General features: G+C 64.7%; 46 protein-coding genes, 1 pseudogene and 1 riboswitch. Of the genes and pseudogenes, 19 read left to right on the top strand and 28 right to left on the bottom strand.

Going from position 1 to position 54,878, the window contains the following annotated elements:
- Positions 1-59: 59 nt before the first annotated feature.
- From groL to Q0K23_RS05820, 5 genes are all read right to left on the bottom strand, one after another.
- Complete coding sequence (gene groL / locus Q0K23_RS05840) at positions 60-1,688, bottom strand: chaperonin GroEL (RefSeq protein ID WP_294519120.1); 1,629 nt, start codon at positions 1,686-1,688, stop codon at positions 60-62.
- A gap of 121 nt (positions 1,689-1,809) precedes the next feature.
- Complete coding sequence (gene groES, locus Q0K23_RS05835; RefSeq protein ID WP_294519117.1) at positions 1,810-2,094, bottom strand: co-chaperone GroES; 285 nt, start codon at positions 2,092-2,094, stop codon at positions 1,810-1,812.
- 215 nt (positions 2,095-2,309) lie between these two features.
- Complete coding sequence (locus tag Q0K23_RS05830; protein ID WP_294519113.1) at positions 2,310-3,275, bottom strand: diacylglycerol kinase family protein; 966 nt, start codon at positions 3,273-3,275, stop codon at positions 2,310-2,312.
- Positions 3,276-3,290: 15 nt separating this feature from the next.
- Complete coding sequence (locus Q0K23_RS05825; protein ID WP_294519109.1) at positions 3,291-4,475, bottom strand: S-layer homology domain-containing protein; 1,185 nt, start codon at positions 4,473-4,475, stop codon at positions 3,291-3,293.
- Between the two features lie 44 nt (positions 4,476-4,519).
- The gene (locus Q0K23_RS05820; protein WP_294519105.1) at positions 4,520-5,641 is read right to left on the bottom strand and encodes a class I SAM-dependent RNA methyltransferase; all 1,122 of its coding nucleotides are present in this window, start codon (positions 5,639-5,641) and stop codon (positions 4,520-4,522) included.
- Between the two features lie 388 nt (positions 5,642-6,029).
- Here Q0K23_RS05820 and Q0K23_RS05815 point away from each other — a divergent pair, with 388 nt between their 5' ends.
- From Q0K23_RS05815 to Q0K23_RS05805, 3 genes are all read left to right on the top strand, one after another.
- Positions 6,030-7,328 carry an HlyC/CorC family transporter gene (locus tag Q0K23_RS05815; RefSeq protein ID WP_294519102.1) on the top strand — a complete coding sequence of 433 codons (1,299 nt, stop codon included), beginning with the start codon at positions 6,030-6,032 and terminating at the stop codon, positions 7,326-7,328.
- 130 nt (positions 7,329-7,458) lie between these two features.
- Positions 7,459-7,576, top strand: a riboswitch (FMN riboswitch).
- A 111-nt stretch (positions 7,577-7,687) separates the two neighbouring features.
- Entirely contained in the window at positions 7,688-8,305 is a 618-nt protein-coding gene (locus Q0K23_RS05810) for an ECF transporter S component (RefSeq protein ID WP_294519100.1), read from the top strand.
- Positions 8,302-9,096 carry a creatininase family protein gene (locus tag Q0K23_RS05805; RefSeq protein WP_294519097.1) on the top strand — a complete coding sequence of 265 codons (795 nt, stop codon included), beginning with the start codon at positions 8,302-8,304 and terminating at the stop codon, positions 9,094-9,096. The genes Q0K23_RS05810 and Q0K23_RS05805 overlap by 4 nt, the downstream gene beginning before the upstream one ends.
- A 293-nt stretch (positions 9,097-9,389) precedes the next feature.
- Here the strand turns inward: Q0K23_RS05805 and Q0K23_RS05800 are convergent, their stop codons facing one another.
- Positions 9,390-12,833: a pyruvate carboxylase gene (locus Q0K23_RS05800; RefSeq protein ID WP_294519094.1), complete on the bottom strand. Its 3,444-nt coding sequence runs from the start codon at positions 12,831-12,833 to the stop codon at positions 9,390-9,392.
- Positions 12,834-13,253: 420 nt separating this feature from the next.
- Between Q0K23_RS05800 and recG the strand changes: the two genes are divergently transcribed.
- From recG to Q0K23_RS05785, 3 genes are read left to right on the top strand one after another with little or no spacing between them, the layout of a single operon-like run.
- Positions 13,254-15,344: an ATP-dependent DNA helicase RecG gene (gene recG / locus Q0K23_RS05795; RefSeq protein WP_294519091.1), complete on the top strand. Its 2,091-nt coding sequence runs from the start codon at positions 13,254-13,256 to the stop codon at positions 15,342-15,344.
- Positions 15,345-15,371: 27 nt separating this feature from the next.
- Positions 15,372-15,821, top strand: a complete 450-nt coding sequence (locus Q0K23_RS05790) for a GNAT family N-acetyltransferase (RefSeq protein ID WP_294519087.1) — start codon at positions 15,372-15,374, stop codon at positions 15,819-15,821.
- 31 nt (positions 15,822-15,852) lie between these two features.
- Positions 15,853-16,233 (top strand): C-GCAxxG-C-C family protein, encoded by a 381-nt coding sequence (locus Q0K23_RS05785; RefSeq protein ID WP_294519084.1) that lies wholly within the window; start codon positions 15,853-15,855, stop codon positions 16,231-16,233.
- A 67-nt stretch (positions 16,234-16,300) separates the two neighbouring features.
- On the opposite strand, the gene Q0K23_RS05780 is transcribed toward Q0K23_RS05785, so the two are convergent.
- A complete protein-coding gene (locus Q0K23_RS05780) occupies positions 16,301-17,740 on the bottom strand; it encodes a DUF4179 domain-containing protein (protein ID WP_294519081.1) in 1,440 nt (479 codons plus the stop codon).
- Positions 17,741-17,742: 2 nt separating this feature from the next.
- Positions 17,743-18,213 carry a sigma-70 family RNA polymerase sigma factor gene (locus Q0K23_RS05775; RefSeq protein ID WP_294519123.1) on the bottom strand — a complete coding sequence of 157 codons (471 nt, stop codon included), beginning with the start codon at positions 18,211-18,213 and terminating at the stop codon, positions 17,743-17,745.
- 212 nt (positions 18,214-18,425) lie between these two features.
- Here Q0K23_RS05775 and mutY point away from each other — a divergent pair, with 212 nt between their 5' ends.
- Genes mutY through Q0K23_RS05750 form a run of 5 tightly spaced genes read left to right on the top strand, consistent with a single transcriptional unit; the run spans position 18,426 to position 23,802 of the window.
- Positions 18,426-19,484 carry an A/G-specific adenine glycosylase gene (gene mutY / locus Q0K23_RS05770; RefSeq protein WP_294519078.1) on the top strand — a complete coding sequence of 353 codons (1,059 nt, stop codon included), beginning with the start codon at positions 18,426-18,428 and terminating at the stop codon, positions 19,482-19,484.
- A 14-nt stretch (positions 19,485-19,498) separates the two neighbouring features.
- Positions 19,499-20,863 (top strand): aldehyde dehydrogenase, encoded by a 1,365-nt coding sequence (locus Q0K23_RS05765; protein ID WP_294519075.1) that lies wholly within the window; start codon positions 19,499-19,501, stop codon positions 20,861-20,863.
- A gap of 34 nt (positions 20,864-20,897) precedes the next feature.
- On the top strand, positions 20,898-21,497 hold the full coding sequence (locus Q0K23_RS05760; protein ID WP_294519072.1) for a thymidine kinase: 600 nt from the start codon (positions 20,898-20,900) through the stop codon (positions 21,495-21,497).
- Positions 21,498-21,502: 5 nt separating this feature from the next.
- Positions 21,503-22,378, top strand: coding sequence for a 4Fe-4S cluster-binding domain-containing protein (locus Q0K23_RS05755; RefSeq protein WP_294519069.1), 876 nt, complete (start codon positions 21,503-21,505; stop codon positions 22,376-22,378).
- Positions 22,379-22,413: 35 nt separating this feature from the next.
- Positions 22,414-23,802, top strand: coding sequence for an MATE family efflux transporter (locus Q0K23_RS05750; RefSeq protein WP_294519066.1), 1,389 nt, complete (start codon positions 22,414-22,416; stop codon positions 23,800-23,802).
- A 49-nt stretch (positions 23,803-23,851) separates the two neighbouring features.
- On the opposite strand, the gene Q0K23_RS05745 is transcribed toward Q0K23_RS05750, so the two are convergent.
- The 4 genes from Q0K23_RS05745 to Q0K23_RS05730 are packed head-to-tail and all read right to left on the bottom strand — an operon-like array spanning position 23,852 to position 25,651.
- Complete coding sequence (locus tag Q0K23_RS05745; RefSeq protein ID WP_294519063.1) at positions 23,852-24,754, bottom strand: RluA family pseudouridine synthase; 903 nt, start codon at positions 24,752-24,754, stop codon at positions 23,852-23,854.
- 8 nt (positions 24,755-24,762) lie between these two features.
- A complete protein-coding gene (locus Q0K23_RS05740; protein ID WP_294519060.1) occupies positions 24,763-25,230 on the bottom strand; it encodes a hypothetical protein in 468 nt (155 codons plus the stop codon).
- A gap of 2 nt (positions 25,231-25,232) precedes the next feature.
- Positions 25,233-25,451: a hypothetical protein gene (locus Q0K23_RS05735; protein ID WP_294519057.1), complete on the bottom strand. Its 219-nt coding sequence runs from the start codon at positions 25,449-25,451 to the stop codon at positions 25,233-25,235.
- Positions 25,448-25,651 carry a helix-turn-helix transcriptional regulator gene (locus tag Q0K23_RS05730; protein WP_294519054.1) on the bottom strand — a complete coding sequence of 68 codons (204 nt, stop codon included), beginning with the start codon at positions 25,649-25,651 and terminating at the stop codon, positions 25,448-25,450. Before Q0K23_RS05730 ends, Q0K23_RS05735 begins: the two co-directional genes overlap by 4 nt.
- A gap of 188 nt (positions 25,652-25,839) precedes the next feature.
- Between Q0K23_RS05730 and hemW the strand changes: the two genes are divergently transcribed.
- The 3 genes from hemW (at position 25,840) to rny (ending at position 32,204) form a co-directional block, all read left to right on the top strand.
- Entirely contained in the window at positions 25,840-27,069 is a 1,230-nt protein-coding gene (gene hemW / locus Q0K23_RS05725; protein ID WP_294519052.1) for a radical SAM family heme chaperone HemW, read from the top strand.
- Positions 27,070-27,188: 119 nt separating this feature from the next.
- Positions 27,189-30,371, top strand: coding sequence for a phosphodiester glycosidase family protein (locus tag Q0K23_RS05720; protein WP_294519050.1), 3,183 nt, complete (start codon positions 27,189-27,191; stop codon positions 30,369-30,371).
- A 276-nt stretch (positions 30,372-30,647) separates the two neighbouring features.
- Positions 30,648-32,204 carry a ribonuclease Y gene (rny, locus tag Q0K23_RS05715; protein ID WP_294519047.1) on the top strand — a complete coding sequence of 519 codons (1,557 nt, stop codon included), beginning with the start codon at positions 30,648-30,650 and terminating at the stop codon, positions 32,202-32,204.
- Positions 32,205-32,544: 340 nt separating this feature from the next.
- Here the strand turns inward: rny and Q0K23_RS05710 are convergent, their stop codons facing one another.
- Complete coding sequence (locus Q0K23_RS05710) at positions 32,545-33,411, bottom strand: NYN domain-containing protein (RefSeq protein WP_294519045.1); 867 nt, start codon at positions 33,409-33,411, stop codon at positions 32,545-32,547.
- A 176-nt stretch (positions 33,412-33,587) separates the two neighbouring features.
- Here Q0K23_RS05710 and Q0K23_RS05705 point away from each other — a divergent pair, with 176 nt between their 5' ends.
- Both Q0K23_RS05705 and Q0K23_RS05700 read left to right on the top strand, forming a co-directional pair.
- On the top strand, positions 33,588-34,052 hold the full coding sequence (locus tag Q0K23_RS05705; RefSeq protein ID WP_294519042.1) for an RNA polymerase sigma factor: 465 nt from the start codon (positions 33,588-33,590) through the stop codon (positions 34,050-34,052).
- Positions 34,053-34,064: 12 nt separating this feature from the next.
- Positions 34,065-35,531, top strand: a complete 1,467-nt coding sequence (locus Q0K23_RS05700) for a hypothetical protein (RefSeq protein WP_294519039.1) — start codon at positions 34,065-34,067, stop codon at positions 35,529-35,531.
- A gap of 49 nt (positions 35,532-35,580) precedes the next feature.
- On the opposite strand, the gene raiA is transcribed toward Q0K23_RS05700, so the two are convergent.
- From raiA to Q0K23_RS05665, 8 genes and pseudogenes are all read right to left on the bottom strand, one after another.
- Positions 35,581-36,129 (bottom strand): ribosome hibernation-promoting factor, HPF/YfiA family, encoded by a 549-nt coding sequence (gene raiA, locus Q0K23_RS05695; protein ID WP_294519036.1) that lies wholly within the window; start codon positions 36,127-36,129, stop codon positions 35,581-35,583.
- Positions 36,130-36,258: 129 nt separating this feature from the next.
- On the bottom strand, positions 36,259-37,101 hold the full coding sequence (locus tag Q0K23_RS05690; RefSeq protein ID WP_294519033.1) for a fumarate hydratase: 843 nt from the start codon (positions 37,099-37,101) through the stop codon (positions 36,259-36,261).
- Between the two features lie 13 nt (positions 37,102-37,114).
- Complete coding sequence (locus Q0K23_RS05685; protein WP_294519030.1) at positions 37,115-38,272, bottom strand: amidohydrolase; 1,158 nt, start codon at positions 38,270-38,272, stop codon at positions 37,115-37,117.
- A 388-nt stretch (positions 38,273-38,660) separates the two neighbouring features.
- Entirely contained in the window at positions 38,661-39,113 is a 453-nt protein-coding gene (locus tag Q0K23_RS05680; RefSeq protein ID WP_294519027.1) for a S1 RNA-binding domain-containing protein, read from the bottom strand.
- 44 nt (positions 39,114-39,157) lie between these two features.
- Complete coding sequence (locus Q0K23_RS05675) at positions 39,158-39,433, bottom strand: septum formation initiator family protein (RefSeq protein WP_294519023.1); 276 nt, start codon at positions 39,431-39,433, stop codon at positions 39,158-39,160.
- 232 nt (positions 39,434-39,665) lie between these two features.
- Positions 39,666-39,926, bottom strand: a pseudogene (gene yabQ, locus Q0K23_RS12710) (spore cortex biosynthesis protein YabQ); the annotation flags it as partial.
- 11 nt (positions 39,927-39,937) lie between these two features.
- Positions 39,938-40,225 (bottom strand): sporulation protein YabP, encoded by a 288-nt coding sequence (yabP, locus tag Q0K23_RS05670; RefSeq protein ID WP_294519020.1) that lies wholly within the window; start codon positions 40,223-40,225, stop codon positions 39,938-39,940.
- A 64-nt stretch (positions 40,226-40,289) separates the two neighbouring features.
- Positions 40,290-40,829, bottom strand: a complete 540-nt coding sequence (locus tag Q0K23_RS05665; protein WP_294519018.1) for a biotin transporter BioY — start codon at positions 40,827-40,829, stop codon at positions 40,290-40,292.
- Positions 40,830-40,969: 140 nt separating this feature from the next.
- Here Q0K23_RS05665 and Q0K23_RS05660 point away from each other — a divergent pair, with 140 nt between their 5' ends.
- Positions 40,970-41,995, top strand: coding sequence for a biotin--[acetyl-CoA-carboxylase] ligase (locus Q0K23_RS05660; protein ID WP_294519014.1), 1,026 nt, complete (start codon positions 40,970-40,972; stop codon positions 41,993-41,995).
- A 60-nt stretch (positions 41,996-42,055) separates the two neighbouring features.
- Here Q0K23_RS05660 and Q0K23_RS05655 read toward each other — a convergent pair whose 3' ends face one another.
- Positions 42,056-44,770 (bottom strand): glycoside hydrolase family 3 C-terminal domain-containing protein, encoded by a 2,715-nt coding sequence (locus Q0K23_RS05655; protein WP_294519011.1) that lies wholly within the window; start codon positions 44,768-44,770, stop codon positions 42,056-42,058.
- 243 nt (positions 44,771-45,013) lie between these two features.
- On the opposite strand from Q0K23_RS05655, the gene Q0K23_RS05650 reads away from it, so the two are divergent.
- Positions 45,014-45,742 carry an AraC family transcriptional regulator gene (locus Q0K23_RS05650; protein WP_294519008.1) on the top strand — a complete coding sequence of 243 codons (729 nt, stop codon included), beginning with the start codon at positions 45,014-45,016 and terminating at the stop codon, positions 45,740-45,742.
- Positions 45,743-45,797: 55 nt separating this feature from the next.
- On the opposite strand, the gene Q0K23_RS05645 is transcribed toward Q0K23_RS05650, so the two are convergent.
- The 3 genes from Q0K23_RS05645 to Q0K23_RS05635 all read right to left on the bottom strand — a co-directional run bounded on the left by Q0K23_RS05645 (position 45,798) and on the right by Q0K23_RS05635 (position 50,336).
- On the bottom strand, positions 45,798-48,269 hold the full coding sequence (locus tag Q0K23_RS05645; RefSeq protein WP_294519005.1) for a cation-translocating P-type ATPase: 2,472 nt from the start codon (positions 48,267-48,269) through the stop codon (positions 45,798-45,800).
- A gap of 294 nt (positions 48,270-48,563) precedes the next feature.
- Positions 48,564-49,256 carry a response regulator transcription factor gene (locus Q0K23_RS05640; protein WP_294519003.1) on the bottom strand — a complete coding sequence of 231 codons (693 nt, stop codon included), beginning with the start codon at positions 49,254-49,256 and terminating at the stop codon, positions 48,564-48,566.
- A 63-nt stretch (positions 49,257-49,319) separates the two neighbouring features.
- On the bottom strand, positions 49,320-50,336 hold the full coding sequence (locus Q0K23_RS05635) for a YafY family protein (RefSeq protein WP_294519000.1): 1,017 nt from the start codon (positions 50,334-50,336) through the stop codon (positions 49,320-49,322).
- 234 nt (positions 50,337-50,570) lie between these two features.
- Between Q0K23_RS05635 and Q0K23_RS05630 the strand changes: the two genes are divergently transcribed.
- The gene (locus tag Q0K23_RS05630; protein WP_294518997.1) at positions 50,571-51,386 is read left to right on the top strand and encodes an SH3 domain-containing C40 family peptidase; all 816 of its coding nucleotides are present in this window, start codon (positions 50,571-50,573) and stop codon (positions 51,384-51,386) included.
- A 47-nt stretch (positions 51,387-51,433) separates the two neighbouring features.
- Here Q0K23_RS05630 and trxB read toward each other — a convergent pair whose 3' ends face one another.
- From trxB to Q0K23_RS05615, 3 genes are all read right to left on the bottom strand, one after another.
- Positions 51,434-52,339: a thioredoxin-disulfide reductase gene (gene trxB / locus Q0K23_RS05625; RefSeq protein WP_294518995.1), complete on the bottom strand. Its 906-nt coding sequence runs from the start codon at positions 52,337-52,339 to the stop codon at positions 51,434-51,436.
- 131 nt (positions 52,340-52,470) lie between these two features.
- Positions 52,471-54,600, bottom strand: coding sequence for a sensor histidine kinase KdpD (locus tag Q0K23_RS05620; protein ID WP_294518992.1), 2,130 nt, complete (start codon positions 54,598-54,600; stop codon positions 52,471-52,473).
- A 43-nt stretch (positions 54,601-54,643) separates the two neighbouring features.
- A partial coding sequence (locus Q0K23_RS05615) for a helix-turn-helix domain-containing protein (RefSeq protein ID WP_294518989.1) occupies positions 54,644-54,878 on the bottom strand: 235 nt, incomplete at its 5' end.

The following is a 54,878-nucleotide window of genomic DNA, read 5'->3' as shown; positions in this document are numbered from 1 at the left end:
GTAAATCGGGGACACCAGCCACAGAAGATCCAGCGGTATCAAGGGTCAGCGGCTATTTTTTAGTACATGCCGCCCATGTCGGGAGCAGCGGGAGCAGCGGGAGCGGCGGGCTGGGGCTTGTCGGCCACCAGGGACTCGGTGGTCAGCAGGGTGGCGGCGATGGAGGACGCGTTCTCCAGAGCGGAGCGGGTCACCTTGGTGGGGTCCACGATACCGGCGGAGATCATGTCCACATAGGTCTCGTTGTAGGCGTCGAAGCCGTAGCCCACCTTGTCGGCCTTCTTCACGTTCTCCAGCACCACGGAGCCGTCGATGCCGGCGTTGGTGGCGATCTGGCGCATAGGCTCGGTCAGGGCCTTGGCAATGATGCGCACGCCGGTCTTCTCGTCGCCCTCGGTCTCGGCGAGCAGCTTCTCCACGGCGGGCACAGCGTTGACATAGGCGGTGCCGCCGCCGGCCACGATGCCCTCTTCCACAGCGGCGCGGGTGGCGTTCAGGGCGTCCTCGATGCGGAGCTTCTTCTCCTTCATCTCCACCTCGGTGGCAGCGCCCACACGGATGATGGCCACGCCGCCGGCCATCTTGGCCAGACGCTCCTGGAGCTTCTCACGGTCATAGTCGGAAGTGGTGGTCTCGATCTGAGCGCGGATCTGGCCGACGCGGGCCTTGATGGCCTCGCTGTCGCCGGCGCCGTCCACGATGATGGTGTTCTCCTTGGAGACCTTCACCTGACGGGCACGGCCCAGCATATCCATGGTGGCCTCCTTCAGCTCCAGACCCACCTCGGAGGAGATGACGGTGCCGCCGGTCAGGGTGGCGATATCCTGGAGCATCTCCTTGCGGCGATCGCCGAAGCCGGGGGCCTTGACGCACACCACGTTCAGGGTGCCGCGCAGCTTGTTGACGATGAGGGTGGACAGGGCCTCGCCCTCCACGTCCTCAGCGATGACCAGCAGCTTCTTGCCGGACTGGACGACCTGCTCCAGAATGGGCAGCAGCTCCTGGATGTTGGAGATCTTCTTATCGGTGATGAGGATGAGGGCGTCGTCCAGGACAGCCTCCATCTTCTCGGTGTCGGTGACCATATAGGGGGTGATGTAGCCCCGGTCGAACTGCATGCCCTCGACCACTTCGCTGTAGGTCTCGGCGGTCTTGGACTCCTCCACGGTGATGACGCCGTCGTTGGAGACCTTCTCCATGGCCTCGGCGATCAGCTTGCCGATGGTCTCGTCGCCGGAGGAGACAGCGCCCACGCGGGCGATGTCGGCGGTGCCGTTGACCTTCTGGCTGTTGGCCTTGATGGCGTCAATGGCGGCGGTGGTGGCCTTGGCAATGCCCTTCTTCATGACCATGGGGTTGGCACCGGCGGCCAGGTTCTTCAGACCCTCGCGGATGATGGCCTGAGCCAGCAGGGTGGCGGTGGTGGTGCCGTCGCCGGCCACGTCGTTGGTCTTGGTGGAGACCTCCTTCACCAGTTGGGCGCCCATGTTCTCAAAGGGGTCCTCCAGCTCGATCTCCTTGGCGATGGTCACGCCGTCGTTGGTGATCAGGGGAGCGCCGAACTTCTTGTCCAGCACCACGTTGCGGCCCTTGGGGCCCATGGTGATCTTCACGGTGTTGGCCAGCTGGTTCACGCCCCGCTCCAGAGCGTGACGGGCCTCTTCGCCGTAGCAGATAATCTTAGCCATAATGAAAAACCTCCAATTTGTGAGATAAGTTCAGGGTGAAATGCGCGTCCATTCACGGCACTTGGCGGCTGGGACGCTTGGAACACGCTTCGCTGACTTGCGCCGGCTCAGCGCGTCTTAATTACTCCACAGTAGCGAGAATGTCGCCCTGACGGACGATGGTGTACTCCTCGCCCTCAACCTTGACCTGGGTGCCGGAGTACTTGCTGGTGATGACCTTGTCGCCCACCTTCACGGTCATGACGACTTCCTTGCCGTCCACCATGCCGCCGGGGCCGACGGCGATGACCTCGGCCACTTCGGGCTTCTCCTTGGCGGAGCCGGTGAGGATGATGCCGCTCTTGGTGGTCTCCTCGGCCTCCACCATCTTGATGATCACGCGATCAGCCAGGGGTTTGAGATTCATAGCTGGTTCCTCCTTGCATATATGAAGCATATATTTGTAAACTATCTCATGTCTTAGCACTCATTTTACCGGAGTGCTAACGTACCTATAATAATAGCTTTGGAACGCAAAATGTGCAAGTAAAAAAACGCTGGATTTTCACCCGAATTTCAGGTAAAATCCAGCGTTTTTAAAAATAGCTCACTCAAAATACTGAAAGCTCCGTTTTTCTCACTCTAACGGGATGCTGCAGAAAATGAGTGCTCGCAATTGTTAGCAGTCTGTAAACTTTCACGCCAAAATACGTCGGAGGGGTAAAAAAAGTTGATTTTCTTCCCGGACAGCCGGACCGTAAAGCTGCGGGAGCGCATGACCTCGCCGTCCACCACGGCCACCAGCTCCTCCGGGGAGGTGAAGGAGATCTCCTGACAGTGGAAGTCCCGGATGACCTGGGGACATTGGCGGTAGAGGCCCTTGGCGTACTTGCCCACCAGGCGGAAGAAGGTGAAGCGGCTCACCTTGGGCACCACCAGCATGTCCAGCACGCCGTCATCGGGCTGGGCGTCTCCCACGGGCATGAAGCCGCCGCCGTAGTACCGGCCGTTGCAGATGCAGATGATGGTGCTCAGGCCGTCCAGGGTCTGGCCGTCCACGCGGATCTGGGTGGGGCGGGTCAGGCCCTTGAACACATTGACCACCAGGGACAGGATGTAGGCCCCCACGCCGGACACCAGGGGCAGCGCCTTGTATTTATACACGTCGGCGGCCACCCGGGCGTCCACGCCGGCGCAGATGACCCCCAGACCCAGCTTGCCGTTGCAGTCCATCAGATCCAGGGCGGCCTGGGGCCCCTCCGCCAGGGCGGCCAGGTCGGAGAAACGGGCCCGGTAGTCCTTCCCAAAGATCTTCAGAAAATCGTTGCCTGTGCCCTTGGGCACGTTGGTGACGGCGGCGTTGTCATATCCGGCGGCGCCGTTGACCACCTCGTTGAGGGTGCCGTCTCCGCCGCAGGCATAGATGCGCACCGGCGCTCCCGTCTGGGCGGCGGCCCGGGCCAGGGTCTCCCCGGTGCCTGCGCCGCTGGTAAAGGCGATCTCGTAGTCCAGCCCCTTGCCGCCGAAAATCTCTCTGATCTGGGCGGTGAGGGCGTCGGTGCTGCCGTGTTTTCCGGCAGCGGGGTTGATGATGAACAGGTGCTTCAAAGCACGCTCAGCTCCTTATGAAAAAGTAGAGGAGACAAGCTGGACCCCGGCGGCACGGTAGTAGGCGGGGGAGTCGTTGGCGGGCCAGAGGAGGATGCGCTGCTCCGGCCGGGCGATGCGGGCCACCATGGCGGCCACCTCGCTGCGGGTGATGACAGCCTCAGGCCGGAAGGTCAGTTGCTTGTCGCTGCCGCTGACAATGCCCTTGGCGTACAGGGCGTAGATGGAGCTGGCGGCAAAGTCGCCGCCGGCCACGTCGGGGATGGAGGAGGCCACCCGGCCGGCGTCGTTGATGTCGTCCGCCTCCCGGACGGGGGCGGTGGCGGCCAGTACCAGGGCCAGCTCGGCCCGGGTGATGGGCCGGGTGTAGCTGCTGAAGGTGGTGTCGGTGATGATGCCGTTGGTCAGGCAGTAGTTCACCGCGTTGGTGTACCAGGGGTCGCCGCCGCTGGAGAAGGTCCTGCCGGCGTAGGTGCTGTCCAGCACGGCGGCCATCTTCAGGGCCTCGCCCACGGTGAGGGTGCTGTAGGGCTGGAAGGTGCCGTCCCCCGGGCCCTCCATCAGGCCCAGGTTATAGGCCAGGTCCACCCACAGGTCGAACCAGTCCTTGCCGGACACGTCGGAGAAGGCGGCGATGCGGCCGGAGCGGAGGGAGAAGGATGCAAAGGGCACCCCCAGGTTGGAGAGCGCCTGGGGCAGGGAGGAGAGGCTGATTCGGGCGCTGTCCCGGTCGGCCCAGCGGATCACGATCTCCTTGCCCTTTGTCCCCTGCTCCACGGTGATGGAGCTGGCGCCGGTATACAGCTGGTGGGAGGCACCCTTCTCTCCGGGTACAGGCACCACGGACAGCAGCTCCCACACGCCCTCCCGCCGGGCGATGTACACCCCGCAGTCCACCGGGGTCAGGCTGTCGTACAGAGGCTCCAGCAGCCACAGCCCGTCCTGCCGCAGCAGGCCGTACTTGCCGTCCTCCTTCACCCGGGCCACGCCCAGGGAGAAGTCGGAGGCCTCCTCAAACCGGAGGGGAATGGATACGATACCCGAGGCGTTGACGTAGCCCCACGCGGAGCCGTCGGTGGCGGTGGCCATGCCCTCGGTGTAGGTGCCTTTGATCTCCAGCGCCAGGGCGGCGGGGGCGGCCAGGGAGAGGGCAAGCGCCAGGGACAGGAGGAGAGACAGCTTGCGGACGGTTCGTTTCATTTCAGACTCCTTTTTGTGACAGCCTCCCGGTGTGGGGGGCTGGCTTACCGCTTGTTGTACTGGAACAGGTCGCACTTGATCATGCCGTTGTACAGCTTGCGCTTTTTGTCGGCGGTGCGGCCGAAGGTGCGCTCGAACTCGGTGTGGGAGGACAGGACGGACACCCGCCACCCGGCAGGCAGCCCCCGCACCGCCTGGCCAAAGGCCTCATACAGGCCCTCAGCCTCCCGCTTCTCCATGATGCGCTCGCCGTAGGGGGGATTGGTGACCACCCGGCCGTAGGGCTCGCTGCGGTGGAAGCGGGTGGCGTCGGCCACGTCAAAGCGGACCAGGTCGTCCACTCCGGCCTTCTCCGCGTTGGAGCGGGCGATCTCCACCGCCTTGGGGTCGATGTCGCCGCCCCAGATGTCGTATTGGCCGTCAAACTCCCTGTCCATGGCCTCGCTGGCGGCGTCCATCCAGGCCTGTGAGGACAGCCAGGGCCACTTCTGAGCGGAGAAGGACCGGTCCAGGCCGGGAGCCCGGTTCCTGGCAATGAGGGCGGCCTCGATGGCGATGGTGCCCGAGCCGCAGAAGGGGTCGCAGAAGGGGTCCCTGCCCCGGTACTGGGACAGCATCACCATGGCGGCGGCCAGGGTCTCCCGCAGGGGAGCCACCACGCCCACCGCACGGTAGCCCCGCTTGTGGAGCCCGGCGCCGCTGGTGTCCAGCATGATGGTGGCGGTGTCCTTCATGATGGAGAACTGGATCTGGAACAGGGGGCCGTTCTCCGGCAGGGTCTCCAGCCCATAGGCCTTGCCCAGCCGGGCGGCGGCCGCCTTCTTCACAATGGACTGGCAGGCGGGCACCGAGTGGAGGGCGGAGTTGAGGCTGTGGCCCTTCACGGGGAAGGCGGCGGTACGGGGGAAGTACTCCTCCCAGGGGATGGCCCGCACGCCCTCGAATAGGGCGTCAAAGTCGGGGGCGGGGAAGGAACCCAGCACCAGCAGCACCCGCTCACCGGTGCGCAGGTTCAGGTTGAGGCGGGGAATGTCCCCAGGCCGGCCGGTACACAGCACATGGCCGTTTTCCGCCCGCACGTCGGCCAGAGACAGACGGCGCAGCTCGTCCGCGGCCAGGCCCTCCAGCCCGAACAGGGTGGGAACAAAAAATTTCAGCTGGTCCATAGAAACCTCCGTAGGCCCGGTTGGGGGCCCCTGTGTGAATCAGGGCCTGGAGAGCGGCAGCGCCGCCCGGCAGGCCATACAAAATTAGTATAGCTTAAATTGTAGGGGATGGCAAACCATTTTGCTGCCGGAGAGAAACTTTTCGGACCATGGGGGCAAAATGCGCCTCTTGCATTTTGCGCGGGGCTGTGATATCATCTGTACCAATAAGCAGGAAAGGACCCGGTGAGCACTCGTGGACGAACCTCCCTTACCCAACTGCATAGCTGCATGTGTTGAGGACAGCGTTATCCCTCTGGGATAGGGCTGTCCTTTTGCGCGCAGAAACGGGAAAACGCCGGGGCAACCCCCTGCAAATACATAGTACTTAGGAGTGATCAGTTCCATTATGGACAGTGCCAGTATTATCATGATAGTCGTTCTCATCTTTCTGGTGGCCATGTCGTCCTACTTCTCGGCCACGGAGACCGCCTACTCCTCCCTCAACCGGGTGCGGCTGAAGAGCCGTGCCGACGCCGGAGACCGCCGGGCCGCCCTGGCCCTGGACCTGGAGGAGGACTTTGACCGCCTGCTCTCCACTCTCCTGATAGGCAACAACATTGTCAATATCACCGCCACCACCATCGGCACCGTGCTCTTCACCGACCTGCTGGGCACCTACGGCCCCACAGTGTCCACCGTGGTGCTGACGGTGGTCATCCTGATTTTTGGCGAGATCTCCCCCAAGAGCCTGGCCAAGGAGTCCCCCGAGGCCTTTGCCATGTTCGCCGCGCCCCTGCTGAAGTTCTTCCTCACCGTGCTGCGGCCCCTGAACTTCCTCTTCACCCAGTGGAAGAAGCTGCTCACCCTCATCTTCCACAAGAAGGAGGACGAGGGCATCACCGAGGAGGAGCTCATCACCATGGTGGACCAGGCCGAGGATGAGGGCGGCCTGGACCAGCACGAGAGCGAGCTGATCCGCTCCGCCATTGAGTTCGGCGACATGGAGGTGGAGGAGATCCTCACCCCCCGGGTGGACATCGTGGCGGTGGAGGACACGGCCACCATGGACGAGGTGGCCAAGGTGTTCGCCGAGAGCGGCTTCTCCCGCCTGCCCGTGTACCACGAGGACATCGACGACATCGTGGGCATCATCCACGAGAAGGACTTCCACGCCGCCCGGTACCACGGCATCAGCGACCTGGCCTCCTTTATGGGCACCGTGCTCTACACCACCGGCAACACCAAGATCTCCCAGATGCTCCGCATTCTCCAGCGGGAGAAGGCCCACATGGTCATCGTGGTGGACGAGTACGGCGGCACCGAGGGCCTGGTGACCATGGAGGACATTGTGGAGGAGCTGGTGGGCGAGATCTGGGACGAGCACGACGAGGTCATCGAGCAGTTCCAGAAGCAGCCCGACGGCAGCTACCTCATCTCCTGTTCCGCCGACCTGACCGACCTGTACGACCTGTTCTCCATCAAGGGCAGCTGCGACGCCAACACGGTGTCCGGCTGGGTCATGGAGCAGATCGGCCGCATCCCCGAGGAGGGGGACCGGTTCCAGGCCGACGGCCTGGACGTGACCGTCACCAAGGTGGACCACCGCCGTGTCATGGAGATCAAAGTGGTGGTGCTGCCCGAGGAGACCGAAGAGGAGAAAAAGGACAAGAAGGACAGAGAAAAAGACAAGGATAAGGAGGGCTGACAAGCCTTTCCACCCTGATTTTCCGCCGGAAGGCCTCGGCCCTCCGGCGGAACTTTTTCCGGGAGAGAAAATTTGGTCATCTGTCTTGTCAGCGCCGGACGGTTGTGCTATACTGTCCCCGACAAGTCAATAAATTCTTCGGGGCAGGGTGCAATTCCCTACCGGCGGTATAGTCCGCGACCCGCGCAAGCGGCTGATTTGGTGGAATTCCAAAACCGACAGTATAGTCTGGATGAGAGAAGAAATGGAGAGAAACAGAGACTCGGTGCCCCACGGTTGTGCACGGAGTCTTTTTTTGTCCCCAGGTTTCGGAGGGTTTACCGAGCTTGTAAATTTGGCTCTGAAAAGGGGACATTGCAATGAAATCCATGAAGAAGACCCAGATTTTCGTGCTCACCGCCATGCTGGCCGCCGTGGCCGGGGTGCTCATGTCCTTTGAGTTCCCCCTGCCCATGATGCCGCCCTTCTACAAGATCGACTTCAGCGACGTGCCCGCCATCATCGCCACCTTCCTGCTGGGTCCAGTGCCCGGACTGTTCATCGAGGTGGTGAAGATCCTCATCAAGCTCCTCACCGTGGGCACCACCACCATGTTTGTGGGCGAGTTTGCCAACCTGCTGGGCACTCTGCTCTTCATCCTGCCCCTGTGGGCCATCTTCAAGCGCATGGGCGGCGACCGGAAGGCCGGCATCACCGCCCTGGCGGTGAGCCTGCCCATCCGCATCGCCTTCTCCTGCGTGCTCAACGCCTGCATCACCCTGCCCCTGTACGCCAAGGCCATGGGCATGCCCCTGAATGAGGTGATCCTGGCCGTGGGGGCGGTGAACCCCCTGATCCAGAACCTGCCCCTGTTCCTGGTGCTGGCCACGGTGCCCTTCAATCTCATCAAGCTCCTGCTCAACTATGTGGTGGGCTTCCTGCTGTACGACCGCCTGAAGGCCACCAGCGTGGCCAAGAGAATCGAGGCAAAAGCATGATCCGGAATTACAGAGACCTGACCCGCCTGGAGATGGAACAGGTGGACAAGGAGAACACCATCATTCTCATCCCCGTGGGCGCCCTGGAGCAGCACGGCAACCAGGCCCCCCTGGGCACCGACGACATCATCGCCGAGGCCATGGTGGAGTACCTGGGCCGGGCGCTGGAGGAGGCGGGGGAGAAGGACTTTCCCATCCTGGCCTTCCCCGTCATCCCGGTGGGCCTGAGCACCGAGCACCGCAACTTCTGCGGCTCGGTCACCCTGCGGCCGGACACCTATTACCACCTGCTCTACGACATCAGCGTCAGCCTGGCCCACCACGGATTTAAGAAGCTGGCCTTCCTGGTGTGCCACGGGGGCAACGCACCCATTGTCCAGGTGCTCAGCCGGGAGCTGCGCAGCGAGCTGGGCATCTCCCCCTTCATCCTCTCCTCCGGCGCCTTCGGCCACCCGGACGTGCGGGCCACCGTGTCCGAGGGGAACATCTACGACTTCCACGGCGGGGAGATGGAGACCTCCATGGTCATGGCGGTGGACCCCTCGCTGGTGAAGCTGGAGACGGCGGAGGCCGGCATCCCCACCGCCTTTGTGGGCAACCAGACCCTGAAGACCGGGGGCAGCGTCACCATCGGCTGGGTGTCCGAGGACTGGAAAACCGCCGACGGCAAGCCCATCGGCATCGGCGGGGACCCCTCCGGTGCCACCGCGGAGAAGGGCCGCATCATCCTGGAGACCAGCGCTAAGGTGCTGGTGCCCGGCCTGCGGGAGATCCGGGACTGGAAGGCCTGAGCAGCCGGAAAAGACAATAAGAGAGCGCGCGCCGCAGATCTGCGGCGCGCGCTTTTTCCTTTGGAAAGCCGGTTTTGATGGAAAAATCAGTCGGGCTTGACGGTGAAGAGGAGCTGACCGGCCTTGACGTTGTCGGCCCCGCAAAACAGGTTTTGCGGGGACCCCGGACTCCATTTCCCCGGGACGAGTGAATCGCCCCGGGGCAAGGCCGCCCCAGGGGCGGCGCTTGGACGCGCACAGCGCGGCGCGCCGGAGGCGCGGAGGGCGACGGACAGACCACAGGGGAGACGGGGTCAATCGGGCTTGACGGTGAAGAGAAGCTGACCGGCTTTGACGTTGTCGCCCTCCTGAACATGGACGGCCTCCACGGTGCCCGCCAGACGGGCCACCACGCTGGTCTCCATCTTCATGGCCTCGATGATGCCCAGCACCTGGTTGGCCTCCACCCGGTCCCCGGGCTGGACGCTCACCTTGGACACCATACCGGGGATGGAGGCGCCCACCTGGCTCTTGTCCGACGGATCGGCCAGGGTGACCTGGACGCCCTTCACCTCGGCGGTCCTGTCGGGCACCGCCACCTCGCGGCGCTGGCCGTTGAGCTCGAACTGGACGGTGCGGGTGCCGTCCTCGTTCAGGTCGCCCAGGCCCAGGTACTTGATGACCAGGGTCTTGCCCTCCTCGATGTTGATCTGGTTGGTCTCGCCCAGGGCCATGCCGTTGAAGAACACATGGCTGCCCATGCGGGCAATGTAGCCGTACTCGTTGCGGTGCTGCCGGTACTCCTCGTACACCTTGGGGTAGAGGCAGTAGGACAGCATGGCCCGCATATTGATCTCGTCGCCGCCCATGAAGGGGCGCATCTTCTCCCGCACCGCGTCAAAGTCCACGGCGGGCAGCAGCTCGCCGGGCCGGCAGGTGATGGGCTTCTCGCCCTTGAGCACCACCCGCTGCAAATCCTCGGGGAAGCCCCAGGCCGGCTGGCCCATCATGCCCTTGAAATAGCTCACCACGCTGTCGGGGAAGGTGAGGGCCTCGCCCCGCTCCACGATGTTCTCCGGCGTCAGGTTGTTCTGCACCATGAAGATGGCCAGGTCGCCCACCATCTTGGAGGAGGGGGTCACCTTCACGATGTCGCCCAGCATGTCGTTGACGGTCTTGTACATCTCCTTGACCTCTTCGAACCGGTGGCCCAGGCCCAGGGAGATGACCTGGGGATACAGGTTGGTGTACTGGCCGCCGGGGATCTCGTAGCGGTAGATGTCGGTGGTGGGGTTCTTCAGGCCGTGGTCGAAGTTGTCATAGCGCAGGCGCACGTCGGCCCAGTAGTCGTCCAGCTTCTGGAGCCGCTGCAGGTCCAGGCCGGTGTCCCGCTCCGTGCCCTGGAGGGCGGCCACCACCGCGTTCATGGAGGGCTGGCTGGTCAGGCTGGACATGGAGGCGATGGCGCAGTCCACAATGTCCACACCCGCCTCGGCGGCCATGAGGTAGGCGGCCACCTGGTTGGCGGTGGTGTCGTGGGTGTGGAGGTGGATGGGCAGGCCCACCTCCTGCTTCAGGGTGGACACCAGCTTCTTGGCCGCGTAGGGCTTGAGCAGGCCGGACATGTCCTTGATGGCCAGCAGGTGGGCGCCCCGGCGCTCCAGCTCCTTGGCCAGGTTCACATAATACTGAAGGGTGTACTTGTCCCGCTTGGGGTCCAGGATGTCGCCGGTGTAGCAGATGGTGGCCTCGCAGAGCTTGTTCTCCTGGAGCACCTGGTCCATGGCCACCTCCATGCCGGGCACCCAGTTGAGGGAGTCGAAGATGCGGAACACGTCGATGCCGCTGCGGGCGGCCTCCTTCACGAACTCCCGGATCAGGTTGTCGGGGTAGTTGGTGTACCCCACCGCGTTGGCGCCCCGGAGGAGCATCTGGAAGGGGATGTTGGGGATCTTCTTCCGCAGGGTGTCCAGCCGCTCCCAGGGGGACTCGTGGAGGAACCGGTAGGCCACGTCGAAGGTGGCGCCGCCCCACATCTCCAGGGAGAAGCAGTCGGCCAGGATCTCGCTGGTGCCGTCGGCCGCCAGACGCAGGTCCCGGGTGCGCACCCGGGTGGACAGCAAGGACTGGTGGGCGTCCCGCATGGTGGTGTCGGTGATGAGCAGCTTCTTCTGGTCCAGCACCCACTGCTTCACCGCCTCGGGGCCCTCACGGTCCAGCATCTGCTTGAGCCCCTCGGGCCGGTTGCCGGTGACGGGCGGGAACCGGGGGATGTCGTACTGCTTGCGCTCGGCGGAGGGGTTGTCCACCTGGATCTGGGCGATGTACTTGAGCACCTTGGTGGCCCGGTCCCGGCCGATGTTGATGTCAAAGAGCTCGGGGGTCTCGTCGATGAACTTGGTGTGGCACTGGCCGGCCTGGAAGGCGGGGTGGGTGAGGATGTTGGTGATAAAGGGGATGTTGGTCTTCACGCCCCGGACGTGCTCCTCGCTGACGGCCCGCACCGCCTTGTGGCAGGTGCCCACAAAGGTGTTGTCCCAGGCGGTGACCTTGACCAGCAGGGAGTCGTAATAGGGGGAGATGACCGCGCCGGTGTAGGCGTTGCCGCCGTCCAGCCGGACGCCGAAGCCGCCGCTGGACCGGTAGGCGGTGATCTTGCCTGTGTCGGGGGCGAAGTTGTTGGCCGGGTCCTCGGTGGTCACCCGGCACTGGATGGCGTAGCCGCTGATGTGCACGTCCTCCTGTTTGGTCAGGCCGATGCGGGGGTCGGACAGGGGGCAGCCCTCGGCGATGAGGATCTGGGCCCGCACCAGGTCCACGCCGGTGACCATCTCGGTGACCGTGTGCTCCACCTGGATCCGGGGGTTCATCTCAATGAAGTAGTGGTTGCCGTCCTTGTCCACCAGGAACTCCACGGTGCCCGCGTTGACGTAGCCCACATACTTGGCCACCTTCACCGCGTCGGCGTGGAGCTTGTCCCGGATCTCCTGGGGCACGCTCCAGGCGGGGGCGTACTCCACCACCTTCTGGTACCGGCGCTGGAGAGAGCAGTCCCGCTCTCCCAGGTGCATCACGTTGCCGTACTGGTCGCCCAGGATCTGCACCTCGATGTGCTTGGGCTCTACCAGGTACTTCTCGATGAAGATGTCCTCGCTGCCGAAGGCCTTCCGGGCCTCGTTGCGCACCAGCTCAAAGGCGGGGGCCACCTCCTCCGGCGTGTCGCACCGGCGCATGCCGCGGCCGCCACCGCCGGCGGCAGCCTTCAGGATGATGGGGAAACCGTAGGAAACGGCCTTCTCCAGGGCCTCGTCCGCGTCCTTCAGGGGGCGGTCGGAGCCGGGGATGGTGGGCACGCCGCAGGCGATGGCCGTGGCCTTGGCGGCCAGCTTGTCGCCCATGCGGGAGAGCACCTCGGAGGAGGGGCCGATGAACTTGATGCCCTCGGCCTCACAGGCCCGGGCGAAGTCCGGGTTCTCGGACAGGAAGCCGTAGCCCGGGTGGATGGCGTCCACCTTCCGCCGCTTGGCCAGGTCGATGATGGCGGGAATGTCCAGATAGGCCCCCAGGGGGGACTTGTTGTGGCCGATCAGATAGGCCTCGTCGGCCCGGGTGCGGAACAGACTGTTGATGTCCTCGTGGGAGTACATGGCCACGGTGTGGAGCCCCAGGTCGTAGCAGGCGCGAAACACCCGGATGGCGATCTCGCCCCGGTTGGCCACCAGTACCTTGTTGAATATACGCTCTGTCACGTGCTTCATCCTTTCTTCCCACGGCGGCTGCGGCCCGGAGGAAAGGCCGCCGCGCTCCGCGGATTCAGTCAGACTGATGTGTTAAAGTCCATTATACAGACTGCAATCTGATTTTGCAATGAAATTTATTGTGCTCTGCAAAAAAAGAGCAGAATACCAAAAGTCGAGAGAAAAAACAATAAAAAATGAAAGAAACGTATACTTCTTCTGCAAAAACAGCTAAGGGAGACGGTAAAAGGGAACGGGCGGTGCGGCGAGCGGGAAGGAGGGACTTAATCCGGGCTGCCGGATGGTAAGGCGGAGAAAAGGAGGAAAGTAGAGGAAAATGAGAAGTTAAGGCGATTCTTAACATCAGAAGGCCGGGAACGCTTGTTTGGCCGCCTGTTTTATGGTAGACTAGGCCTCACAGACTGGAAAGGGGGGAGTACCGTGGCGCTGACGCTGGAGAGCGGACTGAGAGAGCTGCCGGGCATCGGCGACGCCCGGGCCGCCAGGCTGGCCAAGCTGGGTCTGGCCACTGTGGAGAATCTGCTGGGGTACTACCCCCGCAGCTATGAGGACCGGACCAAAATCTCCACCATTGACGGCGCACCAGAGGAACAGCCGGTGTGCGTGGCGGCCTTTGTGGCCGAGACGCCCCGGGTGTCCCACATCCGCAAAGGGTTGGAGCTGGTGAAGGTGAAGGTGGCCGACGAGACGGCGGTGATGACCGTCACCTTCTTCAACCAGGCCTATGTCCGGGATGCCCTGCGCCAGGGGGAGAGCTACATCTTCTACGGCAAAGTGGAGCGGCAGGGCAGGCAGCGGCAGATGACCAACCCGGTCTTCGAGCGGGAGGGAGCCGCCCGGTTCACCGGCTGCATCATGCCGGTCTACCCCCTGACGGCGGGCATCTCTAACAACCTGCTGGCCGGGCTGGCCCGGCGGTGCGTGGACGCTTGCGCCGGGCAGGTGCCCGAGCTGCTGCCCGAGGAGGTGCGCCTGGCCCACAGCCTGGCTCAGGTGGAGTTCTCCTGCCGGAACATCCACTTCCCCGAGAGCTGGGAGTCCCTGGAGATCGCCCGGCGGCGGCTGATCTTTGAGGAGTTTTTCCTCCTGTCCTGCGGCATGTCCCTGCTGCGCACGGGACGGGACCGGGGAGCCGGTCCGGCGGTGGAGAACCGGGATCTGGCCTCCTTCCTGTCCCTGCTGCCCTTCTCCTTCACCGGCGCCCAGCGCCGCACCGTGGACGAGGCGGCGGCGGATATGGCCTCGGGACGGCCCATGAACCGGCTGGTCCAGGGGGACGTGGGCTCGGGCAAGACGGCGGTGGCCGCCGCCTGCGCCTGGCTGGCCTGGCGCAGCGGCTGGCAGAGCGCCCTTATGGCCCCCACCGAAATTCTGGCCGAGCAGCACTTCCGCTCCCTGTCCGCCCTGCTGTCCCCCGCCGGGATGAAGGTGGGGCTGCTCACCGGCAGCATGAGGGCCGCCGAAAAGCGGAAGGCAAAGGCGACCCTGGCGGCGGGCCAGGTGGACCTGATGGTGGGCACCCACGCCCTGCTGAGCGAGGGCGTGGAATTCCACAAGCTGGGGCTGGTCATCACCGACGAGCAGCACCGCTTCGGCGTGGCCCAAAGAGCTGCCCTGGCGGCCAAGGCGGACGGCGGTTTGCGGCCCCATGTTCTGGTCATGTCCGCCACCCCCATTCCCCGCACTCTGGCCCTCATCGTGTACGGCGATCTGGACGTGTCGGTCATCGACGAGCTGCCCCCGGGCCGTACGCCGGTGGAGACCTTTGTGGTGGGGGAGGACAAGCGGCAGCGGATGTACGGCTTTGTGCGCAAGCTGGTGGCTGAGGGCCGCCAGGCCTACATCGTCTGCCCCGCCGTGGAGGAGAACGAGAGCCCCGAGGGGGAAGACGCCTCCGGCGGCCTGGCCGACCTGAAGGCGGTGACCACCTACGCGGAAACATTGAAAACCCAGGTGTTCCCCGACCTGCGGGTGGCCTTTGTCCACGGCAAGATGAAGCCAAAGGACAAGGACGCGGTCATGTCCGCCTTTTCCGCCGGGGACATCGACGTGCTGGTGTCCACCACCGTCATCGAGGTAGGGGTGGACGTGCCCAACGCGGCGCTGATGATCGTGGAGAACGCGGAGCGCTTCGGCCTGAGCCAGCTCCACCAGCTCCGTGGCCGGGTGGGCCGGGGCAAGCACAAGTCCTACTGCGTGCTTATGACCGCCACCCACAGCCAGGACAGCCGGGCGCGGCTGAAGGTGCTGGCCTCTACCACCGACGGCTTTAAAATCGCCGAAGAGGACCTGAAGCTCCGTGGCCCCGGCGACTTCTTCGGCTCCCGGCAGCACGGACTGCCCCAGCTCCACATTGCAGACCTAGCGGGGGACGTGCGGCTGCTCAAGGAGGCCCAGCAGGCGGCCCAGGAGCTGCTGGAGGCCGACCCGGGGCTGGAGCGGCGGAAGCACCGGCCCCTGCTGGAACGGGTGAAGCGGATGTTCAGCGATAACCCGGATATTTTCAACTGACAGATACAGATAGAAAGGAAGGGTAAGATGCTTACCATCAGACCCATGGCGCCCGGAGACCGGGACGCCGTTATGGCCATGGTGACGGACTTCTACCACAGCTCCGCCGTGGAGCATCAGGTGGACCCTGCCACTCTGGAGCGCTCCTTCTGGGACGCGGCAGACCCGGAGCAGCCCCTCATCGAGGGATTGCTGCTGCTGGAGGGGGACACGCCGGTGGGGTACTGCTACCTGACCTGGAACTACGCCTCGGAGATCGGGGGAAAGGTGCTCATCTTCGACGAGCTGTACTTCAAAGACAGCTGCCGGGGCAAGGGCTACGGCAGCCAGGTGTTCCGCCAGGTGATGGCGGCCCACCCCGAGTGCCGCCGGTTCCGGCTGGAGGTCACTCCCGCTAACCAGGGCGCAGCCCGGCTCTACGAGCGGCTGGGGTTCCGCTTTTTGCAGTACGACCAGATGGTACTGGATCAAGAATAAATTCCATACACAGAAAACGAGGGAAACAATCATGACGAAACAGGAACAAGTGAACGCCCTCCGGGCGGACACCACGGTACACTACAACTGCTGCCAGTCCGTGCTCATCCCCTTTGCCCGGGAGTGCGGCCTGAGCCCCGAGACGGCCAACGCCCTGGGCAGCAACTTCGGCTCCGGCATGCGCCGGGGCGCCACCTGCGGCGCGGTCACCGGCGCACTGATGGTGCTGGGCATGACCGGCAAGGACGCCGCCGCCGCCAAGGCCCTGACCGACGCCTTCAAGGCCAAGAACGGCTGTCTGGACTGCGCCCAGCTCCTGGCCGACGCCGCCAAGCGGGGCGAGGCCCGCAAGCCCCACTGCGACCGCATGGTCCGCGAGGCGGTGGAGCTGCTGGAGGAGCTGGAGAAGTAAGCTGATTTTATCCACAAAAATCCCGCCGGGTGTGGAAAATTCCACGCCCGGCGGGATTTCTTATGCTTTATTTCAGGGTCACGGCGATAGGGGTCTCCGGGTCCATGCGCTTGGTAAAGTGGAGGCCGATGTCTACGGTATCCTCCTCATAGCCCACCAGCTGGTAGAGCTCCACAAAGTAGCCCTCGGGGACGGTCTGCTCATCCTCCGTGCCGTACCACAGCCGCTCCACACGCATGACGCTGTGGCCGCCGAAGTCGTGCTCCTCGCCGTCAGGGGAGCGGTAATTGCCACTGCCCACCTGATAAAACACCAGTTCAGAGGTGGATTCCAGGCTCAATATGGCGCTGTCCATCCGGAACTGCGCAGTGGCGCCCTCATTGACCGACGGAGAGAAGGGGGCCAGCAGGGCCATCTCGAGGACGGAGTCACCCGTCCGGTGCACCGCAAGCTCCACACCGTCGGGCAGACTGTCCAGGGCCACGCCCTGCTTCAGGTCCACCGTCACCCACTCCTTCTCAGGCTCCAGCCAGTCCAGACGGGTAATATGAAGGGTCAGGTGGGCGGGATTGGAGAAGAAGGTGGTGTCGCACATCCGGGAATTGCCCAGGCCGCCCACCGAGCCGGAGGGGTTGTCTTCATACTTGTTGCCCATCTCGTCCTCCAGATAGAAGTCCAGGCCCGCCAGAGAGGCAGTGTTGTCCGGGTGTTCCTCCACGGTCAGGCGGCCGTGGGTGGGATAGCTGTCCAGAGCGAAGCGGAGCAGCTGGCCGTCCACCTCCACCCAGTCCCCCATGGGGATGGATACCACATCGTTTAGGTGGGAGGCATCTAGAGGGACCTCAAAGACAAAGTCGCCCACATAGGCGGGGGCCGTCTCCTCCTCATCATCCTCTGGGGTGCTGGCAGGGGCCTGGCGGGAGTGGCTTTGGCCCGTCAGACGGAAGGTGATCCTCAGTACGTCGGGGAAGCGAAAGCTGTCACTCAAAACATGGACAGATGCGGCGCCCACAAGCTCGTCGCAGTCGAAGAGGGTGGAGGAGATGACGTTGCCCTCCACAGGGACGCCGTCCCCATCGGTCAGGGTGGGATGGGCTTCGTAGGAATCCCAGGGCCCGGAGGCCTTCAGGAAGAACTGAAGCTGTCCCTGGTCCAGAATCAGGTATTCCAGGCGCAGAGTGACGCCGTTTTGTATTTGTTCCTGGCCGATATACTGTGCGTAATTGTGCTCCACCGCCAGCTTCAGGCTGGGGGAGAAGGCCACAGCGGCCATCAGCTCCCGCAGCACGGGGATGGCGGAGCAGGCCTGGGCAAAGGGCATAGAGTAGTTGACCAGCAGCACAAAGGCTGCGGCCACCCCTGCCAGACTGGCCGCCGGGATGCCCCACCAGCGGCGCACCCGCCTGCGGCGGAGTCTGGCCCTGGCCCGGTCCACCGTGCCGTCCAGCTCGGGGGGAACCTGCTCCAGCTCCTGGAGCAGGGCGTTGTATTCCTCAGTTCGGTTCATGGTCACACCTCCTCGGTGTCGGTCAATTCCAGTTTCAGCAGGGCCAGGGCCCGGCGCTGCCGGGTGACCACCGTGCCCTGGGGGATGTCCAGAGCCTGGGCGGTCTCGGCCAGGGTCAGGCCGGTGAAGTACCGCAGGATGACCACCGCCCGCAGGTCCTTGGGCAGCCGGGCAATGGCCTCCTTCAGGGGTAGGTTGTCGAAGGCCTCCGCCGCCGTCTCGGGCAGCTCGTCCATGCCGGTCTCCCGGGCCCGGCGGCGCAGCTCGTCGTTGCAGACGTTGATGAGAATCCGGGTCAGCCAGGTGTGGAAGAACTGGGGCTGGCGCAGAGAGCGGCAGGCGGTCAGGCCCTTGTACACCGCCTCGTCCACCGCGTCCAGGGCCATGGACGGGCTGTGGAGATAGAGCAGCGCCGTGCGGTACAGGGCGACGCGGTATTCGTGGGCCTTGTGGGCATACTCGTTGGCGTCCAGAGGGGATCCCTCCTCTCAGTTGAATTGGAGCTCCATTCACCCATTAGACGGACTTGAGGGTTGGTTTGATTGGGACGGTTGAAAAAAGTTTTTCTTCATTATATAATGTCTGCTGGACAGGCCGCAACAGCGGTTGTCCATGGGACAAAAGTCCGATAATTCGGCAAAAATGGCTTTATTGAGCTACTTTTTGGCATGCGCGGAGGTCACCCTTGAGAGAACTGGAACAACTGCCCATCCCCCTGCTGGCCTGGTACCACGAGAATGCCCGGGTGCTGCCCTGGCGGAGCGACCCCACCCCCTACCACGTCTGGGTCAGCGAGATCATGCTCCAGCAGACCAGGGTGGCCGCTGTAATGGGCTATTACAGCCGCTTCATGGAGACCTTGCCCGACGTGGCCGCCCTGGCGGCGGTGGAGGACGACGTCCTCATGAAGCTGTGGCAGGGGCTGGGGTATTACAGCCGGGCCCGCAACCTGAAAAAGGCCGCCGGGCAGGTGATGGAGCGGTACGGCGGAGCCCTCCCCGCCAGCTATGAGGAACTGCTCACCCTGGCCGGGGTGGGGGAGTACACGGCGGGGGCCATCGCCTCCATCGCCTTCGGCATCCCGGTCCCGGCGGTGGACGGCAACGTGCTCCGGGTGGTGGCCCGCATTGCCGGGGACGAGGGGGACATCACCCTCCCCGCCACCAAGAAGCGGATGGGACAGGCCCTCCAGGAGATCATCCCCACCGCCATGCCCGGCGCCTTCAACCAGGCCATGATGGAGCTGGGGGCCACCGTGTGCCTGCCCAACGGCGCGCCTCTGTGCGACAGGTGCCCGGCGGCGGGCTTCTGCGCCGCCCTGGCCCAGGACAAAATCGACCTGCTTCCCGTCAAGGCCCCCAAGAAGGCGCGGCGTGTGGAGGAGCGGACGGTGTACCTCATTTTCCATGAGGGGCGGGTGGCCCTCCGCCGCAGGCCGGAGAAGGGCCTGCTGGCCGGGCTGTGGGAGTACCCCAACGAGCTGGCGGAAAAAACGGATATACTGGAGCAGTGGGGCATTATCCCGACGTCCCAGCGGTGGGGCGGCACGGGGAAACACATCTTCACCCACATTGAATGGCACATGACCGCCCGGATGGTACAGGCGGCGGGGGATACCCTGCCGCCGGGATGGGTGTGGGCCGACAGCCCCGCCCTGCGGCAGACCTATGCCGTGCCCAACGCCTTCCAGTCCTTTGTCCCCCTGGTGGAGGCGGGGCTGGCCGGCGCAGAGACACTGACATAACACAGGAGGAACCTATGGATTTTCAAGCAATGGTAGCCCATCAGCGGGCGTTCTGGAATACCGGCGTCACCCGCAGCGTGGACTGGCGCCTAGAGCAGCTGAAGAAGCTGGAGCATGCCCTGGAGACCAGGGAGGAGAAGCTGTGCGCCGCCCTGAAGCAGGACCTGGGCAAGGCGGCCTACGAGTCCTGGCTCAGCGAGATCGGCATGACCCTGGGGGAGCTGCGCTTTGCCCGCAAGCACCTGAAGAAGTGGACGGCGGCCAAGCGGCGGCCCTCGTCCATGCCCCTGTTCCCGGCCAGCAGCCGGGTGGAGGCCGAGCCCTACGGCGTGGCTCTGGTCATGTCCCCCTGGAACTACCCCGTGCAGCTCACCCTGGTGCCCCTCATCTCCGCCCTGGCGGCGGGCAACTGCGCTGTGGTGAAGCCGTCGGCCTACGCGCCCAACGTGGCCCAGGCCGTGGCCGACCTGCTGGGGGATATCCTCCCGCCCGAGTATGTGTCCGTGGTCCAGGGGGGCCGGGCGGAGAACGCCGCCCTGCTGGAACAGGACTTTGACTATATCTTCTTCACCGGCTCCCCCGTGGTGGGCAAGACGGTGATGGCCGCCGCGGCGCAGCACCTGACCCCCGTCACCCTGGAGCTGGGCGGCAAGTCCCCGGTGATCATCGCCCCCGACGCCAACATCCCCCTGGCCGCCCGGCGCATCGCCTGGGGCAAGTTCCTCAACGCGGGCCAGACCTGCGTGGCCCCCGACCACGTGTATATCCCCAAAAACCTGCGGGACGCCTTTGTGAAGGAGCTGGCCGGACAGATCAGGCAGCTCTACGGCGACGACCCCCTGGCCGGGCCCGACCTGCCCAAGATCATCAACGAGAAGCACTTCCAGCGGGTCTCCGGCCTGATGAAGAGCGGCAAGACCGCCGTGGGCGGCCGCACCGACCCGGCGGCCCGGCGCATCGAGCCCACCGTGCTGGTGGACGTGGCGGAGAGCGACAGCGTGATGCAGGAGGAGATCTTTGGCCCGGTGCTGCCCGTCCTGACCTACGACAGCCTGGACGACCTCATCGCCCGGCAGCAGAAGAAGGCCCGGCCCCTGGCCCTCTATATCTTCACCGGGGACAGGGCGCTGGAGAGGCGCATCGTCGCCGCCCTGCCCTCGGGCGGCGTGTGCGTCAACGACACGGTGATCCATCTGACCAATCCCAACGTGCCCTTCGGCGGCGTGGGCAACAGCGGCATGGGCGCCTGCCACGGCAAGGCCGGCTTCGACACCTTTACCCACTACCGCACGGTGGTGCGCCGGGGTACCCTGGACCTGCCCATGCGGTACGCCCCCTATGCCGGAAAGAACCTGAACGCGGTGAAAAAGCTCATGTGATATGGGCTAATTGTGAGAGAAAGAGGAGAGACGGATGGCAAAGCTCTATTTCCGCTACGGGGTGATGGGCTCCAGCAAGACGGCCAACGCCCTGATGGTGCGGTACAACTACGAGGAGCGGGGACAGGATGCCCTGCTGGTGAAGCCCGCCATTGACCAGCGGGACGGCGCCCGCTTTGTGGCCTCCCGGGCCGGCCTGAGCAACCCCTGCATCTACTTTTCCGATCTGCGCGCCATGTCCCCCCAGGACCTGAAGCCCTATGCCTGCGTCATCGTGGACGAGGCCCAGTTCCTCAGCCGGGAGGAGGTACAGTACCTGACCCACCTGGTGGACGACCTGAACCTGCCCGTCATCTGCTACGGCCTGCGGGCCGACTTCCGGGGGGACCTGTTCCCCGGCTCCCAGGAGCTGCTGGCCTGTGCCGACATCATCGAGGAGATCAAGACCATCTGCTGGTGCGGCAAGAAGGCCACCTGCAACGCCCGGTTCGACGCCCAGGGCCATGTGCTCAAGGAGGGGGAGCAGGTGGTGCTGGGGGCCAACGACCAGTACATCGGCCTGTGCCGCAAGCACTGGAAGGAGGGCAACCTGGGGCCCGACTGGCGCAAGACCCTGCCCGGTGAGTCCAAGTGAGCGCCATGAAGTGCAGCATCTGCCCCCGCAAGTGCGGCGCGGAGCGGACCGAGACCTCCGGCGACGGCGTGTGCGCCATGCCGTCCCTGCCGGTGGTGGCCCGGGCCGCCCTCCACATGTGGGAGGAACCGCCTATCTCAGGTACCCGGGGGTCGGGCACCGTCTTTTTCTCCGGCTGCTCCCTCAAGTGCGTGTTCTGCCAGAACGACTCTATCAGCCACGGCAACTTCGGCAAGACCATCTCCGTGGAGCGGCTGCGGGAGATCTTCTTCGAGCTCATCGCCCAGGGGGCCCACAACATCAACCTGGTCAACCCCACCCACTTCTCCCACGCCATTGCCAAAGCCCTGGCCGAGCCCCTGCCGGTGCCGGTGGTGTGGAACACCGGTGGGTACGACGAGGTGAACACCCTCCGCTCCCTGGAGGGCAAGGTGCAGATCTACATGCCCGACCTGAAGTACCTGGATTCCGCCGCGGCAGCGCGGTACTCCGGCGCGCCCGACTACCCGGAGAAGGCCACGGCCGCCATCAAAGAGATGGTGCGCCAGACCGGCCCCTATGAGCTGGACGGGGAGGGCCTGCTGAAAAAAGGCGTGCTCATCCGGCACCTGATCCTGCCCGGCCGGGTGCAGGAGGCCAAGGCGGTGATGGACTATGTGTCGGAGCAGTTCCCGCCCCACACCGTCCTCTTCTCCCTCATGAGCCAGTACGTGCCCTGCGGCCGGGCCCCGGAGTACCCGGAGATCAACCGCCGGGCCAGAAACTCGGAGATCCGGGCGGCGGAGGAATACTTCTCCGCCCTGGACCTGGACGGCTTCACCCAGGAGCTGCTCTCGGCCACCGAGGGCTTTATCCCGGATTTTGACCTGACCGGGGTGTAAGACACCACGCCGGAGACGAAAGGACGATTCAAGGCTTGAAATGGAAACAACGGGCCGGGGGCCACCGCATGGGCACCATGTGGCGGCTGTCCTGGCCCGCGATCATGGAACAGATCCTGGCCACCATGGTCAGCTATGTGGACACCGCCATGGTGGGTGCCCTGGGCGCGGGGGGCACGGCGGCGGTGTCGGTGAACGCGGCGTCCATCTGGCTCATCAACGGCATTCTGGCCGGTGTGGGCGTGGGCTTCTCGGTGCAGGTGTCCCACGCGGTGGGCGCCGGGGACGACAATCGGGTGCGGCAGGTGCTGCGGCAAAGCGTGCTGGGCGCCTTTGCCTGCGGGCTGATCGCCCTGACGGTATACCAGCTGCTGGCCGGGTTCATCCCCCTGTGGCTGGGGGCCAAGCCCGACGTGTACCCCGCCGCCGTGGCCTATCTGCGGTGCTACACCGCCGCTCTGCCCTTCGCCTCGGCGGGCATTGTGTTCTCCGCGGTGCTGCGGTGCATGGGCAACAGCAAGGCCCCCCTCATCCTCAACACCCTGGCCAACCTGCTCAACATTGTGCTCAACTTCTTTCTCATCTACCCCACCCGCCCGGCAGAACTCTTTGGCCGGGCGGTCACCATCCCCGGCGCAGGGCTGGGGGCCGCGGGCGCGGCCATCGCCTCCGCCATCGCCCTCACCGCCTCGGGCGTGGCCATGGTGTGGGTGGCCCTGCGTCAGGGGGACCGGTACCGGGTGCGGCTGCGGGAGGGCCTGAGGCCCGACGGGCCCATCCTCCGCCGGGCGGCCATGCTGGGCCTGCCCTCCGCCGCCGAGCGGGCCACTGTGAACCTGGGCCAGATCGCCATGACCGCCCTGGTGGCCCACCTGGGCACCGTGGCCCTGGCGGCCAATCAGATTGCCACCACCGCCGAGGGGCTGTGCTACCTGCCGGCCTACGGCATCTCCTACGCCGCCACCGCCCTGGTGGGCCAGTCGGTGGGGGAGGGCAGCCGGGAGGACGCCGAGGCCTACGGCACCCTGTCCGGCCTGCTGGGCTTCGGGCTGTGCGTGGGCACCGGCGTGCTCCTCTTCCTGCTGGCCGCGCCTCTGGCCGGGCTGTTCAACACCGACCAGGCCGTGGTGGATCAGGCCGCCATGGTGCTGCGCATCGTGTCGGTGGCTGAGCCCTTCTTCGCCGCCTCCATCGTGTTCACCGGCGCACTCCGGGGCGGACAGGACGTCCGCTTCCCCATGGTGGTCAGCCTGGTGTGCATGTGGGGCGTGCGTATCGCCCTGGCGCCTCTGCTGGTATTTCAATTCGGCATGGGACTGGAGGCGGTGTGGATCGCCATGGCCGTGGACCTGATCCTCCGGGGCATCCTGTGTACCTTCCGGTGGCGCAGCGGCCGCTGGCGGAAATACTGCGGACTTGCATAAGAAAAAACGGGTTTTGAACGCACATCTGCGCGTTCAAAACCCGTTTTTGTTATTCCTCCGGCACCAGAGCAGCCATATCCTGGGGGAGAGGTGCGGTAAAGGCCATGGGCCTGCCGGTGATGGGGTGGGTGAAGGCCAGCTCCGCCGCGTGGAGGGCGGGGCGGGGGATGAGGGAAGGGTCCTCGGTGCCGTAGAGAAAGTCCCCGGTGAGGGGGTGGCCCAGGTGGGCCATGTGGACCCGGATCTGGTGGGTGCGGCCTGTCTCCAGCGCCAGACGCACCAGGGAGCGGCCATTCCCGGTGCGCAGGGTCTGGTAATGGGTGACGGCACGCTGGCCGTCTGGCCGCACGGTTCGGGCCAGCACGGAGCCCTCCAACCGGCCGATGGGGGCGTCGATGACGCCGGAGAGGGGCTCCGGCGTGCCCTCGCACACCGCCAGGTACACCCGGCGGAAGTTGGGAGTGTGGAGCTGCTCCTTGAGCACCTCCTGGGCGTGGCCGTGGAGGGCCACCAGCAGCAATCCGGAGGTGCCCCGGTCCAGCCGGTGGACCGGGTGGAAGTCCGCCAAAATCCCCTGTTTTTTGTAATAATCCATCAGAAAATTACCAATTGTATCGGAATAATGGCCTGGGCCTGGGTGGACGGCCACGCCGGGGGCCTTGTTGAGCACCAGCACGTCCTGGTCCCGGTACACGATGTCCAGGGGGCCGGGAGCGGGGACGATGGCGTCGGATACCTCCGTGTCCCCCACCACCACAGACAGCACCTGCCCGGCCCGGACCCGGTCCCCAACCGTGGCCCGGACACCGTCCAGCAGGATGCCGTCCTCCAGCCGCTTCACCCGCCGGATGACCGTCCCCGACAGGGCCAGGGGTCCCCGGAGCAGTTCGTCCACCTTCCAGCCGGTCTGCTCAGGGGTTACGGTGAGGTTGAGCCGCCGGGGGGAATCCATACCGCCGCTCACAGCTTGTGGTTGTAGTAGGCCACGGAGGAGAGGAACACCGCGAAAAACACCGCGGCGGTGGCGATAAGGGTGAGGAACACGGCGAAGTTCACTGCAATGGACACCATCATGGCCACGTAAATGAGTATGATGAGCACCAGCGCGGTGAGGGAGACAGCCCGGCGGGTCACCTCGTGGCCCCGCTCATCGGTCTCCTTGATCTCGGAGGCCCGCAGCTTCTTGGGGTCCTTCATGGTGCGGCGGGTACCGACCAGCCCCGCCACGCCGCAGACGGCGATGCCGGTGCCGAAGCCGCCGTAGAAGCCCATGGCCATGTCGGGCAGGGGCGCTTCCATGTAGGCCAGAATAAAGCCCGCGCATGTGGCGGCCAGGCCCAGGACGATGCACAGCCCAAAGAGCCAGCACCGGCGGCGGAGCACCTCCAGATAGTCGCCGTGGCCGGCGGAAAAGAGACGAAGGATCATGGTCAAAACCTCCTTAAAATGTTGGCTTTCCAGACGCGGAGCGGGCGGGCCAGGGGGGAGAACAGGAAGAGCCCCACAAGGCCCAGGGCTGCCCCCGCGCCGCACAGAAAGGCACAGGCTCCGCCGGGCAGCAGGGACAGGCGTCCGGCGGCGGTTCCGGCGCAGAACAGCAGGACGCCAAACCGGAACAGAGGGGGCAGGGGATGTCTGGGCCGGTTCATGTCTCATCCTCCTCAAACAGAAACAGCTCTTCAATGGTCAGGTGGAAATATCGGGCCAGCTTGTGGGCCAGCAGCAGGGAGGCGTTGTACCGCCCGTTCTCCAGGGAGATGATGGTCTGCCGGGTGACCCCCACGGCCTCGGCCAGCTCCTCCTGGGTGACGCGGCCTTCCTTCCTTAGCTGGGCGATGCGGTTCTTCAAGGCATACAGTCCTCCTTGTGAAAAAGTAAAGCTTGCTTTACGATAAAAGTATAGCATACTTTACATGGAAGTCAAGGGGAAATGGAAAAAATTCCGTTGTCCGGAAAATTCACATTTCCGGCCTTGAGTGAGGGGGGCGGAGAGGGTATAATACCTAATTTAGAAACCAAGGAACGAGGTGCCCCTCTATGACGGAAAAGCTGGGTATTTACATCCATATCCCCTTCTGCCGCAGCAAGTGCGACTACTGCGACTTCTACTCCCTGGCGGGGAAGGAGGACCGGATGGACGACTACCAGAAGGCCCTGCTGGCCCACATCAAGGAGACGGCGCCCTTTGCCAAGGGATATCAGGTGGACACCATCTATTTCGGCGGCGGCACCCCCAGCTTCTACGGGGAGAAGCGGATCGCCGAGCTGGTGCGGGCGGTGAAGAAGCGGTTTGACGTGAGCCGGGAGGCCGAGGTGACCATGGAGGCCAACCCGGACAGCGTGGACGCAAAGATGCTGCGGCGCCTCCGCCGGGCCGGGGTGAACCGGATCTCCCTGGGGGCCCAGACCGCCTGCGACCAGGAGCTGCGGGCCATTCACCGGCCCCACACCTTTGAGCAGACCTGCCAGGCGGTGGCCGCCGTCCGGGAGGCCAAGATCAAAAACCTGTCCCTGGACCTGATCTACGGCCTGCCCGGCCAGGACATGGCCTCCTGGCAGGAGAGCGTGGAGCAGATTCTGGCCCTGAAGCCGGAGCACCTGTCCTGCTACGGGCTGAAGGTGGAGGAGGGCACCCCCCTCTGGCAGCGGGTGTCCCGGGGCGAGGTGCTGCCCGACGACGATACCCAGGCGGACATGTACCTGTGGATGGTGGACCGGCTGGAACAGGCGGGATACCGGCAGTATGAGATCTCCAACTTCGCCCAGTGCGGCTACCAGTCCCGGCACAACCTGAAGTACTGGATGGGCAAGCCCTACCTGGGCCTGGGCCCCGGCGCCCACTCCGACTTCGGCGGCCGGCGCTACTCCTTTATCAAGGACCTGGACGGCTACATCTCCGGCGTGCTGGAGGGGGGCGCGGTCATCGACGAGTCCGAGCTCATCCCCAAGCGGGAGCGGGGCGGCGAATACCTGATGCTCCGCATGCGCACCACCCGGGGCATTGAGGAGTGGGAGTACCGCAGGCAGTATTACATGAACTTCGAGCCCATTGAGCAGAAGCTGGCCGAGTTTGAGCACCACGGCTGGGCCGCACGGCAGGATACCCGCTGGCATTTCACCCCCCAGGGCTTTCTCATCTCCAACCAGCTCATCGGCGAGCTGCTGGAGGTCCAGGAGAAGGCGGCGCTCTCCGAGCTGCTGCCCAAGGCCAGGGCGGCCTTCGGGAAGAAAAAGCCGGGGGACGAGGGGAAAAAGCCGGAGAACTGACGAAAGAATTCTGGTATTACCAGGAGATAGCCTGTTTACAATAGAGAAAGATTATGTTAACATAATGGGACATAAGTCCAACCAATGCAGCGCGTAACCACGCATGACAGGAGGAGAGCATGAAGCCAATTTTCAGACGCACCATTGCCCTGGCGCTGGCCGCCGCCCTGGGACTTGCCCCGGCGGCGTGGGCCTCCGAGGCGCTGGGACACGACATACAGACCGGGACGGTGAACCTGTCCGCAGGCACTGAGCTGACGCACCAGATCTTCTGGAGCGATACATACTCGGATCTGCGGACCGAGCGGTATTTCACCTACACGCCCAACAAGAACGTGACCCCCGTGGTGGCCTACGGCGACAAGGTCACCAGCCGGGAGACCCTCACCACCATGGCCCAGCGGCTGGAGGGCGAGGGCAAGCGGCTGGTGGGCGGCATCAACGGAGACCTGTACGTGATGGCCACCGGCGAGCCCCTGGGCACGGTCATCACCGACGGCGTGCTCCGCTCCGTGCCCGGCACCAACAACCAGGGCTACTACGCCATCGGCTTCCGCAGCGACGGAACCGCCTTCATCGGCAAGCCCGACCTGACGGTGACCGCCACCTTCCACAACACCACCTTCCAGGTGACCGGCGGCATCAACAAGGTCCGGCTCAGCGACGGCATGGTCCTCTTTACCGACGACTTCGGCGCCACCACCCAGAACACCCAGCCCGGCGTGGATGTGATCCTGACCCCGGTGCTGGACGACGTGGGGGAGAGCGTCAACGTGGACCTGGACGTGTCCAAGCAGAGCCAGGAGGCGGCGGAGGACAGCACTTCCGCCTCCAGCGGTGAGGACATCACCGGCTCCGAGGACCTGACCGGCGGGTCCCACACCGGCAACGAGGCCGACCCGGCCAAGGAGGTCAAGGGCACCCTGACCCAGAGCAGCGAGTTCATGATCGGCAGCCGTGTGACCTACAGGGTGGAGCAGGTGCTGGAGTCCACCGGCTCCATCGCCATCCCTGAGGGCAAGGTGGTCCTGTCCATCAACAACCAGGCCAATTCCTACTGGCTGTCCAACGTGAAGAGCCTCAAGGCGGGCGACCTGATCGACATCGACGTGACCACCACCGACAACATCTGGCAGGAGGCCGACCAGGCCATGGGCGGACTGTACAAGCTGGTCACCGCCGGCAAGGTGGAGAGCGGCCTGCCCTCCGGCCAGACGGCCTACACCGCCGTGGGCGTGAAGTCCGACGGCACCGTGATCTTCTACACCATTGACGGCAAGCAGCCCGGGTACAGCGTGGGCGCCAGCCTGACCCAGGTGGCCATGCGCCTGGTGGAGCTGGGCTGTGTGGACGCCATCAGCCTGGACGGCGGCGGCTCCACCACCATCGGCGCCACCGCCCCCAACGGGGACAAGCTGGGGGTGCTCAACAAGCCCTCCGACGGCAGCCAGCGGGCCAACAGCGTGGCCCTCTTCCTGGCCACCGACCTGAAGCCCACCGGAGAGCTGGGCAGCTTCTATGTGACCCCCAGCGAGGCGCTGGTTCTCTCGGGGGCCCAGGTGCAGCTCACCGCCACCCCTGTGGACACCTCCTACTATGCTATGAGCACCTCCGTGCCCGTCACCTGGTCCATCCGCAACGGGGACGGCTCGGTGGACACCAACGGCCTCTTCACCGCCGGCAGTGAGAGCGGCACCACCCAGGTCACCGCCGCCAGCGGCACGGCCAGCGGGTACACCACCATGACCGTGGTGAAGAAGCCGGACAAGATTACCATCTCCAGTGAGGCCAGCGGCGCGGCCGTCACCTCGGTCAACCTGGAGCCGGGCGGCACCCTTGACCTGAAGGCCAGCGCCGTCTACCGCACCCTGGCCCTCACCGCCCAGGACACCTGCTTCACCTGGACCCTGGACCCGGCGGTGGGCACGGTGGACGCCAACGGCGTCATCACCGCCGGCGACAAGACCGCCAGCGGCAGCCTGACCGTGTCGGCGGGGGGCACCACCGTGACCATCCCGGTCACCGTGGCGGGCCATGTGAAGATCCTGGAGACCTTTGAAAAGAGCATTGCCTCCGTGGGCGGCACGGCGGCGGTCCAGCTCAGTCAGGAGACCGCCTCCGACTACGTCCACAGCGGCAGCGCCAGCCTTCGGGTGGCCTACGACGCCAAGACCGCCGGCACCGCCAGCCTGACCACCACCCTGACCATCGCCGAGGGGGAGAAGCGGCTCAACCTGTGGATCTACGGCGACGGCTCGGGCAACAGCCTCACCGCCACCATCGCCGACCTCCAGGGCGCCACCAGCGAGGTGGCCCTCACCAGCCTGAACTTCACCGGCTGGAAGTACGTCTCGGCTCAGCTGCCCGCCAACGCCGCCGCCATCCGGTCCATCAACTTCATCTACGGCGGCGGGGAGAGCACCGGCGGCACGGTGTACCTGGACCAGCTCACCACCTCCAACGAGGCCATCCAGGACACCACCAGCCCCACCGTGTCGGTGAACCTGTCCGGCGGCATTACCGCCGTGGTGTCCGACGACGTGGACAAGCAGTTCGACAAGAGCCAGATCACCCTGACCTATGACGGCAAGACCATGGACTTCACCTGGAATGCCGCCAACTCCACCCTGACGGCCACCCTGCCCGCTGCCGACAACGGCCTCCACCGGGTGACGGTCACCGTGTCCGACGCGTCGGGCAACCTGGGCCGGGGCAGCGCCACCCAGAGCGCCGCGGGGACCGCCACCTCCGCCTTCACCGACACCCAGGGCCACTGGGCCGCCAGCTACGCCGATTACCTCTACCAGCGGGGCATCACCACCGGCGTGCCCAATGAGGCCGACGGCACCCTCCAGTTCCAGCCCGACCGGACCATCACCAGAGGGGAGTTCTTCGCCATGGTGGCCCGCTGGCTGGGGGTGGACATGAGCCAGTACAGCGATGTGACGCTGCCCTTTGTGGACGCGGCCCAGATCCCCGACTGGGCCCTGGCCGGGGTCAAGACCATGTACGCCCTGGGGTATCTGAAGGGGAGCAGCGACGGCGCGGGCAACCTGAGCGCCAACGCCGCCGCCACCATCAGCCGGGCCGAGGCCATGACCATTCTGGGCCGGGTCCAGGCCCAGGGGTACGCCCAGGCCGAGCTCACCTTTGACGACGCCGCCAGCGTGCCTGACTGGTCCCTGGCCTACGTCAAGACCCTGGTGGCCCAGGGGGTCATCAGCGGCTATGAGAACAAGATCATGCCCTCCGACCCGCTCCGCCGGGGCGAAGTGGCCAAGATGCTCTTTACCATGACCTGATCGCTCGGCAGCGGCCTATAGAGAATATGGGACCCCACGGCAGGAGGCAAAAACAGCCACCTGCCGTGTTTTTCTGCCCCTTTCGCTTTTTGTCGGGCACGAATTATCTTGACAGGAATGGGCGGTGGCACTAAAATAGACTAGGTATAGTTTTGAAAAGCAGCAGGGGGCGCTTTTCAATTTTTGTGCGGAATGGACAAGTAATTCCAGCTCCGCCGATGCCATGAAACAACTGACTTTATAAAATCAAGAAAGTAGGAGGTGTGTTCAGCCCTTATGGAACCCATTTGGATGTTAATTGTGGGGATTATCGTCGCGCTGCTGGTCGGCGTGCTGATAGGATTCGCTCTTGGCGTCAAGTGGCGCAAGCAGGTCGCCGAAAAGGAGATCTCCAGCGCCGAGGAAGAGGCCAAGCGGATCATTAACGAGTCCATCAAGAGCGCCGAGAGCAAGAAGCGGGAGGCGCTGGTAGAGGCCAAGGAGGAGATCCTCAAGGCCCGCAACGACTTTGAACGGGATCAGAAAGAGCGCCGGGCCGACCTGCAGAAGCAGGAGCGCAGGCTCCAGCAGAAGGAAGAGACCCTGGACCGCAAGACCGAGAACATCGAGAAGAAGGAAGAGACACTCCAGACCAAGCTCACCGAGCTGGAAGCAGCCCGGGAAGAGGTTGCCACCGTCAAGAAGACCCAGATGGAGGTCCTGGAGCGGCTGTCCGGCTTTACCGCCGAGGAGGCCAAGGCCTACCTGATCAACCAGCTGGAGGCCGAGGTCACCCACGAGTCCGCTATGAAGATCCGGGAGATCGAGGCCCAGTTCAAGGAGGAGGCCGACGCCAAGGCCAAGGAGATCCTGTCCCTTGCCATCCAACGCTGCGCAGCCGACCACGTGGCCGAGGCCACCGTGTCGGTTGTTCCCCTGCCCAATGACGAGATGAAGGGCCGCATTATCGGCCGCGAGGGCCGCAATATCCGAACGCTGGAGACCATGACCGGCGTGGATCTGATCATCGACGATACCCCCGAGGCCATTACCGTCTCCTGCTTTGACCCCGTCCGCCGCGAGATCGCCCGCATCGCCCTGGAGAAGCTGATCCAGGACGGTCGTATTCACCCCTCCCGCATCGAGGAGATGGTGGAGAAGGCCAAGCGGGAGGTGGACGCCACCATCAAGGCCGAGGGCGAGCGTGCCGTGTTTGAGACCAACGTCCACGGCCTCCACCCCGAGCTGGTCAAGCTGCTGGGCCGCATGAAGTACCGCACCAGCTACGGCCAGAACGTGCTCAACCACTCCATCGAGGTCTCCCACCTGGCGGGCCTGCTGGCCGCCGAGATCGGCGCCGACGTGACCCTGGCCAAGCGGGCAGGCCTGCTCCACGACCTGGGCAAGTCCATCGACCACGAGGTGGAGGGCTCCCACGTCCAGATCGGCGTGGAGCTGGCCCGGAAGTACAAGGAGAACGAGGACGTGGTCCACGCCATCGAGGCCCACCACAACGACGTGGAGCCCCGCACCATCGTGGCCTGCCTGGTGCAGGCGGCCGACGCTGTGTCCGCCGCCCGTCCCGGCGCCCGGCGCGAGAACCTGGAGAACTATATCAAGCGCCTGGAGAAGCTGGAGGAGCTCACCTCCTCCTTCCCCGGTGTGGAGAAGTCCTTTGCCATCCAGGCTGGCCGGGAGGTCCGCATCATGGTGGCCCCCGACAAGGTCAGCGAGGACCAGATGGTGCTCCTGGCCCGGGACATCGCCAAGAAGATCGAGGAAGAGCTGGAGTACCCCGGCCAGATCAAGGTGAACATGATCCGGGAGACCAAGGTCGTGGAGTACGCCAAGTAAATCCCACCGGAACAAGACAAACGAGGAGCGCGGCGGCTGCCGCGCTCCTTTCGGCTTGGCGGCCTTGCCGCCAAGCCTCTCAAAAATGCAGGCATTTTTGAGAGGGAATACAGCCCGCCGCAGCGCACGCGCGGAGCGCGCACGTTTGCGGGCTGAGCAGTGTTTTTTCCGAGGCGCATGTCCCCGGAAAAAACGGTTTGAATTTTATTTCGCCGCCTGGGGCGGCGAAACTCTGCCGAGGGCTGTTCCTTTCTGCGTGAGGCCGGTTTTTAACAGAGAACGAGGAGCGCGGCGGCTGCCGCGCTCCTCGTTTTTCTAGTCAGAAAAATACAAAATGTGATTACTTTCGCTGTTTATCCCGAAGGTATACGTGCTTGGTGGGATCGTCGGCGCTGGTCTGGCGGGAGACGACCTCAAACCGGCCCAGGGCCTTTACCAGCTGGGTCAGCTTGGAGTAGCCGTAGTTCCGGGGGTCAAAGTCGGGCTGCTTCTTGAGCAGCAGGTTGCCCAGCTTGCCCATGAAGCCGTAGCCGTCCTCGTCGGCAATGCTCTCCAGGGAGTCGGCGATGAGGTCCACCACCGCCCGGGGCACACCGGCGATCTCCTCAGGCTCCGGCGGCTCCTGCTGGGCCGGAGCGGATTTCTTCTTGGCCGCCTTTTTGGCCGGTTTTTTGGCCGCAGGGGCCTGGCTCTCCTTCTCCGGCTCCGGGGAGGGCTCCGGGTCCGGCGCAGAGGCCGCCAGCGCCTCCTGCCTGGCCTTTTCCCCGGCGGCCCGGATGACCTCGATGTAGATGAACTTGTCGCAGGCCACGATAAAGGGCAGGGGGGTCTTTTTCTCCCCCATGCCGTACACCTTCATGCCCGCCTCCCGCAGCCGGGTGGCCAGGCGGGTGAAGTCGCTGTCGCTGGACACCAACACGAACCCATCGCACCGGCCCGAGTAGAGCAGGTCCATGGCGTCGATGATCATGGCCGAGTCGGTGGCGTTCTTGCCGGTGGTGTAGCTGTACTGCTGGATGGGCGTGATGGCGTGCTCCAGCAGCAGGGGCTTCCAGGAGGCCATGTTGGGTGTGGTCCAGTCGCCGTAGATGCGCTTGACCGTGGGCGTGCCGTACACCGCCGCCTCGGCCATGATGTCCCGCAGGGCGGTACGGGGGGCATTGTCCGCGTCGATGAGCACGGCCAGCCGCAGATCCTGATTGTCCATGTACGATAATCTCCTCATACCAGTGTAAAAACCCGGAAACCGGGGTACGTCAGAACTTACAGCTCCAGTATAGCACAAAGCCGCCGGGGGCGGAACAGAATTCCGGCGGAAAAAGCTGGCGGCGGCGCAGCGTTTGGCCGTTCCAAAGCGTATAAAGGGTGAAAGGGGGGACGGGAATGGACCCCAACCGGTTGGAAGAGACAGTAAGGAAGTACGAGAACACCCTGTACCGGGCGGCCCTGGCCATCCTGGGGGACGCCCACGAGGCCCAGGACGCGGTGCAGGACGCATTTGTCAGGTATCTGGAGAAGGCGCCGGAGTTTGACGGCCCGGAGCACGAGAAGGCGTGGCTCATCCGGGTGACGGTGAACGGCTGCAAGAGCCGGCTCCGCTCACCCTGGCACAGGCGGCGCACAGCCCTCAGTGAGGGCCTGCCCGCCCCGGAGCCGGAGGAGAAGGCCGTGCTGGCGGCGGTGCTGGCCCTGCCCCCCAGGGACAGGGCGGCGGTCCACCTCTACTACTACGAGGGGTACAGCACGCCGGAAATCGCCGCCATGACCGGCCAGAGCGAGGGCACCGTCCGGTCCCGGCTCTCCCGGGCGCGGCAGAAGCTCAAGGCCCTTCTGGCGGATGCCCAGTGAAAGGAGTACAGCATGGAACACTACCGTTCTTATATGGACCGGGTGAAGGTGAGCCCGGAGGAGCACCGGGCCCTGATGGATGCCCTGGAGGGGAGGCGGACGCCCGTCCGGCGGAACACACCTGCCCGATGGCTGGCCGCGGCAGCCTGCGCCGCCCTGGTGTGCCTGGCGGCCCTGGGTGTCTGGCGGGCCTACCGCCTGCCCGGCGGGGACACCGGCCCCAGCCAGACGCTGGAGGAGGTCCCCCACGTTCAGAGCACCGCCGGGCCGGAGGCCACTGCCCCCGACCCGGAGAGCACGGCCCCCATCACGGCGGACCGGGACAGCGAATATGTCCTCTCACCGGAGGACCCCTTTGACGGCCAGCCCCACAGCAGCTTTAACATCCAGGGGGTGGAGTACGGAGATGCTCCTGAGATCTGCGCCTCCATCGCCTATCCGGACGGCTGGTTTGAGGAGCAGCTGACCCGGGCGCAGATGGTGGAGCTGCTCGCCGGCCCCGGGGCGGAGGACGCCCCCTGGTCCCTGTACTGGGCGGGGTACGATGTCACCGGAAAGGCCGTCTACGACGGAGAGGGCAAGCTGTGGCAGCTGTGGCTCAACGGCGTCAGCCGGAGCAACGAACACAACGGCTTCACCCTCACGGTCCGGCCGGGGGATTACCCCCTGACCGATATGATTGCCCCCAATCAGACCTCCACCGATCTCAACGGCGTCACAGTCTACGGCAGCAAGAGCGGCCGGTACGGCTGGGACGACAGCGGGGAGATGGGCTATATCTACGAGATCACCATGATGTCGGGAGACGCGGGGCTGAACTTTGAGGCCCGGCAGCTGGAGGAGGAGGACGCAGCCCTGATGTGTACCCAGGCGGCCAATACATTTGCCGGGACAAAGCTGTACCTGGACAGCCTGCTGGTCTATGACGGCGAGATCCCCGACTGGGGCAGCCAGGTGCTCACCTGGGAGGAGGCCATGGCCGACGAGAAATTCGGCGCTTATGTCCCCACGGATGTGCCCGACGGCTTCACCTTTGATGGGGCCTGGCGGGAGTGGGGCCAGAACCGGAATTACCTGTTCCTGAGATGGACCGGATATTACACCAATATTTCCATCGACATCTGGGATGCCAGCACCGTGGGAGACCTTCCCATCACCGATCCGGCGGATCGGGAGAAATACGACGTGAACCTGTACACCATCCCCTACGCCGACTCGGTGCCCGAGGAATACTGGCAGGAGTTTGGCCGCCCGGTGTTCGCCATTGAGGACGTGACACCCGAGGTGATTGCCGCCCGAATGCGCTACGTGGATGACGACAGCGGCGACGTGGACAGCTGGCGCGGAGACTTCTATGTCTACTACGAAAGCGAAAACGTGCTGGTGCGGTATGACCTGGACGGGGTCACCCCCCAGGAGGCCTATGATCTGATTCTGAAGCAATACGATACCGCCAGCATCGCACCGCAGAAACCATAATAAAAGTGGCGGCCGCCCGGAAGGGCGGCCGCCTCGCTGTATGCTGTTGTTACGGCTCGTCCACGATGAGGCCGTATCCGCCGTCGTTGCGCTTGTACACCACGGCGAAAGTGCCGTCGGCGTCGGCGTCCCGGAAGGCGAAGAAGGTGTGGTCCACCAGGTTCATCTGGAGAATGGCCTCCTCCACGGTCATGGGCCGGATGGGGAACTTCTTGGTGCGGACGATGCGGAACTCCTCCTCCTCGTCGGTGTCGGGGACAAAGGAGGAGACCTCATCCTCGTCCACAGAGCGGACGAAGGCGTCCTGGCGCAGGCGCTTCTCCAGGCGGGCCTTATTCTTACGCAGCTGGCGCTCCACAGAGGCCACGGCGGCGTCGATGGTGGCGAACATATCGGAGGTGCTCTCCGAGACGCGGATGATGGTACCGGCGGAGCGAATGGTCAGCTCTACGTTGTTGCGGTCCTTTTCGACACTGAAGACGATGGCGGCCTCCGCGTCCGCCTTAAAATAACGGTCCAGCTTGCCCACCTTCTTCTCGGCATAGGCATGCACCTTGCGGGGCAGGTTGACCTTCTTGTCTGTGAACACGAACTTCATAGTTGTCAGCTCCTTCCGCCCTTTGGGGAGGGCACTCGTTGGAAGCGGAGTGGCCCGGCTTCCTTGTCTTAATTATACCACACTACGAAGAAAAAGCTACAACAATTTGTGAACAACGGAGAGAAATGCTCAAAGTGTTACGCTGGCGTGGCGGGTGACGTGGCAGCCCAGGTTGACGCAGCAGGGCAGGCCGGCGATGTGGGTGGGGGCGGGCAGGATGGCCACCGACAGTGCGGTGGTGCGGCCCCCCAGGCCCTGGGGGCCGATGCCCAGGGCGTTGATGCGCTCCAGGGCCTCCGCCTCCATCTCCGCGTAGAAGGGGTCGGCGCTGTGCTGGTCCACAGGGCGGAGCAGGGCCCGCTTGGCCAGCAGGGCCGCCCGGTCCGACGTGCCGCCCAGGCCTACGCCCACCACTACCGGCGGGCAGGGGTTGGACCCGGCCAGGGACACCGACTCCACGATAAAGTCCAGAATCTCCTGCCGCCCGGCGGCGGGGGTGAACATCTTCAGCTTGGTCATGTTCTCGCTGCCGAAGCCCTTGGGGGCCACGGTGATGGTGAGCTGGTCGCCCTCGGTGAGGCGCAGGCACTGGACGGCGGGTGTGTTGTCCCCGGTGTTCTCCCGGCGGAGGGGGTCCCGCACCACCGAGCACCGGAGGGCGCCCTCCAGATAGCCCCGGCGGACGCCCTCATTCACCGCGTCCTCCAACAATCCGCCGGTGATGTGGGCCTCCTGGCCCAGCTCCAGAAAGACCACCGCCATGCCCGTGTCCTGGCAGATGGGCAGGCCCCGCTGGGCGGCGAAGGTGAAGTTTTCCTCCAGATCCCCCAGGATGGCCCGGCCCACCGGGGACTCCTCGGTCTCCCCGGCGGCCCGGATGGCCCCGCACAGGTCGTCGGGCAGCACGGTGTTGGCCCTGATGCAGGCATCCCGCACGGCAGTCACAATGTCGTCAAACCGGATCTCACGCATGGCAGCCACCTCCTCAATTCACCCGGACGCCGCCGATGTACACCTGCTCCACCTTGCTCTTCCAGTCCAGGGGGTGGCCGGTGGAGAGGACGATATCGGCGTCCTTGCCGGGGGTGAGAGAGCCCACCCGGCCGTCGATGCCGGCGATGACCGCCGGGTTGATGGTGATGGCGGCCAGGGCGTCCTCCTCGTCCATGCCGGCCCGCACCGCCATGGCGGCGCAGATGGGCAGGTACTGGACCGGGATGACCGGGTGGTCGGTGCAGATGGCCACCTTCACCCCGGCCTTGGCCAGGATGACCGGATTCTCCTGATTCTGGCCGCCCAGCTCCGGCTTGCTCCGGTCGGTGAGGCAGGGGCCGGTGATGACGGGAATCCCCTCCTGGGCCAGCAGGTCGGAGATGAGATAGGCCTCGGTGCCGTGGACCACCACCAGCTGCAGGCCGAACTCCTTAGCCAGGCGCACGGCAGTGGCCACGTCGTCCGCCCGGTGGGCGTGGCAGTGGACAGGCAGGGTGCCCTTCAGCACAGGCACCAGGGCCTCCAGCTTGGCGTCAAAGTCGGGCATGTCCGCCTCCGGGTCCTCGTCGGCCTTGTTCTGCTTGTCCATGTACTCCAGGGCCTTGGACAGGTTCTCCCGGATGATGGCCGCGGTGGCCATGCGGGTGACGGGGGTCTCCTTCCGCTCGTTGTACACGTTCTTGGGGTTCTCGCCCAGGGCGAACTTCATGGCCACCGGGGCGGCCACGATCATCTGGTCCACCCAGCGGCCGTTGGTCTTGAGGGCGGCGAACTGGCCGGCAATGGGGTTGGCGCTGCCCGGGCCGGTGAGCACGCAGGTGACGCCGCCGGCGCGGGCGTCGGCAAAGCAGCGGTCCAGGGCGTTGACCGCGTCGATGGCCCGCAGGTGGGGGGTGCAGGGGTCGGTGGACTCGTTGCCGTCGTCCGACTCAAAGCCCAGGGCGTCGCCGAACATGCCCAGATGGCAGTGGGCGTCCACCAGGCCGGGGTAGACGTGGCGGCCAGCCGCGTCCACCACCGGGCCGTCGATTCCCTCCGGCAGGGCGGACATGGGCCCCACGGCCACGATCTTGTCCCCCTCCACGTGGACAAAGCCGTTCTCAATGATGGGACCGTCCATGGTGTGCAGAATTCCGTTGGTGATCAGCAAAGAAATCCCGTCCTTTCGACAAAAGTAGTGTTTGACAAATATAGGAAAAAGAGTTATATTATGCTTGCAGCTCATCCAATATGCAATCCACCTCAATTCCAGCAAGGGAACTCATTCCATTCTCCCGCGCACCTTGGACGCCCGGAAACGGGCGTTCTTTTTTTGCTATGCAAAAGCATAGCAAAAACCGGCCATGTGCCGCTTCCAGCGGCACGGCCATAAAATCACAGCGCATGGGCCGGGACGGCCCATATGCGCATAAACTTCATGCGCCACAGGCATTTACCTGTTTTCGTGGTATGCGCTTGGCGCATGAAGTTTTGCGCCGGAGCGAAAAAAGCAGCCTGCCGAACCACCGGGTTCGACAGGCTGCGCGGATGCTGAGCGCTTATTTCCGGCCGCCGCGGCGGTTGCTGCTCCGCTTCTCCGTGTAGTGGAGCTCGGAGAGCTTGCTGTCCGAGGCCTGCATAAACTGCTTGAGCTTGTCCTCAAAGCTGGCGGGCTCGCGGGGGGCCGCAGGGCCCCGGCCGAAGCCGCCGGACCGACCGCCGCCGGCGGGACGGGAACCGCCCATGGGCCGGCCCTGGCCGGCGGGGCGGGGAGGAGGATCCATCGCCTTCTTAATGGAGAGGTTGATGCGGCCGTTCTCGTCAATGCCGATGACCTTGACCTTGACCTCCTGACCCTCTTTTAAGTAGTCCTTGACGTCATTCACATAGGAATAGGCGATCTCGGAAATGTGCACGAGGCCGGATTTGCCCTCGGGCAGCGACACGAACGCACCGAACTTCGTAAGACCTGTAACCTTACCCTCCAGGATAGAACCAACACCAAACTCCATACTGACCGATATATCCTCCTTAAAAATTCACCCGGCAGGATGCGCTACTCGGTGATCCGCAGGATCTTTTCGCCGGGGAGCACAAGGCCCAAAGAGTCCCGCGCGATATCCTGCTGCCGCTTGGGGTCATCGCTGTTTTCCACGGCGTCGGACAGGTCGGCGTTGACCTGGGTCTGGGCGTCCACCTGGGCGGTGAGCGCGGCCTTCTGGGCCTGGGCGTCCTCCAGCCGGCTCCGCAGATCCAGCAGGGCGATGGACAGGCCGATGAGGAGCGCCAGTACGACGATCTTGGTGAGCAGTCCCGCGCGTTTGATCTTCATAACCGGCTCCTCCTTCTCCGCGCGCCGCCCGCCTGCGGGCAGCTTGCGCCATCTCTTCGGGTATTTGCTTTATTTTATACCATCTCCGCTTATAATGAAAGTGATTTTTCGCAAGTTTTTTAATTTTTTTACTCAGGGTCCTCAGCAGTGTCACCGGCAGAAGGACAAAACGCCACAGCATGCCCGCCAGGTCGGCCAGCAGATAGCCCAGCTTCAGGGCCCAGCGGCTGAGCAGGAGGAAGTACCCGACCGCGCCCAGGAAGATGGCGCCGATGTGGAAGAGGCGGACCCGTCCGTCCCCCACGGCAATGGTGAACACGAAGAGGGAGACGGTCACCGCCAGCCAGAACAGCAGGTCCAGCGCGCCCCCCAGCAGGGGCAGGCGTACCCGGACCCGGAGCACCCGGAACAGGTCGTACAGCACCCCCACCAGGGCCCCCAGCACCAGGGCGGCGGCAAGGGAGAAGGCTTGCCCGGCCACCGAGATCTCCATGGCCCGCCCCCTCAGCGGAACAGCCGGGAGAACAGCCCGCCCTTGTCCCGGCCGCTGTCCTCATAGGTGAGGGAGTCGATCTCCCCCTCTACCTTCAGGTCCCCGCCGTCCAGGCTCAGCTTCTCAATGTGCAGGTCACCGCCCCGGACGATCAGCGTTCCCTTGGTGGTGTACATGACGATCTGGGTCTCGTCAAAGCTCTCCACCTCCTCCACGCCGGAGACCGAGAGCTGCTCCCGGCCCTCCAGGATCAGGTGGTGGGGCGCGTCGGTACGGATGGATTTTTCCTCATAGGGCATGGTACGTCCCTCCCTTTCAATCTCTGTACCATCTATATGGGAGGGAGGGACGGGATATGCCCGGTCAGGCCCGCTGCCTGGACAGGGCCGGAGCCAGCCGCCGGGCGAGGGCAAAGGCCAGGGCCAGCTTGATGAGGTCGGGCACAATAAAGGGGAACACACACCAGCCCAGCACGGTCAGCATGTCCGCCGACGCGCCGCCGGCGGAGTAGAGGTACAGAAACCACACCGAGCCGAACAGGTAGCACACCGCCAGCCCCACCACGGCGGAGCCCAGGTAGACCAGGGGTCCCTTGCCCAGCAGGGCCTCGGCGGCCCACATCACCAGGGCGATGAGCAGGAAGCCCAGCAGATAGCCGCCGGTGGTGCCCGCCAGGGCGCCGATACCGCCGGTAAAGTGGGAAAACACGGGCAGCCCCACTGCCCCCAGCAGCAGGTACACCCCCACCGCCAGGGAGCCCAGCTTGCCCCCCAGCAGCCCCACCGCCAGGAATACCCCCATGGTCTGGAGGGTGAAGGGCACTGTAGTGGGGATGGAGATCCAGGCGCAGACCGCCAGCAGGGCGGCCATGACCCCGGTGAGGACCAGATTTCTCGTCTTCATAGCAGACTCCTCTCACCCGGCGCAGGACCGGGACAGTTGTAAACTTCTGAAATAGAATAGTTTACAATTGCGGAATTGTCAACTAAAATTTGAAAACAGATTACAATCATGGTTGACGGCAGCGGTGCCCGGGGGATACAATGGAACACAAAACAGAGAAAGGGGAGAGAGACGTGCTGCGGGATCAGGTGCTGGCGCTGCTGAAACAGGGGGAGGGCCCCCTGTCCGGGGAGGCCATGAGCAAGGAGCTGGGGGTGTCCCGGGCGGCGGTGTGGAAGGCGGTGGAGGCCCTCCGGCAGGAGGGATATGTGATCTCCTCCGCCACCAACCGGGGCTACCGGCTGGAGGAGTCTCCCGACCTGCTCACCGCCGGAGAGCTGGCCGGGGCGCTGGGCGGCTGTCTGGTGGGCCGGGAGCTCCTGTGCCTGCCCACCGTGGACTCCACCAACAGCGAGGTGAAACGGCAGGCCCTGGCGGGCAGGCCCGAGGGCCTGGCGGTGCTCTCCGAGGAGCAGACCGGCGGCCGTGGCCGCCGGGGGCGGCAGTTCGAGTCCCCGGCGGGAAAGGGCCTGTACTGCTCCGTGCTGCTGCGGCCCGAGTGCACCCTGGACGAGCTGATGTGGCTCACGGCCTGGACGGCAGTGGCGGTGTGCGACGCGGTGGAGGCGGTGTGCGGCCTCCGGCCCGGCATCAAGTGGACCAACGACCTGGTGCTGGAGGGGCGGAAGCTGTGCGGCATCCTCACCGAACTGGGCATGGAGGGGGAGAGCGCCCGCCTCCAGTACGCGGCGGTGGGCATCGGCATCAACGTGAGCCAGCAGGCGGCCGACTTCGGCCCGGTGGCCGCGCCGGTGGCCATCTCCCTGGCCCAGGCCCTGGGCCGGGCGCCCCGCCGCGCCGACCTGGCCGTTGCCCTGCTGCGGGCTCTGGACCGCATGTACCGGGACTTTCCCGCCCGGCGGGACAGCTGGTACGAGCGCTACCGCAGGGACTGCCTCACCTTGGGAAAACCGGTGCGGGTGTTCCGGGGCAACGAGACCTTTACCGGCGTGGCCGAGGACCTGGCCGACGACTTCTCCCTCATTGTCCGTCGGGAGGACGGCGCCCGGGAGACCGTCAACGCCGGGGACGTGTCGGTCCGGGGACTGTTCGGGTATACGGAATAAGAGATAAAAAAGCGCGGCCCCATATATGGGGCCGCGCTTTTGCATGGATTCGGAGCGGAATTACTCCACCGCCCAGGTCTGGCAGACGGCGTAGAGGATGTTCTTGCTGGCGCGGAACAGGTTCCGGGTCATGCCGATCTGGGTGTCGGGGTTCTTGGCGGCGTCCAGAAGCTGCCCGGCGTGGGAGTCGAAGGGAGCCCAAGCGCCTACGGCGTCCAGAGACAGGTCGCCGCCGGCGTAGGACATGGCGATGGTGTCCATGTAGGGGTAGACGTGGGCGTCGGTGATGACCAGGCCCTCAAAGCCCCACTCATCCCGGAGCAGGTCGGTGAGCAGGGTGGAGTTGGCGCCCGCCCACTCAGTGCCGATGTAGTTGAAGGAGGACATGACGCCCAGGGAGCCGCCCTCCTTGATGGCCATCTCAAAGGGCTTCAGGTAGATCTCCCGCATGGCCTGCTCGTTGCACCAGGAGAAGAGCTGGTTGCGGTCGTTGGACTCGCGCTCATTGAGGGCGAAGTGCTTGACAAAGGAGATGACGCCCTTGTCGGTGGCGCCCCGGACCACGTTGGAGGCGATGATGCCGGCCAGGAGGCTGTCCTCGGAGTAGTACTCAAAGTTGCGGCCGTTGAAAGCAGTGCGGTGGGTATCCATGGCGGGGGCGTACCAGCCGGCATAGCCGTTGACCTGGGCCTCGCTGCCCGCGCTGGTGCCCATCATGTAGGCGATGTCCTCGTTCCAGGAGGAGGCGGTGACCACCGGGCAGGGGTAGGTGATGCCTGCGGCGTCGGTGCCCATGATGGCGCCGGAGTAGGTAGAGGCGCCCACGCAGACGGAGCCGTCGGGGGTGCGGGTGAAGGGCACGCCCAGCCGCTCCAGGCCCTCAATGTGCCAGGCGCCGTTGCCGGAGAGTAGGGCCATCTCGTCCAGGGTCAGCTGGGAGACGAACTCGTCCCACTTGGGGTCGTCCTTGGCCACGCCCTTCATGTCGGAGAGCATGATGGGGGTGTCCAGGGTCACGCCAACGGCGGGCAGGTCGGCCTCGGTCAGGCCCAGCTCCGCGTCGGTGGGGATGGAGCAGCCGTTGATGGCGTCCAGAACGGCCTGGGAAGCGGTGAAGTCCTCCTCCTTGGGGCCGGTGAAGGCGCGGCTGTCCTGGTTCCACTCACGGGTCAGGAAGTCGTCGGGACCCATGGCGTCGTCAAACAGGTTGGTGACGGACACCAGATCACAGGAGCGCTTGCCGTCGTTGGCATCGTTGTAGATGATGTCGTCGGCCAGGCTCCAGGTCTCCTGGTCCACCACGTCGTGGGAGTTGTTCCGCAGGGAGATGATGTAGTCGCCGGCCTCCAGGGTCCAGGCCTGGTTGGTCTTGTAGTCGTAGGAGGCCATGTCCTCCACGTTGAATTCGATGGAGTAGTATTCGGTGGCGCCGGGCTCGATCAGGTTGGTCTTCTTGAAGGCCACCAGATTCACCGTGGACTTCTCAATGGCGCCGGTGTAGGGGGGATTGTAGTAGATCTCCAGCACGTCCTTGCCGGCCACGTCGCCGGTGTTGGTGACCTCCACCCGGACGGTGATCACGCCGCTGTCCTCGTTGATGGCCATGATGTCCTTGTCAAAGGTGGTGTAGGACAGGCCGGAGCCGAAGGGGAACATGACCTCGCTGTCGTAGTCATAGCTCTCGTCGGTGTCGTTGCGGGTCTCAAAGTACTTGTAGCCCACGTAGATGCCCTCGCTGTACTGAGTGAAATAGCCGGCGTCATCGGGGGCGTTGGTGTAGTGGTAGCTGTTGGCGTTCCAGGTGCCGTCGGACTCCAGCTGGAGGTAGTTGTTGGCGGCGGGAGTGGCTAGGTTGTCCACAAGCCAGGTGTCAGCCAGGCGGCCGGAGGGGTTCACCTCGCCGCTGAGGATGCGCACCAGGGAGTGGATGCCCGCCTCACCGGGGTAGCCGATCCACAGCACGCTCTTGATCTGGGGATAATCCCGCAGGAAGTCCAGCTCCATGGCGTTGGCGGTGTTGAGCACCAGGATGACCTTGTCGAACTTGGAGCACACCGCGTCCACCATGGAGGCCTCGTCCTCGGAGAGCTGGAGCAGGGAGGGAGTGAAGTCAAAGACCTCGCTGCCGCCCCGGCCGATGAAGATCATGGCCACGTCGGAGTAGTCGTAGGCGTGGTCCAGGATGGAGCGGCCGTCGTCATAGAGGGAGGTGTCATTGAGGACGGCGCCGGGCACGTCGGGGACGGTGATGTTGCTGGGCTCGGTGATGAACTCGGAGGCGCTGCTGTTGCCCGGGGCGGAGGTGGGGGCAATGGAGGCCTTGCCGGTCTTGTAGTAGTTGTAGTAGAGGTTGAGCAGGTCGGGGTTGAGCTCGTAGTTGCCCTCGGCCATGGCGTCCTCCAGACGGACGCACTTGTCCACCACGGAGGCGGCAGAGCCGCCGGCGTTGTACACCAGCTGCACGGCCCGCATGCCGAACACATTGACCTTGGTCTTGTTCTCGGCGGAGGTGGCCAGGGGCATCAGGTCCTCATTGTTCTGCATGAGGACAAAGCCCTCGTCGGCAATGGTCTGAGAGGTGTCGCTGGCGGAGGTGTAGGACATCTGCTGCTCAGGGGTGTCCGCCTTGAACTTGGACAGGAACCAGTAGCCAGAATTGGTGATGACAAAGGCGTAGACCAGAACGGCCGCCAGCAGCACCACTACGGCAATGGCCACACCGATGCCGATTTTGGCGCCTTTGCTCAGGGGCTTTTTTGCTTTCGATTGCTCCATTTTCATTTCTCCTTCCTTTTTCCTGCGCTGTGTTCGCGCACGCTGCAGAAAAAATCATACCGGTGAGAATAAAAAATGGATACATGATTTCTACGGTTAATATACGAAATCTACTTTACATTCTAAAATGTCCATATATAATAAAAATAGAAAGAAAAAATTGTTGAAAATGGAGGGGACAATATAGAAATAATGGAAACAGAGGAGAAAAGATACACCACACCGCCGGAGGTGGAAGCTGTCATGGACCGGCTCATGGCCCAGCGGCGGGAGAGCCTGGAGTTCCACGAAAACTACAAAGACGAGACCTTACAGTTTCTCTATGTCAAGGGGGGAGAGCCGGAAAAGCTGGCCCAGCTCTTCCGCAGACATCATTATGGACGCAGCTCGGGTATGGGCTTGATGGCCCAAAACGATCTGGATCAGTGGCGCTGCGCCTTTATCGTGGCGGTGACCCTGTACACCCGCTTTGCCATCGAGGGCGGGCTGGACCAGGAGGTTGCCTACAGCCTCTCCGACGCCTATCTCTATGTGGTCCACCGGATGGATGACCCGGAGGCGGTGTACAACATGTTCCATCAGGCCGGGCTGGACTTTGCCGCCCGGGTGCGGGAGAATCGGCTGTCCTATGTGCCGGCGGTGCGGGAGTGCCGGGACTACATCTCCAAGCACCTGCACTTCAAAATTTCCGTGGCCGAGCTGGCGGCGCACTGTGGTCTGTCCCCCAACTACCTCTCCACCCTCTTTCACCGCCAGATGGGCATGACGCTGAAGGAGTACATCCTGGGGGAGAAGCTGCGGGCTGCCCGGTATCTGCTGCTGACCACCGATATTACCGTGGTGGAGGCGGCGGTACAGTTTGCGTTCCCATCCCACAGCAGCTTCGCCCGGGATTTTCAGAAGAAATACGGCCTTCCGCCCGCCAAATACCGCTGCCAGCAGCACAGCGCAGCCTGGGATGCCATGTACTGACAGAAAAAAGCTCCGGAACGAGAAGCCGTTCCGGAGCTGAATTTTTACAGTTGATTTACCCGTCCTCGGGCAGCACCTTGAGGCGGCTGCGGGCCCGCAGCCGGGCCACAAAGGCCCTGTGCACCAGACTGCACAGCTCCATCGCCTTGAGCACGGCCTTCTGGCAGGGCACGGCCAGCAGCAGAAGCACGCAGAACACCAGCCCGGTCTGGAGGGTCAGGGGCTCCAGGGAGAAGAGGGAGCCGAACCACCCCACACACACCACCATGGAAATGGTCATGGCCCCCCACAGCACCTTCCGCTTCCAGTCGAAGGGGCGGCACACGTAGAAGAGGACGATCAGACCGTTGAAGGCCATGAGCATGGCGGACACGGTGGACAGGGACTGGGTGGAGAAGGAGAAGGCGTAGGCAAAGGCCTCTGCCCCCAGCACCAGAAACAGGTTGGTCAGGCCGCCGGGGCAGGCCTGCTTGAGCACGTTGGGCAGGAACCGGCCCTTGACGATGGCCCGGTTGGGCTCCAGGGCCAGGAAGAAGGAGGGGGCGCCGATGGTGAGGGCGGAGATGAGGGAGAGCTGGAGGGGCACAAAGGGGTAGGGCATGGCGGTGGCGAAGATGGTGATGAGGGACAGGAGGAAGGAGAAGATATTCTTCACCAGGAACAGGGAGGCGGCCCGCTGGATGTTGTTGATGACCCGGCGGCCCTCCAGCACCACCTGGGGCATGGAGGCGAAGTTGGAGTCCAGCAGCACCAGGTGGGCGGCCTGGCAGGCGGCGTCCGACCCCGAGGCCATGGCGATGCCGCAGTCCGCGTCCTTCAGGGCCAGCACGTCGTTGACGCCGTCCCCCGTCATGGCCACCGTGTGGCCCGCCTTTTTCAGGGCCTGGACGAACTTCCGCTTCTGGCTGGGGGTCACCCGGCCGAACACGGTGTACTGCTCCACCGCCCGGGCGATGTCGGCGTCCGACTTGAGGGTGGCGGCGTCCACATACTGCTCCGCCCCCTGGATGCCCGCCTGGAGGGCCACCTGGGACACGGTGACCGGGTTGTCCCCCGAGATGACCTTGACCGCCACGCCCTGCTGGGCGAAGTACCGGAAGGTGTCGGGGGCCTCGGGGCGGATCTTGTTGGCGATGCGGATGAGGGCCATGGGGGAGAGCGTCCCGGTGAGCCTGCCGCCGGTGATGGGGCCCTCATGCCTGGCCAGCAGGAGCACCCGCTCCCCCTTGGCCGAGTACTCCTCCACCGTCTCCTGCAGGTCGGCGTACCGCTGGCCCATGACGAATTCCGGCGCGCCCACCACGTAGGTGCCGTGGCCCACAAAGGTGACGGCGCTCCACTTGGTGGCCGAGGTGAAGGGGATCACTTTGTCCGCCTTCCACACCGATTTGCCGGAAAACCGGGCCTTGAGGGCCTTGGCGGTGTCGTTGTCGGCGTCGGTGGAGGCGTAGAAGGCGTTGAGGGTGGCCTCCACCGTCCGGACGGGAAAGAGCTCCTCATCCAGGGGCACCAGGCCGGCCACCGCCATGCCAGGCTCGGTGATGGTGCCCGTCTTGTCCACGCAGAGCACGTCCACCCGGGCCAGAGTCTCGATGGAGCTCATGTCGTGGACCAGGGTGCGCTTCCGGGCCAGCCGGAGCACGGACACCGCCAGGGCCACGCTGGTGAGCAGGTAGAGCCCCTCGGGGATCATACCGATCAGGGCGGCCACCGTGGAGGTCATGGCGTGGCGGATGCCGGTCTCCAGGAAAACGTACTGCTTGACGAACAGGGCCACCCCCATGGGGATGAGGGCGATGCCGATGACCCGGATGAGCTTGTCCAGGGAGCGCATCATCTCGGACTGGCGGGGGGCGTGGCCCTTTTTGGCCTCCAGGGTGAGGCGGGCGGCGTAGGACTCGGCGCCCACCCGGGTGAGCACCGCCCGGCCGCTGCCCGCCACCACAAAGCTGCCCGACAGCAGCTCGTCCCCCGCCGCTTTGGGGATGGCGTCCGGCTCGCCGGTGATGAGGGCCTCGTTGACCTGGAGATTGCCCGAGACCATCACCGCATCCGCCGGGATCTGGCTGCCCGCCGAGAAAACCACAATGTCGTCCCGCACCAGCTTGGCCACCGGCAGGGTGACCGCCCTGCCGTCCCGCACCGCCGTGGCCTTGGGTGCGGAGAGCAGGGTCAGCTTGTCGATGGTGTGCTTGGACCGGATCTCCTGGACGATGCCGATGAGGGTGTTGGCAATGGCGATCACCAGAAAGAGCATGTCCCGGAAATCGCCCACCACCGCCAGGCACACCGCCAGCACCACGAAGATCAGATTGAAGAAGGTGAGCACATTGTCCCGGATGATCTGCTTCTCCGCCTTGGTGGGGGCCTCCACCGGGGTGTTGGCATACCCCGCCGCGGCCCGTTCCGCCGCCTGGGCGGAGGTGAGCCCCTGCTCCGGGTCGGTATGGGCGGGGGAGATGGGCCGCCTGCTCTGTGGGGGCGGGGCCTGGACGGCGGCGCCCCCGGTGTGCTGCTGTCTGTTCATTCCTCAAACGCCTCACAGCCGCCTCCGGCCTCCGGGCCGGAGCGCAGAATGGTAATCTGGTGCAATGGGAATATAATATGGAATATATTCTAACCGGGAAGACAGGGGAAATCCAGTAAGATTTTTTTAACGTTTTATAAAAAAGCGCACAATGCCTTTTTACGCACCCGGGGACAGGCAGTTCAGGCCCACGGAGGTCCATGGGAACGAGTTGGAAGTCTGCGGAAGGCAGAGTATAAAAATCAGCCTGCCGCAGGGTGCGGCAGGCTGACAGCGGCTTTTTCCCCGCCGGACTCACGAAAAGCGGCCGGGCGTATCGTCAAAGCGGTACCCCACCCCCCGGAGGGTGACGATACACTGGGCGTAGGGGCCGATGGCACGGCGGACCTGCTTGATGTGGGTATCCAGAGTGCGCTCGCCCCGGGGACGGTCGGCGCCCCACACAGTCTCCAGCAGGACCTGGCGGGTCATGGCGGTACCCGGGTGGGAGACCAGCTGGAGGAGCAGGTCGAACTCCTTGGGGGACAGGTCCACCGGCCTGCCGTCCACCGACACCCGGCGGGCCGCCGGGTCCACCACCAGGCCGCCGGTGCCCAGGGTGGGGGCGTCGGGGGCGGGGACGGGCCGCCGCCGCTTCAGCAGGGCGGCCACCCGGTAGATCAGTTCACGGGGAGAGAAGGGCTTGACCATATAGTCGTCGGCGCCCAGCTTGAAGCCCCGGATCTTGTCATGCTCCTCCCCGCGGACCGAGAGCATGAGCACCGGTATGTCGGAAAATGTACGGATGGCGCGCAGGACCTCGTAGCCGTCCAGACCGGGGAGCATGATATCCAGGACCACCAGATCGATGCCGCCCTCCCGGCAGCGTTCCACCGCGGCGTGGCCGTCGGCGCACTCGGCGATCTCATAGCCCGCGTGGCGGGCGTGCTTTGCCACAAGGGCCCTCAGTTTATCCTCATCATCCACAATCAAAATACGTTCTGCCATGGAGATGTCTCCTTTCCGTGAGAAGTCGCCTGGGACAGGACAGGGAAAGAAAAAACGTCTTGCTTACAGGGCGCCCGCCTCCGCCGGCTGGGCCGGGGTCAGGGCGTCCTCCGCGCTGTGGAGCTGAGCGCGGAACTCATCCACCGCCCAGGCGGGGGACAGCAGCTCTGCGCCCGCCCCCAGGCCGAAGAGCCAGCCCAGGAACTGGGGGCTCACCACCGCCCGCACCGTGACGGTGAAGTGGTCGTCCCCGTCGGGCACCAGGATCACATCCTGCCCGAACCGGTCCAGCACCACCCCTACCAGGTGGTTCCGGCAGCGGAGGGTCACCTGGGCCTCCCGGCCGCTGAACATGCCGAAGTGCTTCTGGGCGTAGGTGGACAGATCGAAGTCCCGGCAGCTGTCGTCCCCCAGGCGGGGCAGACAGGTCACGGCCAGTTCGGCCATCTTGTCCACCCGGTAGTGGCGCATCTCCCGGTGGAGGTGGTCGTAACCGGCCAGATAGTAGTTCTCGTTGTCCCAGATCAGCCCGTAGGGGCTCACCTGGTAGCGCCGCCCGTCCCGGCGGAACACCTTCTCCTTGCGCACGTTGTACTCGAAGTACCGGAATGTCACCGATTTGCCGGTGGCAATGGCGCTGTGGAGCTTGTCGATGTTGTAGTACACGCTCTCGTTCATGGCCTTTACCCGGCCGGACACATAGACCTGCCGCTGGAGCGAGCGGGCCTGATGGCGGCTGGTAAGGCTCTCCAGCTTGTGGATCAGCGCGTCCGACTTGCGCCGGGTGATGAATTTGCAGGACTGCACCGCGTCTACCAGCAGCTTCAGCTCGGCCAGCTCAAACAGCCGGCCGCCGATGAACCAGCCGGGGGATTTTCCCTTCCGGCTCTGGACGTCCAGGCCCAGCTCCCGCAGGGCGTCCATGTCGTCATAGATGCTCTTGCGCTCCGCTCCCACCTCATGGGCCTCCAGCGTGCTGATCAGCTGCTGGACGGTCATGGGGTGGTCCTCGTCGGTCTCCCGGAGCAGAGCCCGTTCCAGCAGCGGCAGTTTGAGCTTTTGCTTCGCGCCTCTCGCCATGGCACATCCCCCCTTTCCATTCCATCATAGCGCAGAATCTGTACGATAAATCGGACTTTCCGGAAGCATACCATATTTTCTATGTACTGCCAAGGTACACAGGATAATAAAAGGAAAAATTTTGAACGATTTCCGGCCTTTTCGCCCGGCTTTACAGGGAATAGAATCTGTGTTACCCTCGTATTGATAGAGGGACCGCCCACAGACGGCGGGGAAGCGAGAGGAGGATGGAGCATGCGCGCAGTTGTGACGGCGGCCATCTGCCCGCTGATGAGCGGGCCGGCGCTCCAGTGCGAGCGGGCGGACGAGGCTCTGGGGGGCATGATCGTGGAGCTCCTGGAGGACACGGGCACCGGGTGGCGGCTGGTGCGCACCCACTACGGCTACACCGGCTACGCACCGGAGGCGTGCCTCCTCTTCGGCGAGGAGACGGCGGCGCGCTGGGCGGGCCGGGAAAAGAAGGTGGTGCTCCGTGGGGCCTGCGATGTACTGGCCTGGCCCGACGTGGCCGCCTGGCCGGTCACCTCCCTGGTGCGGGGGGACCTGGTGTCCCCGGAGGGGGAGGAGAAGGACGGCTGGCAGCGGGTGCTGCTGCCCGACGGCCGGGAGGGCCACATCCGGGCCGGTTTTCTGGGCCGGAGGTACACCGCGCCCGTCTATGAGGACCAGGAGGGCATGCGCTCCGCCCTGGTGGACGCGGCTCTGGCCTACCGGGGCGCCCACTACCGCTGGGGCGGAAAGACCCCCATGGGCATCGACTGCTCCGGGCTGTGCTCCATGGCCTACATGCTCTGCGGGGTGATCATCTGGCGGGACGCGGCCATCAAGGAGGGATACCCCGTCCGGCCCATCCCCAGGGAGCGGATGGCGCCGGGGGATCTGCTCTTTTTCCCCGGCCATGTGGCCATGTACCTGGGGGATGGCCGGTACATCCACGCCACCGCCCGGGCGGGGGATGACGGCGTGGTCATCAACAGCCTCCGCCCCGGCCACGCCGACTACCGGGCCGACCTGGCCGGCAGCCTGACGGCGGTTGGGTCCATATTTTGAGCAGACAGCGCACCGCCGGAACAGGCAAGTCCGGCGGTGCGCTTATTTTATTGGGCGGACTGGAGATAGCGCCCGGCCTGGGAGGCGGCGGCGGCCCCGTCGGCGGCGGCGGTGACCAGCTGGCGCAGGTCCTTGACTCGGGTGTCCCCGGCGGCAAAGATGCCGGGCACGTTGGTGCGGGTGTCCTCGCCCGCCACGATATAGCCCGCCTCATTCAGCTCCAGAGGCGGAGAGAAGACCTGGTTGTCCGGGGCCAGGCCCACGGCGGCGAACACGCCCGCTACGGGCAGGGAGCGCCTGCCCTCCGGGCCCTCCACCAGCAGGGAGGACACGGTCTGCTCGCCCTGGACCTCCAGCACCTTGTGGGACAGGAGCACGTGGATGTTGGGCGCGGCGGCCAGGGCGTCGATGAGATGCCGCTCCGCCTTGAAGGAATCCCGCCGGTGGACCAGGTACACGTTGGGGCAGATGTTGGCCAGGAACAGGGCGTCCTCCAGGGCGGTGTTGCCGCCGCCCACCACCGCCGTGTCCCTGCCGCGGAAGAAATTGCCGTCGCAGGTGGCGCAGTAGCTGACGCCCCGGCCGGCCAGCCGCTCCTCGCCGGGCACCTCCAGCTTCCGGCGGCGGACGCCGTTGGCGATGATGACCGTCCGGCCCTCGTAGGCGCCCACGCCGGTGGTGACGGTCTTGTGTGTGCCCTGGTCGGCCAGAGCGGCCACCCGCTCAAAGCGGATGTCCGTGCCCAGGGACTGGGCCTGCTCGTAGAGGTTCATGGCAAAATCCGGCCCGGAGACCTGCTTACTGCCCGGCCAGTTCTCGATATCCGGCGTGGTGGCCGCCTGGCCGCCGGGGGTACCGCCCTCCAGCAGCAGGGTGGCGTATCCGGCACGCCTGGCGTAGATGGCGGCCGTCAGGCCCGCAGGGCCTCCGCCGATGATGATGACGTCGTACATAAGTTCACCTCATAATGAGAATTATTCCTGTTAAGAATATTATACTATATCACAGAGCATTTGAAAAGAGGCATCCGGCGAAAAAGCGAAAAAATTTCCGGCACGGGATATTGTCCCGTGCCGGAGATGCTTTATGCGCTGTGGTCCAGGGAATCGGGGGCCTGTTCCGGTTCGGCGGGCTGGCCGGAGGCGGGCTCGGGCAGAGCCACCGCCTGGGGGAAGGACACGGCGGCCTTGAATAGGTCCCCGTCGATGTCCAGCCGGAAGGTGCCGCCCTGGAGCTCGGTCAGGCTGCGGGCGATGGACAGGCCCAGGCCGGAGCCCTCGGTGGTGCGGGACTCCTCCCCACGGACGAACCGCTCCATCAGCTGCTCCGGGGGGATGTTGAGCTGCTGGCGGGAGATGTTCTTCACCGACAGGGTGACCATGCCCTCCCAGCACGTCACGTCCAGATAGATGCGGGTGCCCTCCAGGGCGTACTTGCAGCAGTTGGAGAACAGGTTGTCGATGACCCGCCACAGGTGGCGGCCGTCGGCCCAGATGAACAGCTCGTCGGCGGGCAGGGTGGACACCGCCGTCAGGCGGCAGGCCTGGAACCGCTCCTCATATTCGCCCAACGCCTGGCCCACGAACTGGATGATGCCCAGCCGCTCCAGGCTGACGGGCAGGCTGCCCGTGGAGGCCTTGCTGGCCTCTACCAGGTCCTCGGTCAGCTTTTTCAGCCGCTGGCTCTTCCGGTCCAGCACCTCCAGGTATTCCAGTGCCTTGGGGTTGTCCAGGGGCTCCTTTTTCAGCAGGTCCACATAGTTAATGATGGAGGTGAGGGGGGTCTTCAGGTCGTGGGACACGTTGGTGATGAGCTCGGCCTTGAACCGCTCCGACTGCATCCGCTGGTCCACCGCCGCGCTCACCGCGGCGCCCAGGTCGTTGAGCTGCTCGGCGTGCTCCCGCAGGTCCCGGTACATGCCGGCGGTGTTGATCTTGGCGTCCGGATTGCCCCCCACGATCTCCGCCGTGCCCGCCCGGATGGTCTTCCACTGGCGGGTCCACCGGCACAGGCACCAGAGCACAAAGCCCTGGTACACCGGGATGAGCACCACGGTCAGGCCGGTGAGCAGGGTGCCCAGCAGGTAGAGCAGGAAGAGAGTCACGGTCCGGCGGCTCATGGTCCAGCCGTGGACCATCCGGGACAGACCGTGGACCATGGCCCTGAGCATCCGCCACAGGAGCATGGAGCGCAGCAGATTGTGGTTTTTCAGGCGGATGGCGGTGGTCATCAGCAGGCCCAGGGCGAGGGCGGCCCCCGCCATGGCAAACACAGCCAGGCCCGCCAGCACAAAGAGCCGGGTGTCGCCCTGGTTGTACACAAAGGACACCTGGTCTCCTGCGGAGAGCAGGGCGGCCCCCAGGAAGAAGTCGCCCAGCAGGTAGACGTCGTAGGGCACCCGCTCCTGCCAGGTCAGGAGGACGGAGCCGTCCTCCTGCCGGCGGCAGCAGTCCATCAGCAGGCTGCGGACGCCGGCCAGGCTCAGCAGGCAGAGGATCAGGGCGGCAAAGGCCACATAGGGCAGGCGGCCCTGGAGGTTGACATAGGCCACCCGGCTCTCCGAGTACCGGTCGGAGACGGCCATGGGGCTGGCGATGCCCGCCTGGACCACCAGCTCCTCCCGCTGGATGCGGGTGTCAAAGCTGCTGTTGTAGTCGGTGAACTCCTCCCCGTCGGAGTAGTAGCCGTACTCGTTGTAGGACTCCGGGTTGGAGGTCGGGTTGCAGGCTACATAGCCGTCCTTGGTCCGGACCATGAGCAGGGAGCTGCCCCGGTAGTGGTCCTCGTTGGCCAGCCCGTCCCCCTGGGTGTAGACCACGGAGCTGGTGATCTGCATCCCGGTGCTGCCCTCCAGGGACGCGCCATCCAGGTTGGTGGCCAGCAGGGCGCCCGACTGGTCGTGGACCTGGTAGCGGAAATTGGTGTTTTGGGCGGACAGCCGCTCCTGAAGGCCGCTGAGCTGCTGCTCCTCCAGGTAGGACAGGTCCCCGGTCCACTGCTCCCGCAGCAGGAGCTCTATCAGCTGCTCCACCTGGTTCAGGTCGGAGTACATGTCCTCCCGGGCGGTGTTGCTGTTGTAGTAGTCGCCGCCGGTCCACAGGTCGTCCCAGTTGGCGGCGGTGAGCAGGGTGGTGAGCAGAGCCGCAGCCAGCAGCACCATGGTCAGGAGGAAGACCCCCACCCGGTTTACCGGACTGGAATTGAGGCTTCTCACAGAAATCAGCTCCTGTCAGTTGATTTACCGGAGAAGCCGGGGTTTACAGCTTCTCCATCTTATAGCCCAGGCCCCACACCACCTTGATGTACCGGGGGTTGGCCGGGTCGATCTCGATTTTCTCCCGCAGGTGGCGGATGTGCACCGCCACCGTGTTCTCCGAGCCCAGGGAGGGGTCGTTCCACACCTGCTCGTAGATCTGGCTGGTGGAGTACACCCGGCCGGGGCTCTTGAGCAGCAGCTTGAGGATGTTGTACTCAATGGGGGTGAGGGACACG

The organism is uncultured Pseudoflavonifractor sp., assembly GCF_944387275.1.
GTDB lineage: Bacteria > Bacillota > Clostridia > Oscillospirales > Oscillospiraceae > Pseudoflavonifractor > Pseudoflavonifractor intestinihominis.
This window is presented reverse-complemented; position numbering and strand designations above follow the sequence as displayed.

Bases quoted from the DNA above. Each gene is read 5' to 3' on its own strand.
- groL (WP_294519120.1), bottom strand. From the start codon at position 1,688: ATGGCTAAGATTATCTGCTACGGCGAAGAGGCCCGTCACGCTCTGGAG.
- groES (WP_294519117.1), bottom strand. From the start codon at position 2,094: ATGAATCTCAAACCCCTGGCTGATCGCGTGATCATCAAGATGGTGGAG.
- Q0K23_RS05825 (WP_294519109.1), bottom strand. From the start codon at position 4,475: ATGAAACGAACCGTCCGCAAGCTGTCTCTCCTCCTGTCCCTGGCGCTT.
- Q0K23_RS05820 (WP_294519105.1), bottom strand. From the start codon at position 5,641: ATGGACCAGCTGAAATTTTTTGTTCCCACCCTGTTCGGGCTGGAGGGC.
- Q0K23_RS05815 (WP_294519102.1), top strand. From the start codon at position 6,030: ATGGACAGTGCCAGTATTATCATGATAGTCGTTCTCATCTTTCTGGTG.
- Q0K23_RS05810 (WP_294519100.1), top strand. From the start codon at position 7,688: ATGAAATCCATGAAGAAGACCCAGATTTTCGTGCTCACCGCCATGCTG.
- Q0K23_RS05805 (WP_294519097.1), top strand. From the start codon at position 8,302: ATGATCCGGAATTACAGAGACCTGACCCGCCTGGAGATGGAACAGGTG.
- Q0K23_RS05800 (WP_294519094.1), bottom strand. From the start codon at position 12,833: ATGAAGCACGTGACAGAGCGTATATTCAACAAGGTACTGGTGGCCAAC.
- Q0K23_RS05790 (WP_294519087.1), top strand. From the start codon at position 15,372: ATGCTTACCATCAGACCCATGGCGCCCGGAGACCGGGACGCCGTTATG.
- Q0K23_RS05785 (WP_294519084.1), top strand. From the start codon at position 15,853: ATGACGAAACAGGAACAAGTGAACGCCCTCCGGGCGGACACCACGGTA.
- Q0K23_RS05780 (WP_294519081.1), bottom strand. From the start codon at position 17,740: ATGAACCGAACTGAGGAATACAACGCCCTGCTCCAGGAGCTGGAGCAG.
- Q0K23_RS05765 (WP_294519075.1), top strand. From the start codon at position 19,499: ATGGATTTTCAAGCAATGGTAGCCCATCAGCGGGCGTTCTGGAATACC.
- Q0K23_RS05760 (WP_294519072.1), top strand. From the start codon at position 20,898: ATGGCAAAGCTCTATTTCCGCTACGGGGTGATGGGCTCCAGCAAGACG.
- Q0K23_RS05755 (WP_294519069.1), top strand. From the start codon at position 21,503: ATGAAGTGCAGCATCTGCCCCCGCAAGTGCGGCGCGGAGCGGACCGAG.
- Q0K23_RS05745 (WP_294519063.1), bottom strand. From the start codon at position 24,754: ATGGATTCCCCCCGGCGGCTCAACCTCACCGTAACCCCTGAGCAGACC.
- Q0K23_RS05740 (WP_294519060.1), bottom strand. From the start codon at position 25,230: ATGATCCTTCGTCTCTTTTCCGCCGGCCACGGCGACTATCTGGAGGTG.
- Q0K23_RS05735 (WP_294519057.1), bottom strand. From the start codon at position 25,451: ATGAACCGGCCCAGACATCCCCTGCCCCCTCTGTTCCGGTTTGGCGTC.
- hemW (WP_294519052.1), top strand. From the start codon at position 25,840: ATGACGGAAAAGCTGGGTATTTACATCCATATCCCCTTCTGCCGCAGC.
- Q0K23_RS05720 (WP_294519050.1), top strand. From the start codon at position 27,189: ATGAAGCCAATTTTCAGACGCACCATTGCCCTGGCGCTGGCCGCCGCC.
- rny (WP_294519047.1), top strand. From the start codon at position 30,648: ATGGAACCCATTTGGATGTTAATTGTGGGGATTATCGTCGCGCTGCTG.
- Q0K23_RS05710 (WP_294519045.1), bottom strand. From the start codon at position 33,411: ATGGACAATCAGGATCTGCGGCTGGCCGTGCTCATCGACGCGGACAAT.
- Q0K23_RS05705 (WP_294519042.1), top strand. From the start codon at position 33,588: ATGGACCCCAACCGGTTGGAAGAGACAGTAAGGAAGTACGAGAACACC.
- Q0K23_RS05700 (WP_294519039.1), top strand. From the start codon at position 34,065: ATGGAACACTACCGTTCTTATATGGACCGGGTGAAGGTGAGCCCGGAG.
- raiA (WP_294519036.1), bottom strand. From the start codon at position 36,129: ATGAAGTTCGTGTTCACAGACAAGAAGGTCAACCTGCCCCGCAAGGTG.
- Q0K23_RS05690 (WP_294519033.1), bottom strand. From the start codon at position 37,101: ATGCGTGAGATCCGGTTTGACGACATTGTGACTGCCGTGCGGGATGCC.
- Q0K23_RS05680 (WP_294519027.1), bottom strand. From the start codon at position 39,113: ATGGAGTTTGGTGTTGGTTCTATCCTGGAGGGTAAGGTTACAGGTCTT.
- Q0K23_RS05675 (WP_294519023.1), bottom strand. From the start codon at position 39,433: ATGAAGATCAAACGCGCGGGACTGCTCACCAAGATCGTCGTACTGGCG.
- yabP (WP_294519020.1), bottom strand. From the start codon at position 40,225: ATGCCCTATGAGGAAAAATCCATCCGTACCGACGCGCCCCACCACCTG.
- Q0K23_RS05665 (WP_294519018.1), bottom strand. From the start codon at position 40,829: ATGAAGACGAGAAATCTGGTCCTCACCGGGGTCATGGCCGCCCTGCTG.
- Q0K23_RS05660 (WP_294519014.1), top strand. From the start codon at position 40,970: ATGGAACACAAAACAGAGAAAGGGGAGAGAGACGTGCTGCGGGATCAG.
- Q0K23_RS05655 (WP_294519011.1), bottom strand. From the start codon at position 44,770: ATGGAGCAATCGAAAGCAAAAAAGCCCCTGAGCAAAGGCGCCAAAATC.
- Q0K23_RS05650 (WP_294519008.1), top strand. From the start codon at position 45,014: ATGGACCGGCTCATGGCCCAGCGGCGGGAGAGCCTGGAGTTCCACGAA.
- Q0K23_RS05645 (WP_294519005.1), bottom strand. From the start codon at position 48,269: ATGAACAGACAGCAGCACACCGGGGGCGCCGCCGTCCAGGCCCCGCCC.
- Q0K23_RS05640 (WP_294519003.1), bottom strand. From the start codon at position 49,256: ATGGCAGAACGTATTTTGATTGTGGATGATGAGGATAAACTGAGGGCC.
- Q0K23_RS05635 (WP_294519000.1), bottom strand. From the start codon at position 50,336: ATGGCGAGAGGCGCGAAGCAAAAGCTCAAACTGCCGCTGCTGGAACGG.
- Q0K23_RS05630 (WP_294518997.1), top strand. From the start codon at position 50,571: ATGCGCGCAGTTGTGACGGCGGCCATCTGCCCGCTGATGAGCGGGCCG.
- trxB (WP_294518995.1), bottom strand. From the start codon at position 52,339: ATGTACGACGTCATCATCATCGGCGGAGGCCCTGCGGGCCTGACGGCC.